Source organism: Mesorhizobium sp. B2-7-2, from assembly GCF_006440775.1.
Lineage (GTDB): Bacteria > Pseudomonadota > Alphaproteobacteria > Rhizobiales > Rhizobiaceae > Mesorhizobium.
The window spans coordinates 57672-114086 of record NZ_VFTZ01000010.1 but is presented as its reverse complement, the minus strand read 5'-3'; the positions used below and the strand labels follow the sequence as shown (position 1 = coordinate 114086).

Here is a 56415-nt window from a genome sequence, read left to right as displayed (position 1 = left end):
CTTGACAGGCCGACCCTCCCAACCTTATATCCGCGCGACCTCGGCGAACACCTTGAAACAACCCATCCGTCCAGGACGGTTTTTCGGGCCATTTGCCACCCTGGCGGGGTAGCTCAGTTGGTTAGAGCACGGGAATCATAATCCTGGGGTCGGGGGTTCAAGTCCCTCTCCCGCTACCAGCCTTTTCACTAAGCCATTGATTTCACTAGTAAAAATTGGTCGTCAAGGCCAAACTGGCCGCAACGCAGAGATTAGCTAAGTCTTTGATTTTGCGTTGTTCAGCGAAAGCCGACCCGTCAAGGGATGCGCTTTTGATCCACATCGTCTTCCCAAAACCGCTGCGCACTTTTGGGTGGCATGCATCAGCTTGGGCAGAAAGCCGAATGCAGCGCCTCGATAACAGTCAGCACTTCCGGCCTGGTGATGCGGTAATAGACGGTCGTCCCTTCGCGACGGGCTTCGACCAGCCCATCGGCCCTGAGCCGCATAAGCTGTTGCGACATCGGCACCTGGTCGATGTCGAGAAGTTCTCGCAATTCGGCCACCGAGCGCTCCTCGTTGCCGAGTGCGCATAGCACGAGCAAACGCTGTGGATGGGACAGGCTCCGAAGCAGCTCGGCCGCCCTGCCTGAGGCCGGGATCAAATCTCTTACATTCATGTTCTTGAATTTATAATCTTTGAATGTTACATGCAAGCTTGCCATTCGGGCTCTTCGACGCCGTCACCTTACAATTGCGTCGCCCCGTTTGGAAATTGAGCCCGATCAACGCGGAACGCGACTTTCCCGCGCAGGATGCCACGAAGATCGAACCAACGGGAGGGTATCATGTCCCACATCGTCGTCCTCGGAGCAGGTCTCGGCGGCACGATCATGGCATACGAAATGCGCGAAAAGCTGCGCCGAGATGACCGGCTGACCGTCGTCACGCTCGGCACGTCTTATTCCTTTGTGCCCTCCAATCCCTGGGTGGCCGTCGGCTGGCGGATGCGCGATGACGTCACCGTCGATCTGTTGGATATCTTCAAGCGTCGCGGCATCGCGCTGCGCCACGAGGGCGCGAAGAAGGTGCTTCCGAAGGAAAACCGCGTCGAACTCAATGACGGCTCCCTCGTCGACTACGACTATTTGATCATCGCGACCGGCCCCGACCTTGCCTTCGACGAAGTGCCGGGTCTCGGACCTGCCGGCCATACCCAATCCATTTGCCACATCGATCATGCCGTCGCCACGCGGGCGAGGTTCGACGAATTGGTCCGCAAGCCCGGCCCGATGGTCGTGGGCGCGGTCCAGGGCGCGTCCTGCTACGGTCCGGCTTACGAATTCGCCTTCATCCTCGACACCGCGCTGCGCAAGGCCAAGGTGCGCGACCGCGTGCCGATGACCTTCGTCACGCCGGAGCCCTATATTGGCCATCTCGGCCTTGACGGCGTCGGCGATACCAAGGGCCTGCTCGAGAGCGCCATGCGCGATCGCCACATCAGGTGGGTCACCAACGCCAAGGTGACCTCGGTCGACGCCGGTGTCATGCATGTCGAGGAAGTCGACGACGACGGTGCGACCAAGGCCAAGCATGACCTGCCCTTCGCCTTGTCGATGATGCTGCCGGCGTTCCGGGGTGTCGACGCCGTCAAGGGCATTGAAGGCCTCGTCAATCCGCGCGGCTTCGTCACCATCGACAAACATCAGCGCAACCAGGCTTTTCCGAATGTCTTCGCGATCGGCGTCTGTGTGGCCATTCCGCCGGTCGGCAAGACGCCGCTTCCCGTGGGCGTGCCGAAGACGGGCTTCATGATCGAATCCATGGTCACGGCCACCGCCGAGAACATCGGCGCGCTTCTGCGCGGCGAGGAACCGAGGGCCGTCGCGACATGGAATGCGGTCTGCCTCGCCGATTTCGGCGATGAAGGCATAGCCTTTGTCGCGCAGCCGCAGATCCCTCCCCGCAACGTCAACTGGTCTTCACAGGGCAAGTGGGTGCACGCGGCGAAGGTCGGGTTTGAGAAATACTTCCTCCACAAGGTGCGACAAGGAAAGAGCGAGACCTTCTATGAGGGGCTGGCGCTCGACGTTCTCGGCATCAAGAAACTCAAGGCCATCCACATCGAGCCGGCCGAATAGGCACGGCGGTATCCAGGAGAAAAACGATCATGACGATAGACAGGGCAGTTCTCATGTTCGCGGGCTTCATGGTGCTGATATCGCTCGCACTCGGCATCTATTATTCGCCCTACTGGTTCCTGCTGACCGCATTCGCCGGGCTCAACATGATGCAGGCCTCGGTCACGGGTTTCTGCCCGGCAGCGATGGTCTTCAAGAAGCTCGGCTGCAAGCCGGGCGTGGCGTTCAAATAACGGCACGTCATCGAGCAATTGGCCGCTAGCCGGGAGACGGCTCAGTCGCCTCCCGGCCCGTTTCAATCGACGAGAGAAGCGTAATGAGAACCATACGATCGGCCCTCGCGAACATTGTTCTGATCGGCGCCGCCGGCCTTGTCGCGGTCGATGCACGTGCCGCCGATTTCATAGTCAAGGCCGCGGCCATCACCGAGATGAAGGCTGTGTATGGACAAGTGGAGAGCCGCACCATCCTGCCGGCCAGGGCGAGGATCTCGGGAACCGTCGCCTCCATCCGCGTCTCGGAGGGCGTCCAGGTAAGCAAGGGCGACGTGATCGCCACGGTTGTCGACGACAAGCTCGCCTTGCAACTCAGAGCCGCCGACGCCAAGATCGCGGCGCTGAATTCGCAACTCGATAGTGCCCGTACCGATCTGCAACGCGCGCAGGACCTGCTCGCCAAGGGTGCCGCCGCCCAAAGCCGGGTCGACGCCGCGAAGACGCAATTCGATGTCGTCACGAACCAGCTGGCGGCTGCGATTGCGGAGAAGGCGGTCATCGAGCAAAGCTCCAGGGAGGGCGATATCCTGGCTCCGGCCGATGGCCGGGTACTGACCGTGCCGGTCGCCACCGGCTCGGTGATCATGACGGGCGAACCTGCGGCACGGGTGGCGTCGGGCCAGTACTATCTGCGACTGTCCTTGCCGGAGCGGCATGCCGTCGAAATAACGGAAGGCGCCCGCGTCGACATCGGCGAACGCGGCACGGGTACCAATGCCGGCTTCGTCAAGGCTAGCGAGGGGCGGATCGCCAAGATCTACCCCGAGATCGAGAATGGCCGCGTGATTGCCGACGTCGAAGTCGTCGATATCGGGACCTATTTCGTCAATGAGCGCACGCTCGTTTCCATACCGGTTGCCAAACGGACCATACTGGGCGTTCCGCCCGAGGCACTCAGGACCGTCCACGGCATAGACTACGTCACGGTCGAGACGGCGGACGGCCCGCTCGAGGCCGCGGTCGTGCTGGGCGGGGAATTCCAGGACGCCGGCCAGCCGCGCGTCGAAATCCTGAGTGGTGTTGCCGATGGCGACAAGGTCGTCCTGCCATGAAACTCGGCATCGCCGGCTGGCTTACCCGTTCCTTCATCGCATCGCCGCTGACGCCTCTGTTCCTGCTGGCCGCGCTGGCGCTTGGGCTTGTGGCCTTGGTCACGTTGCCGCGCGAGGAGGAGCCGCAGATCTCCGTGCCCATGGTCGACATCCACGTGTCCGCCAACGGCCTGAAGGCCGAGGATGCCGTCAAGCTCGTGACCGAGCCGCTGGAGACGATCATCAAGGGCATAGACGGCGTGGAGCACGTCTATTCCCAAACCATGGACGACGGCGCGCTGGTGACCGCGCGCTTCAAGGTCGGCACCAGCTCTGACGCCGCGATCTTGCGTGTCCACGACAAGGTCCGCGCCAACATGGATCGTATCCCCGTCGGGATTCCGGAGCCGCTGATCGTCGGGCGCGGCATAGATGACGTCGCCATAGTGGTGGTGACGCTGACGCCGGCGCCGCAAGCGGCGTCACGCTACACTTCGGCGGACCTGACGCGTCTTGCGCATGAGCTGCAGGTTGAGGCCGCAAAGCTTCCCGACATCGGCCTCACCTACATAGTCGGGGAGCAGCCGGAGGAGATCCAGGTCGAGCCGGATCCGGAAAAGCTTTCGCTGTATGGCATCACGCTGCAGCAGGTGACGGGCAAGATCGCGGGCGCCAACCGGTCCTTCCAAATCGGCACAGTGCGCGACCAGGGCAATCAGCGTGTGCTGGTGGCCGGCCAGACGCTGCAGGCTTTGTCCGACATCGGCAACCTGCTGCTGACGGCTCGCGACGGGCGGCCGGTCTATATCCGCGACGTGGCCAGCGTCGTGCTCGCGACGTCGCCGGCGGAAAACCGCGTCACCAACATCGTCAAGTCCGACACCGGTCTCGAACGGACGCCGGCCGTGTCGGTTGCGATCGCGAAGCGACCAGGCACCAATGCGGTCGTCATCGCCGATACGATCGTCAAGCGCCTCGAGCAGGTGCGCGGCCAGGTCTTCCCGAAGGACGTGGAGATGCGCGTGACGCGCAACTACGGCGAGACGGCCAATGAGAAGGCCAACGAGTTGCTCTTCCATCTGGGGCTGGCGACCGTCTCCATCGTTCTCTTGGTCGCCGTCGCCATCGGCTGGCGGGAAGCTCTGGTGGTGGCCGTCGTGATACCCACGACGATCCTGCTGACCATGTTTGCATCGCGCATCATGGGCTACACGCTGAACCGCGTCAGCCTGTTTGCGCTGATCTTCTCCATCGGCATTCTCGTCGATGACGCGATCGTGATCATCGAGAACATCGCGCGCCACTGGGCGATGAACGATGGACGTTCGCGCACCCAGGCGGCGATCGACGCGGTCGCCGAGGTCGGCAATCCCACCATCGTGGCGACGCTGACCGTGGTGGCCGCGCTGCTTCCGATGCTGTTCGTCTCCGGCCTCATGGGTCCCTATATGAGCCCGATTCCGGCCAATGCCTCGGCGGCGATGCTTTTCTCCTTCTTCGTCGCGGTGATGCTGACGCCGTGGCTGATGCTGAAGTTCGGCGGAAAAACCGGCGCGCATGGCCATGCCGGCAGCGCGCATGGCGGCGTGCTGGGGCGGGTCTACATCGCGGTGGCGCGGCCGATCTTGAAGTCGCGCCTCCGGGCATGGACCTTCCTTCTGGTCGTGGGTATCGCCACGATTGGGTCCATGGCGCTGATCTACACCAAGCACGTAACGGTCAAGCTTCTGCCCTTCGACAACAAGACCGAACTCCAGATCGTGGCGGACCTGCCCCGGGGCTCGTCGGTCGAGGACACCAACCGGCTGCTGCAGGCAGCCGTGAACCGGCTGGCCTCAGTGCCGGAAGTGGTTTCGTTCCAGACCTACGCAGGCGCCTCCGCGCCTTTCAATTTCAACGGCCTGGTGCGCCACTACTACCTGCGATCGAGCCCCGAACAGGGCGACATCGCCGTCAACCTGCTTCCCAAGGGCGACCGCAACCGGGCCAGTCATGCCATTGCGCTCGACTTGCGCGATCGCTTGAAGGGAATGGCGATTCCGGCGGGCACGGTGCTGAAGGTGGTGGAGCCGCCGCCGGGGCCGCCGGTGCTCGGCACGTTGCTGGGCGAGATCTACGGCCCGGATGCCGAGACCCGCCGCGCGGTCGCGGCCAAGGTTCGCGAGACCTTCGCAAGCATCCCGTTCATCGTCGACATCGACGACAGCTTCCACAACCCGCCGGAACGGCTCCGGCTATCAATCGACCAGGACAACCTGGAATATTACAAGGTCGAGCAGGCGGACGTGTACGACACGCTGAGCTATCTCTACGGCGGGACCACGGTCGGCTACTCGCACCGAGGCGGCGGACGACTGCCGATCCCGATCCGCATCGCCTTGTCCAAGACAAACGGCGTGGTCGATCAGCGCGCCCTGGCAACACCGGTGGCCGCAAACGCGCTGCCCGGCGCGCGCGATGTTGTCGAGCTTGGCGACGTCGTGCGGGTGAGCCGGGAGCCGGCCTCCTACCCGATCTTCCGCCACAACGGACGCCCGGCCGAGATGGTGATCGGCGAACTGGCCGGCGCGTTCGAGGCGCCGGTCTATGGCATGCTCGCCGTGGACGATGCGATTGCCAAGGCGGACTGGGGCAGCGTCCCAAAGCCGGCCATCGCGCTGCACGGCCAGCCGGACGACGAATCCAAACCCACTCTGTTGTGGGACGGCGAATGGGAGGTGACCTGGATGACGTTCCGCGACATGGGCGCCGCCTTCATGGTGGCTATCCTCGGCATTTATATCCTGGTCGTCGCGCAGTTCGGATCGTTCAAGCTGCCGCTGGTCATCCTGACCCCGATCCCGCTGACACTGATCGGCATCATGCTCGGCCACTGGGCCTTCGCCGCGCCCTTCACGGCCACCTCGATGATCGGCTTCATAGCGCTAGCCGGCATCATCGTGCGCAACTCGATCCTGCTGGTGGATTTCATCCGTCACGCCAGGGGGACTGACGGACCGCTCGTCGGTGTGCTGCTCAAGGCCGGCGCGATCCGCTTCAAGCCGATCCTGCTCACCGCGCTCGCGGCAATGATCGGCGCCGCGGTGATCCTGACCGATCCGATTTTCCAAGGCCTCGCCATATCCCTACTGTTCGGCCTTGCCTCCTCGACGCTGCTGACCGTGCTTGTCATTCCGGCGATCTATGTGGCGCTGCGCGGTGGCCCGCCCGCCGATGCTGGATACAGCGAAGCTGTCGCAGCACCGCTGACCGAATATCCCGAGCCAGCAAACCGTTAGCAGAGCGTTTCACCGTTTAACTGAAACGGCGAACCGCTCTATTTCTTTGTCCTGGTGCGATTCCGGACGCAAAACGGTTTCACACTTTTCTTGGAATTGCTCTTAGCTGTGGCGGAAATCGCCGGAGACGCCGAACACTATCAAGATCGCCGCCAAGACAATCAAAACCGATGGGCCTCCCGTCAAATTGACAATGGCTGCCCAAACACCCACGGCTCCGCCAGCAACGATGGAGCGCACAATGATGTCAAGCCATCTCGGCACCGGCCGTTCTCCCATCCTGGGATTGGTTGGGGGCAAGCATCAAGCTATCGTGGAGCAGACGGTCCACGGCCGCAAACCGGTCGGACGAAAAATGAGACAGTTCGATTTCTCGGGCGAGATCGGCTGCAAATTCGCGGAACGCCATGAGATTGATGACGGGAACACCGATCAGCACCGGCACGGAAAGTTCCAGCGCCTTGGCGATCAGGCCCCTGAAGCCACCGCCTTCGACCTCGGTCTTGCCGAATTTGCAGAGAACCAGAAGATCGGTCTTGCAGGACAACCCTGCCCCGGCGGCTTCGCAGGCGCGGAGCAGGCTGTCGGTATTCAGAACGCAGCCTCGGGCATGGGGACCCCGATCGTCGGATATGCCGTGGAGCTTACCCGAAGCGAGATCCCGCAGATGCATGTCGCATTTCACCCGATCAGGCCTCTTTTCGCTTAGCTGAACAAGGCCGGCCAATCGCATCTCCCGCTCGGCCATGACGGCAGTTGTTTCCTGCAGGAATGCCTCGAACTCCGTGCCGTCTGAATAGACGATCGCGGTGATGGGGCAGTCAGGACGAACGCCCTGCATCGGAATCTCCTTTGGTTTGATTTTGCCAGACGGCAGCGGCCCTGGATCGCCCCAATGCGCCGGAATTGAAGGCATCCGACGGCGTCGGCCATCGGAACCATTTCCGGCTCATTCTGTGGCCGCCAATGCGATGGCTGTGCGTCGCGCCGCACGGCATTGCGCCTGCGCCGAAGCTGCTGTGGGGCAGTATTGCCGGCACGGTCATGCCTCGACGTCCGGCAGCGTCTTTTCGAGAATCGCGCGCATGGCCGCAAGGCCCGGATCCTGTGCGCGGTTCATGATACCGATGAGTTGCGTCCAAAGATCGTCGGATGCGGTGTCCACGAAATTGCGTACGGCCGAGCCGACGATATCGGCCGGCGAGCGACCGGACGCATCCGCGGCGGCGGTCAGCAGCGCAGCCAAGGCCGGCTCTTCCAACGCGGCGACCATAGCCATGGCCGCTTTCGGATCCTCCAGCGAGGCGATGATATCTCCGAGCATCGCATCCGCCTCACTGCACCAGCGGCGAGGATGCGCCGTCGATGGCAATGCCGACGATGTCCGCCCGGCCGACAAGCAGCGCGACGTATTGCGCCGTCGCCTGCCGGCTGACGTGCTCGGCCAGGTAGGACGCAATGCGTTCGCGCACGTGCTCGAACGGAAGCTGGCGGCCATCGATGCGCCGCGTCAGCCGAATGAGGTGGACGCCGTAACGCGTCTCCACCGGCGAAGAAATCTCACCCGGCGCAAGATCGCCGAGAGCGGCCTCGAATTCCGGCGTCGTGTCGCCCGGCCCGATCTGGCCGAGGCTGCCGCCAACGGTTGCCGATGGACAATCCGAGCAGTCTTGCGCCAGCGCCGCGAAACGCGCGGGCGCCGCGGCCAGGCCGGATCTGAGTGACAGCGCCTTTTCACGCGCGGCGGCAAAGGCCTCCTTGTCATCGCGACGAGCCGCTATGAGAATATGATCGGCTTCAAGGAGCGGCGGCGTCACGAAGCGGCGAAGATTGTTCTCGTAGAAGCGCTGCAGCATCACCTCGTCAGCCTCGGGAACTTGGACCTCGCGCTCGATCAGGCCGCGCACCAGCGCGTCTTCGACGGTCTCCCGGCGTCCATCCTGATCGGCCTGCTGCTCGGGGGCGATACCGAGACGCCGGGCCTCCTGCAGGAGCAGCTCGCGGATGACGAGCGCGCGGGTCGCGGCACGCCAGCCCTCGCCGGGATTGCGGGCGGGAAAATTCTGCACCTCGGCGGCGATCGCCTTGCGCGATATCGCCACACCATTGACGGTCACCGGCGGCATCGCCACGCGTTCGCGGGACGGCGCCGTGTCGGGAGTCGCGGGCCGGTGTTCGTGCGGATGTTCGGACGATTTGCGCCCGGCCGAATGGTCGATGACGAGGGCGGCCATGGTCTACTCCGCAGGCTGGTGGGAAGGAATGGCGGCGGGTCGCCTCGCCGGCGCGGCGGATCGCACCACCGGCACCGGCGCGGGCGACCGGCGGGTCGACAAGCGTGTGCGCACAACCTGGTAGCCGGGACGGCCGAGATACCAGACCGGCGCGCTCCAGACATGAACCAGCCTCGTGAACGGGAAGACCAGGAAGATCGTCATGCCGAGCAGCAGATGCGCCTTGAAGATCGGATTGACGTCGGCGACATAGGCTGCGGCCGCCGGCTGCAACGTGAGAATGCCCTGCGCCCAGTTCATGAATTTCACCATCTCGTGGCCGTCCATGTGGCCGAGCGAGACGAAGATGGTCGAAAGGCCAAGCGCGAGCTGAACCCAGAGCAGCAGCAAAATCGCGATGTCGCCGGGCGCGGACGTTTTGCGGATGCGGGCATCGAACAGCCGGCGATGGGCAAGAAGCGCGATGCCGATGAAGCAGGCCACACCGGCGATGCCGCCGGCGGTGATGGCAAGACCCTGTTTGAAGCTGTGCGAAACACCGAGCGCATCGAACACCCAGATCGGTGTCAGCAGGCCGACGAAATGGCCGCCGAAGATCGCAAGGATGCCCACATGGAACAGGTTGGAGCCCCAGCGGAGCTGGCGCCGCCGCAGCAGCTGGGAGGAACCCGTCTTCCAGGTATACTGCTCGCGATCGAAGCGGATCAGACTGCCGAGCAGGAAGATCGTCAGGCAGAAATAGGGATACCAGCCAAAGAGCGCGTGGTTGATCGTGTCGGACATGGCTTGCCTCCGTCAGGCCGCATTGTTGCGCGCATCGCGATTGGCGGCGCGCATCTGGATTCTCAGCCGGTCGACGGAACAGCCGTCCGTCGCGTTTCCGGGGCCGAATGCGACGGCGGTCTCCTCCCAGGCTGCGTCGATAGCCGCCAGGTCGTCGGGCTCGTCGATTTCGGCAGCGTCCGCGACCATGGCGGGCTTGCCGGCAAGCGAGCATATGGCCGTGAACACGGCGGCATAGCCGCCGTTGCGCTTGGCGAGCCGCTCCTCCAGCAGCGAGAAGATGTGGGCGGCTTCATTGAGCAGGCCGCGCGCCTCTTCCAACGGACGAGCGGAGAGGAACTCCAGGAAGAGCGGGATGAAGTCGGGCAGTTCGTTTGCCGCGACGACAAGCCCGCCACGCCGGTAATGTTCGGCAAGGTCGACCATGGCCTGGCCGCGATCTCGGCTCTCGCCGTGGATGTGTTCGAAGAGATGCAGCGAGTGACGGCGCGTCTTGTCGAACAACTCGACGTAGCGCTCCTGCAGGTCGTAGAGATCCAGTGTGGCCAGATCGGCAAGCAAGGGCTGCAGCTGCCTGCCCGCTTCGTCCGACACCAATCCCTCGGCCGCGACCGCCGCGGCGATTTCAGGGATCGCCGCGCAAAGCTCCTCGCTCGGGTAGGAAAGCAGCGCCGAGAGCGCCTTGAAGGTTCTGTTCGAATGCGGGGCCATCACGCGATCTCCATCGGGTTTGTCGGCCGCTTTGCCTGCTTGGTGCCGAAGAGGTTCGTCTCCGAGGACCCGCCCGAGCAGCCGTTGCCGAAGGAAAAGCCGCAGGAGCCACGCAGGTCCTGCGCGTCCTCGCTCCATTCGCGGTGCGATGTCGGGATGACGAAACGATCCTCGTAATTGGCGATCGCCATCACCTTGTACATTTCGTCGATGGCCGCGCCCGTCAGGCCGACCCGCGCCGCGATCGACTCGTCGAGGCGGCCGTCGATCGTCTTTGCCCGCATATAGCTGCGCATCGCCAGCATGCGTTCGAGCGCGAGGGCCACGGGCTCCTCATTGCCCGCCGTCAGCAGGTTGGCGAGATACTGGAGCGGGATGCGCAGGCTGCGCACGTCGGGCATGTCGCCGTCGACACCCATCTTGCCTGCGGCCGCCGCCGACTGAATGGGCGAGAGCGGCGGAACGTACCAGACCATCGGCAGGGTGCGGTATTCCGGATGCAGCGGAAAGGCGATCTTCCACTCCATCGCCATCTTCCAGACCGGCGACAATTTGGCCGCCTCCAGCCAGTTGTCGGGGATCCCGTCGGCCCGGGCCTGGGCGATGACCGCCGGATCGTTCGGATCGAGGAAGACATCGAGCTGCGCCTGATAGAGGTCCTTCTCGTCGGGAGTGCTGGCCGCGGCTTCGATACGGTCGGCGTTGTAAAGGATCACGCCGAGGTAGCGGATGCGCCCGACGCAGGTTTCCGAGCAGACCGTCGGCTGCCCCGCCTCGATGCGCGGAAAGCAGAAGATGCACTTCTCCGATTTTCCCGACGACCAGTTGTAGTAGATCTTCTTGTAGGGACAGCCGGAGACGCACATGCGCCAGCCGCGGCACTTGTCCTGGTCGATCAGGACGATGCCGTCCTCCTCGCGCTTGTAGATGGCTCCTGACGGGCACACCGCAGCGCAGGCGGGGTTCAGGCAATGCTCGCACAGCCGCGGCAGATACATCATGAAGGTGTTTTCGAACTGGCCGTATATGTCCTTCTGGACGCCCTCGAAGTTCACGTCCTTCGACCGCTTCTCGAACTCGCCGCCGAGGATCTCCTCCCAGTTCGGTCCCCATTCGATCTTCTCCATCCGCTCGCCGGTGATGGCCGAGCGCGGACGGGCCGTGGGGAAAGCCTTGGATTCCTTCGCCGTGTGCAGATGCTGGTAGTCGAAGGTGAACGGCTCGTAATAGTCGTCGATCTCCGGCAAATCGGGGTTCGCGAAGATGTTGGCGAGGATGCGCCATTTGGCGCCGATCTTCGGCTCGATCTTCCCGTTCTTCTTGCGTCGCCAGCCGCCGTTCCATTTCTGCTGGTTCTCCCATTCCTTGGGATAGCCGACACCCGGCTTGGTCTCGACATTGTTGAACCATGCGTATTCGACGCCTTCCCGATTGGTCCAGACGTTCTTGCAGGTGACGGAGCAGGTGTGACACCCGATGCACTTATCGAGGTTCAGCACCATCGCGATCTGAGCGCGGATTTTCATTCTGCGGCCTCCTTCGGCGCCTGGGATGCGAGCGGTTCTTCCAGCCAATCGACATTCGCCATCTTGCGGACGACGATGAATTCATCGCGGTTGGAACCGACGGTTCCGTAGTAGTTGAAGCCGTAGGACTGCTGGGCATAGCCGCCGATCATGTGGGTGGGCTTCAGCACCGTTCGGGTGACCGAGTTGTGAATGCCGCCACGATTGCCCGTCATTTCCGATCCGGGCGTGTTCACGATCTTTTCCTGGGCATGATACATCAGCATCATGCCGGGCTTGACACGCTGGGAGACGACGGCGCGGGCCGTGAGTGCTCCGTTGGTATTGAAGACCTCGACCCAGTCGTTGTCGACGATGTCAGCGGCCTTGGCGTCGGCCTCGGAAATCCACACCACCGGACCGCCGCGATTGAGCGTCAGCATCAAGAGATTGTCTGAGTAGGTGGAGTGGATGCCCCATTTCTGGTGGGGCGTGATGAAGTTGAGGACGATCTCCTTGTTGCCGTTGGACCTGAGCCCCTTGACGGCGGAAATCGTCTTGAGGTCGACCGGCGGCTTCCACGTGACGAAACCCTCGCCGAATGCCCGCATCCAGAGGTGATCCTGGTAGAGCTGCTGGCGGCCGGTCAATGTCCGCCAGGGGATCAGTTCGTGGACATTGGTATAACCGGCGTTGTAGCAGACCTTCTCGCTTTCGATGCCGGACCATGTCGGCGAAGAGATGATCTTGCGCGGCTGCGCCTGGATATCGCGAAATCGGATCTTCTCGTCTTCCTTCGGCAAGGCAAGGTGGCCATGCTCCCGGCCGGTGATTTCCGACAGGGCTTCCCAGGCCTTGATCGCCACCTCGCCATTGGTCTCCGGCGCCAGCATCAGAATGACCTCGCCGGCGTCGATATCGGTCTCGATCTTGGGCTGGCCCTTGGCCGCGCCGCCGAGATGAATGCCGTTCAACGCGCCAAGCGCCTCGACTTCGTGCTTGGTGTTCCAGGCGATGCCTTTGCCTCCATTGCCGACTTTCGTCATCAACGGGCCAAGCGCCGTGAACTGGGCGTAGAGATTGGGATAGTCGCGAGTGACGAGCGTCACCGATGGCATCGTCCTGCCCGGAATCGGCTCGACTTCGTCCAGTTTCCAGTCCTTGACATCGAGGGCCTGGGCAATCTCGGCCGGGCTGTCATGCTGGATAGGCGAAAGAACCACATCCTGCTCGATGCCCAGAACCTCGGGCGCGACTTCGGAGAAGCTCTTGGCGAGACCCTTGTAAATCTCCCAATCGGAGCGCGCCTCCCAGGCCGGATCCACCGCCGCCGAGAGCGGATGGATGAAGGGATGCATGTCGGACGTGTTGAGGTCGTTCTTCTCGTACCAGGTGGCCGTCGGCAGCACGATGTCCGAGTAGACGCAGGTGGTCGACATACGGAAGTCGAGCGTCACCAGCAGGTCGAGCTTTCCTTGCGGCGCGGTCTCGTGCCAGACGACTTCCGTGTTGCGGACCGCTCCTTCCGGCCCGAGATCCTTGCCCATCACGCCATGCGTCGTACCCAGCAGATGCTTGAGGAAATATTCATGTCCCTTGCCCGACGAGCCGAGCAGGTTCGAACGCCAGACGAACATGTTGCGCGGCCAGTTGGCGGGATCGTCCGGGTCGTGGCAGGACAGTTCCAGCTCGCCGGATTTCAGCGCTTTGGCGACGTAATCCTTTGGCTCGAGGCCGGCGGCCTTGGCCTGGGTGGCGATCGTCAGAGGATTCTGCCTGAGCTGCGGCGCCGAGGGCAGCCAGCCCATGCGTTCGGCGCGGACATTGTAGTCGATGAAGCTCTTGTTCCAGTCCCCCTCCGGCGCCGTCGGCGACAGTATTTCCGCGGCCGTGAGCGTCTCGTAGCGCCACTGGTCGGTCTGAGCGTAGAAGAAGGAGGTCGAGTTCATGTGCCGGGGCGGCCGGTTCCAGTCGAGCGCGAACGCAAGCGGCGTCCACCCGGTCTGCGGCCGCAGCTTCTCCTGTCCGACATAGTGTGACCAGCCGCCGCCCGACTGGCCGATGGCGCCACAGAACACCAGGAGATTGATGATCCCCCGGTAAGTCATGTCCATATGGTACCAATGGTTGACGCCGGCGCCGAGGATCACCATCGAGCGGCCGTTGGTCTTTTCCGCATTGGTGGCGAACTCGCGTGCGACGGTGACGATCGCATCGCGTTTCACACCGGTGACGCGCTCCGCCCAGGCCGGCGTGAACGGCACATCGTCGTCGTAGCTGCTGGCCGTGTGATCGCCGCCAAAGCCGCGGTCGAGGCCATAATTGGCCATCATCAGATCGTGCACGGTGGCCACCGCCACCGTCGAGCCGTCGCCTAGCTTGATCCGCCGGATCGGCAGATTGCGGGTGAGGATTTCACCGTGATCGGTCGAGACGAAATGTTCGGTGGCGCGACCGCCGAAATAGGGAAAATCGACAGCCGCGATCTCGGCCTTCTTGCCGGCAAGCGTCAGCTTGAGGCGGACGTCCTGGCCCTTGCCGTCCTTCTCCTCGAGGTTCCATTTTGCATTCTCGCCCCAGCGATAGCCGATCGAGCCGCGCGGAGCCACGAGAGCGTTGGTATTGTCGTCGATCGCAACCGTCTTCCAATCCGGATTGTTGGTTTCGCCCAGGCCGCCGGCTATTTCGGAGGCGCGAAGCAGCCGTTCGGGGACGAGGCGGCCGTCGTGTTCGGTCAGGCGAACCAGAAATGGCAGGTCGGTGTATTTGCGGGCGTAGTCGTCGAAATAGGGCACCGTGCGATCGAGGTAGTATTCGCGAAGGATGACATGCCCCATCGCCAGCGCTAAGGCGGCGTCCGTTCCTTGCTTGGGGTTGAGCCAGATATCGGCAAACTTGGTCGCCTCGGCGTAATCCGGGCTGACGACAGCGCTCTTGGTGCCTTTGTAACGGACCTCGGTATAAAAGTGCGCATCGGGCGTGCGCGTCTGCGGCACGTTGGAACCCCAGACGATGATGAAGCCGGCATTGTACCAGTCGGCGCTCTCGGGAACGTCGGTCTGCTCGCCCCATGTCTGCGGGCTCGCCGGCGGCAGGTCGCAGTACCAGTCGTAGAACGACATGCACACGCCGCCCATCAGCGACAGATAGCGCGAGCCCGCCGCATAGGAGACCATCGACATGGCAGGGATCGGCGAGAAGCCGATGACGCGGTCGGGACCATGGGTCTTCACCGTATAGGCATTGGCCGCCGCGATGAGCTCGTTCACCTCGTCCCAGGTTGCGCGCACGAAGCCGCCATGGCCGCGGATCGAGATGTAGGACTGGCGCTTTTCCGCATCTGCGACGATAGAGGCCCAGGCTGCGACGGGCGGCATCTTGGCGCGGGCGGCCCGCCACAGCTTCAACAGCCGGCCGCGGATCATCGGGTATTTCACCCGGGCGCCGGAATAGAGATACCAGCTGTAGGAGGCACCGCGCGCGCAGCCGCGAGGCTCGTGGTTGGGCAGGTCGGGCCGCGTGCGCGGATAGTCGGTCTGTTGCGTCTCCCACGTGACGATGCCGCCCTTGACGTAGATCTTCCACGAGCAGGAGCCGGTGCAATTCACGCCATGAGTGGAGCGCACGATCTTGTCGTGCTGCCAGCGCTTGCGGTAGCCGTCTTCCCAGGAGCGGTCCTCATTGGTCACGATCCCGTGGCCGTCGGAGAAGGTGTCGACGGTCTTGCGGAAGAAGGTTAGCCGGTCGAGAAAATGCGACATTGCTTTGTCCCTGGTTATTCGGCTGCGGCCGTATGGGCGGCCGCGCCGCGCTTGGCGCGCTCGATGGCGTGGAGAAGGCCGCCTTTGCGGGTATAGACAGCCCAGGTGATGGCAAGGCAGCTCACATAGAACAGCAGGAACGCCCACAACGCGGCGTTCGGCGAGCCCGTGAGCGCGATCGAACTGCCGTAGCTCTTCGGGATGAAGAAGGCGCCGAAGGCGGCGATCGCCGAGGTGAAGCCGGTGATGGCGGCCGACTCCTTCTCCGCCTGCTGGCGACGCGCTTCCGCGTTGGCCTTGGGAAACAAGCGGCCCATCTCCTTGGCCATGATCACCGGGATCATTTGGAAGGTGGAGGCGTTGCCGACGCCGGTGGCGAAGAACAGAAGCAGGAAGGAAGCGAAGAAGCCCGTGAACGCGCCCGGCTGATCCTTGATGCCGATGAACCACAAGACACCCGCAACGCCCGCGATCATCACGACAAAGGCCCAGAAGGTGACGCGCGCGCCGCCATATCTGTCCGCAAGCCAGCCCGTGCCTGAACGCGATAGAGCGCCGACGAGCGGGCCGAGGAAGGCGAATTGGAGCGCGTTGACGTCCGGAAACAGCATCTTCGAAAGCAGCGGGAAGCCGGCCGAATAGCCGATGAAGGATCCGAAAGTACCGGTGTAAAGCCAGGCCATGATCCAGTTGTGACGGCGCTGGAAGATCACGGCCTGCTCGCTGAACGACGCCTTGGCCGAAGCGATGTCGTTCATCCCGAACCAGGCGTCAAAGGCCGAAAGCACGATAAATGGCACGAAAACGAAGCCGGCATTCTGCAGCCAGAGCGGCGTATCGCCGGCCGGTCCCTTGACCATGGCCGGATCGCCGCCGAGCCAGCCGAATATTCCGGTGGCGATCGCCAGCGGCACCACGAACTGGACGACGCTGACACCGAGATTGCCGAGCCCGGCGTTGAGCGCCAGCGCGTTTCCCTTCTCCGCCTTCGGGAAGAAGAAGGAGATGTTGGCCATGGAGGAAGCGAAGTTGCCGCCGCCGAAGCCGCACAGCAGCGCCAGGATCAGCAGCACGACATAGGGCGTGTCCGGGTTCTGCACCGCATAGCCGATGCCGACCGCCGGTATGACGAGCGACCAGGTCGTCAGCGTCGTCCAGAGCCTGCCGCCGAAGATCGGCACCATGAAGGAATAGAAGATGCGCAGGGTGGCCCCTGAAATCCCCGGCAGGGCGGCGAGCCAGAACAGCTGGTCGGTGGTGAAGGTGAAGCCGACCAGCGGAAGCTTGGCGACCACGACCGACCACACCTGCCAGATTGCGAAGGAAAGCAGCAGCGCCGGGATCGACAGCCACAGATTGCGCTTGGCGATGCGGCGGCCGGTTTCAGCCCAGAAGGCCTTGTCCTCCGGACGCCAGTCGGCAAGAGCGCCGCCCGTTCGGGTCTTTGCCACCGGCTCCGGCATTTGCTGCATTTCGGGGAACGGCGGCAGCTTGGCGAGGGCCTCGCCGACGGTTCCGCGCTCCATCTGGCGGATGGCCATATGCATCCACAGCAGCGCGCCCGTCACCAGCAGGAAGAGCGCCATGAAGCAGCTCGTCCAGAGGCCGGTCAGGTCGAGCAGCAAGCCGAACAGGATCGGCAGCACGAAGCCGCCGAGGCCGCCGATCATGCCGACCAGTCCGCCGACCGAACCGACATGATCGGGATAATAGACCGGGATGTGCTTGTAGACGGCGGCCTTGCCGAGCGCCATGAAGAAGCCGAGCACGAAGATCGTAACGATGAAGCCGAAAAGGCCCATCTCGATATGGAAGGATGTCGTCGTGCCGTTGACGCCGTGCACGATATAGTCGGTCGGCGGATAGGACAGCACGAAGGTCGCCGCGACCGAGACGAAGAAGGTCCAATAGAGCACGCGGCGCGCGCCGAAGCTGTCCGAGAGGTGTCCGCCATAGGCGCGGAACACGCTCGCCGGCACCGAGAAGAAGGCGGCGATCATGCCGGCCCTCTTGATGTCGAGGCCGTAGACATTGATGAGATATTGCGGCAGCCAGAGCGCGAGCGCGACGAAGGCGCCGAAGACGAAGAAATAGTAGAGCGCGAAACGCCAAATCTGGACGTTCTTCAGAGGCTCTAGCTCGAGCCAGGCGCTTTGCGGCTTGATGCCCGAGCGCCGGCGTTCGACGATGACCGGGTCATCTGCCGTGGTGAACCAAAAGATGGCGGCCATGACGACGAGAGCAGCCGCCCAGACCTGCGCCACGGCCTGCCATCCGAAGGCGACAAGCACGAAGGGGGCGAGGAATTTGGTGACCGCGGCACCAACATTGCCGGCGCCGAAGACACCGAGCGCCGTGCCTTGCCTTTGCGGCGGGAACCAGCGCGAGACATAGGCGACGCCGACCGAAAAGGAGCCGCCGGCGATGCCGACGCCGAGAGCCGCGACCAGCATCTGCGAATAGGTGTGAGCATAGGACAGCAGGAAGGTCGCGACCGCGGCCGCGAGCATGTTCGCCGTGAAGACGAACCGTCCGCCGTAGCGGTCGGTCCAGATGCCAAGCGCGACCCTAAGCAGGGAACCGGTCAGGATGGGCGTGCCGACAAGCAGACCGAACTGCGTCTCGCTGAGGCCGAGTTCCTGGCGGATGCGAATGCCGATGATGGAGAAGATGGTCCAGACCGCGAAGCAGACCGTAAATGCGGCCGTGCTTGCCCCTAATATTTGACCGGACTTCGGATTCAAAGCCGTCTGCATTGGCGGGTGTCTCCTTGGAGGCGGAGCAATGAAATTCATGCCGGATTGAATTGCTTCATTGGCTGGTTGCGGCATTGATCAGGATCAATCCTGGCGACGATTTCCCAGTCACGAGGCGGTCGGGTTGCTTGAAGTCCTCGACGAGCCTGTAGTGGAGCAGATGTCAGGTTCGTAATCGGACGGCGGTCGGAATTCACGCGGCGAAGCCTAGGCCGAGAAAGACGCCTCCTCTTTGCGCTGGCACAAAGACATCTCGCCTTGCGATGGCACCCGCCGTGGCGGGGTGGCTCCTGCTTTTCTGGATCTGGTAGGCTATTTCGCTCCGGCGCCGAAAAGAGGCCCGCGATAGGCCGCCAGAAACAGGCCAAACGCGACAATCCACAAAGCGCCCGAAAGGCTTGCCAGCAGGCCGAAATAGCCAGGCAGCGCTTCGATCAGCAGGCGTGACAGACAGCAGGCAGTCATCGCCGCGAGTGCTCCGGTCGCAGGCGTCGAGGGCGTGAAGGCGAGCCGGCTATGCTTGCGGATCATGCTCGCCATGATGGCCAGCGCCATCGTTCCGGTGGCGCCGATGGTCCACGCGTGAAGAGCGGTCGCCTGCTTCACCGTTGCAGGCGCGAAGATATGGATGGCCAGCAATCCAAAACCGACGACGATCCAGCCGTAGCCAATGTGAAGGCCAAGCACCGTCGACGACGACAGGCTGCGCCAGCCTTTCCATTGCGCGGCACGGATCGCTTGGCTGAGAGCGGCGAGAACGCAGGCAATGCCGGTGAGTTGCGCCTCCGGCGCGACAACCCACGAACAAAGCGCAGAAATTGTCATCAGCGCTGCCGCGTGCTCGCTGAAAACAGAGCAGCTGAGAATGATCTGAGCGCCGGCACTCTCGACATAGGCAACGGTCAACGCCGGCACGACCCGCCCTGCGATGATGATGACGAGGCTGACGATCGAAACGAGCGCCAGTCTCAGCGCAAGTTCGACGTGGTAGGAGGCCGCAACGAGTCCGTTGCTGCCGCAAAAAACGGCCAGGAGAAGCAGTATCTTGATATTGCGACGATCCCGGCTACCGATCACTGCTCTGGCCGCGATCGACAACAGTGCAAGCATCCAGACGGCCGGAAACGCAAGCCCGAGCGACGGCAACCGCAGCAGGAAGGCGACACGGCTGCAGGCCCACAAGAGAACGAGCAGATGTGTCGTGCGCGGCGACGTCACGCTATGTCCCGTCCAGCGCGGCAGCGCGGTCAGCAGGAAGCCGGTCAGCACTGCCGGTACCATCCCGAACAGAAGCATGTCGCGATGCCAGTCACCGGCAGAGATTCCTGCCGAGCCGTAGGCTTGCAGCCCGAACGCCGACGGCAACCAGCCACTGCCACCGAGGACGGCATCGACAACAGCCACGAGAAAGAACGGACGGAACGGCAAGTGCACCGGTCTTGTCTTGAACGCCCTGAAATTGCCGTCGGCGCCCATGCGACCCGTCCTGCGGAATCTTCTCCGGCGTCGCCCGCCATTGGACGGACCGGCAGAAGGACACGTATGGCACAATAGGTGCGAGGATCGGTTTGGTGTTTGCTCCAGCGCAAACATCTCTCAGAAGCATCGACTATCTTGAGGATTGTCCTTGAAGCAGCTCAGCGATCTGGTTCCGGCATGGGACGTGTCTCGATCTTCTCGGCCAGGCTGCTCAGGGCGCAGGTCAACTGCACAGCGACTCCAGGCAGGCCTGTCTGCGGCGGGAGAAGAAGATGACGAAGTACGGCCTTCCCGAAAACAGCGCCGCGGAAATGGCGATCACCGCTGCCCGGCTGGCAGGGCTGATCGACGAGGCGGGGTTGGACTGCCGGTGCCGCTCCAAGCTTGACGAGACGTTGTCCCGCTTCGCCCGTTTGGAGATAGGGCCGGCGGCCCGCGGGCACCTCACCAACGCGCGCCGTCAACGCGCGCATATCGAGACCATTTTATTGTTCTTGCAGGATCTCGACGAGATAGGCGAGGCCGAACGGGACATCAGTGTCTACCAGGACTTCGCCCTTCTCTTTGACGATATCGCGGCGATCGCGATGGATGGCGCGCTTTCGATGCGACAGCTCGGTCAATTTGCCGCTCTCATTGCAATTGTGCGATAATTGAGACCTAGAACCGGCCGGTCATTGAGCCGGTTTTCTCTTGCCGATTTCGATCAGCCATTCCGGTGGCCCAATCTCGAGACAAACCCAGTCGAGGTCGCCGGCGAAAGACGACTCGAGCTGACGCTTCAATCGGCGGGGATCGAAGTCCAGGATCACCGAGAATGCCTGGCCAGGCTCGAGGCTGTCGAACATCGACATGACGGCCCCCTGTTTCCTTGCCGTATGAAGTCGCCTTACATCATATGGCTCGCCTTGCTGCTCCTCATTGCAATTCGCAGGGGTCTTCCCTCCCATTGGCGGCTCCATCAAAACAACTGGCGGGTTGCGACATTCTTTTCGCCCCACCTGGTCAGCTTGTCGCCGGGGTCAACGCCGGCCCAGTTGACCAGTCGTGCCGCCATCTCGACAAGCATCGCCTCGATCGAAGCCGGCTTGACGTAGAACGGCGGCACCGGCGGCGCGATGATCGCTCCCATCCGCGTCAATCTCAGCATCGCCTCCAGATGCCCTTCATGCAGAGGCGCCTCACGCGGCACGACCACCAGCCGGCGCCGCTCCTTCAGGACGACGTCGGCGGCCCTGGTCAGAAGATTGTCGCCCAGGCCGTGCGCCATCGCCGCAAGGGTTCGCATCGAGCAAGGCACGACGATCATGCCGTCCGTCCTGAAGGAGCCGCTGGCAATGGGTGCTGCCATGTCCTGATGGGAGTGGGTGTGATTGGCGAGTGAGGCAAGCTGCGCCAATCCGTCGGCGCCGAGTTCGTAAGCAATGGTCATGCGCGCGCTCTTCGAGGTGACAAGATGCGTTTCCACCCCACCTCTGACCAGTTGGCGTATGGTCTCGAGGGCCAGCACCGAGCCTGATGCGCCGGTAACCCCCACTATGATCCGTTTCGTCATTTCTGCACCGAAGCGGCTGCCAGCGGGAAAAGCTCATCCCAGCGCTCGGAGACCCTTCCAACGATGTGAGACGACATCTTCAGCTCCTTCCCCCACTCACGGGACGTTTCGGACCCGATCTTGCGCGTCGCGTCGAATCCGATTTTTCCGCCGAGCCCTTCCAGCGGCGACGCGAAGTCCAGAGTGTCTATAGGGGTTCGATCCAGCGTCATCAGGTCGCGCGAGAAATCCGTGCGCGTGGCGACCGCCCACATCACGTCCGACCATGACCGGATGTCGATGTCGTCGTCTACCACGACGACCATCTTGGTCATCGAGAACTGCGGCAGCAGCGACCAGAACCCCATCATCACCCGCCGCGCCTGTCCGGCATATTTCTTGGCGATCGATATGACCGCAATCCGGTAGGAGCAGGCCTCCGGCGGCAGCCAGACGTCGAGTATTTCCGGCATTTGCTGGCACAGCAGCGGCTTGAAGACGTCGAGCAGCGCCTCGGCGAGGACGGACGGCTCGTCTGGCGCGCGCCCGGTGAACGTCGTGAGATAATTTGCGCCGTCCCTCACGCGAATCCGCTTGAGCTTGAAGACGGGAAAATGCTCCGCGCCGTTATAGTATCCGGTGTGGTCGCCGAAGGGACCTTCCTGCGCTGTTTCGTTGGGCGAGACGGTTCCCTCGATCACGATCTCGGCGCTGGCGGGGACATGGAGCTCGATGCTCTTGCATGGCGATAGTGCAACCCGTCGGTCGTTGATCAATCCGGACAGCGACAGTTCCGATACGCCTTCGGGCGCCGGCATCACCGCCGCTATCAAGGTCGCGGGGTCCGCGCCGATGACCACGGCAACGGGCATCTCAAGCCCCCTCGCCTGCCACATGCGGTGGTGGGCCGCGCCGCCTCGCATGGGCAGCCACCTTACGATCGCCCGATCCCGGGCAATGACTGCATCCGGTATACGCCCAGATTGTATCTGCCGGGGTCACCGTCGCCCGGTGGCCGGGTGACGACCACGGGCCAGGTGATGAGGGGACCGGCGTCGTCCGGCCAGCAGGTCTGGACGGGAAGGATCGCGAAATCCGGTTCGGCATCCTTCCATAGTCTTGATGGCGATACGATCTTCGGGCGCGCCGCCAACGCGCCGCGCGCTACGGAGAAAATCTGGCGGGCCTGGCGCAAGTTCTGCGGAACCTGGGGGGACCTCATCCACGCCAGCAGAGCGCCGAGCGTTTCCAACCCGCGAACGTCCGTGCCCAGCCCCCAGGCGACACGCTCCCGCGTCCCAAAGATATTTGCCACGACCGGAAAGGACGAACCCACTCCCTGGCCGTCCGTAGGCATGGTGATGCGCAACGCCGGTCCTCGCGCCGCGATCACCCTTCTATGTATCTCCGTCAGCTCGAATCGCATCGATACCGGGGCGCTGATTTGTCGAAGCTGGCCCTTCCCGTCCAGATAGGAAACAAAGGAGCCGAGATCGCAGAACTGGGGAAGAAGGCGATAATGCATGGCGAAATCCGGCACGACCGGTCCGTCGGCGACGCCGTTCTCTCACGGCGGCCGCTCGAAAACATTGCGCTAGGTCAAAGAACGGGCCGTTTGCGCGCTGTACTTTGAGTCCAACGGTTTCGCTCGCCTGAAGGGCTGACCGATATATCGAGGCAGTGTCGGGAAGACGTTCAGATGGCCAGCAACCTAGTCAACGACGCGCTTGAAGCATGCCGGTCGGCGATCGCCGGTCTGAGGGACCGCAGGCGGAACAGGGTAGCCAGAAGGGATTTTTGGGCGCTCGGAACAGACGAGTGCATGGGCCTGCTTGAGGACATTGGGATGTCGCCCAGCGAGTTCGAGGACGCCATGCATCTGCCCTATGCCGCGAAGGATTTCCTTACACTGGCGATGCGTTCAGTTGGGATCGATCCCGACAATTTTCATACTCTGGAATTCGCGCATGATCAGTTCATGTCCCGAACCTGTATCACATGTCCCCATCGCCGAAGATGCCACAGCCATCTTGAGGCCTTCGATTTCGAAAGCCACTATCGCGAGTTCTGCCCCAACAAGGATAATTTTTCGAAGCTGCTCAGGCAGCGAATGCGGTCTCTGGATGGCCGTAAACCTTCATGATCGAATGTGAAACGGGCAGCTCTTAAATATGACGCAGCACAATGCCGGGCCAATCCTGCCGCGATTTGTCCGCCGCCTGTTTCCTACAGTCGCAGGGCTGCCGCTCGGGCCATTGCTGACATTGTCGTTGCGCTCGCTCGCCAGGCGACGTCCCGGCCTTTTCGAGCGCCTGGGCGAATCCCGGTCGGCCTGCTTCGGTATCGATCCCGTCGACCTCGCATTCGCGTTCTGCGTGGTCCCGGACGGACAACGATCCAGCGTCCGTGTCGTAAGCAAGGATGAGGCTGCTCGATCGGACGTGCAGATCAAAGGGCCGCTTCTGACCTTGTTGGGCCTGCTTGACGGCACATTGGACGGCGATGCGATGTTCTTCAGCCGCGTGATCTCGATAAGCGGGCGCACGGAAGCCGTGCTTGCCTTGAGGAACACGATAGAGGATGCCGAGCTTCGCCCGGCGGACCTGCTCGGGCTGCACGGCACCTTGGCCCGCTGCGTCGACAAGGGTGTCCTCGGCGCCTTGGGCGTCGCACGGCGATTGGCCCACAACAGCCCTAGCGAGGCGCAGCAAGCATGAAGGCACGCATGGAACTGGTCTGTCCGGCGGGAACGCCTGCTACGTTGAGGGCAGCCGTCCAGGCGGGTGCGGACGCGGTTTATTGTGGATTTCGCGATGAAACCAACGCCCGCAATTTTCCCGGGCTCAATTTCTCCCCGAACGAGCTCGCCGAAGGTGTGCGCTTCGCCCACGACCACGGCAGCAAGGTTCTGGTCGCGATCAATACCTTTGCGCGCGTCGACGATGTCGACATCTGGAAGAAGGCTGCGGACGCAGCGGTCAAAAGCGGCGCGGATGCCATCATAGCCGCGGACTTCGCCGTGCTCGACCATGTGGCACGGAATCACAAGCAGATCCGCCTTCACCTGTCGGTGCAGGCTGCCGCGGCAACGCCCGAAGCGATCGGCTTCTATGCGGCTCATTTCGGCATCCGCCGCGTGGTGCTTCCAAGAATCCTTTCGCTCCAGGAGATAGCGGCGCTGAACCGTGCGATCGGCGTGGAAACCGAAGCCTTCGTTTTCGGCGGCCTTTGCGTGATGATCGAAGGGCGCTGCTATCTCTCGTCATACGCGACGGGAAAATCGCCCAACCTCAACGGCGTCTGCTCGCCGCCCGAGATGGTGAGCTATGACGAAGAGCCGAGCGGCACGACGGCGCGGCTGTCCGGCTTCACCATCGACCGGTACGCGCGCGGCCAGCCGGTGGGTTATCCCACTCTGTGCAAAGGCAAATTCAAAGCCGGGGGCAAGACGTCCCATCTGTTTGAGGATCCCGTCAGCCTGAATGCCGGCGGCATGATCGCGGGCTTGAAGGCGGCCGGCGTGACTGCGTTGAAGATCGAGGGACGCCAGCGCGGCAAGGGCTATGTCAGCGAGGTCGTGCGCGCCTTCAGGAAAGCCGTCGACGCGGTCGAACAGGGCGGCGACGCTGTCGATATCGACCGGCTTCTCGCCGGCCAGTCGGAAGGGGCTCGGCAGACGGCCGGCGCTTACGAGAAGAAATGGAGATAGCCGGTGTCCCAAATCGCCCCGACGGAAATCGCCCTGCCGGAAATCGCCCCGCCTGAAATCGCTTTGACGCTTGGACCCGTCTTCTTCCATTGGTCCGCCGACCGTCTCCTGGATTTTTACCGCAGGATCGCGGACGAGGCCCCGATCGAGCGGGTTCACGTCGGCGAAGTCGTCTGCGGAAAACGCATGCCGTTTTCCGATCCTGTGTGGCCGGCGGTCATCGAACGGCTGGAGCGCGGAGGCAAACAGGTGGTGCTATCCACACTGGCCGCGCCGGCAACCGTCCGGGAGCGCAAAGGCCTCGAAGACATTTGCGGAGACGAGCGGCTGGTCGAGATCAACGATGTTTCGGGCCTGCCGTCACGCTCCGGCAAAATCTTCGTCACAGGTCCGTTCCTGAACGTCTATAACGAGGCTTCCGCGAGATTCCTAATCCAGCTCGGCGCGCGGACAATCTGCCCGCCCGTGGAATTGTCGTTTGCGGCGATCGGCGCCATGTCCCTGAAATGTCCCGAGGCCGAGTTCGAGATTTTCGCCTTCGGCCGGCTGCCGCTCGCTCTTTCCGGACGCTGCTATCATGCGCGGATCCATGGCCTTCACAAGGATTCGTGCCAGTTCACATGCGAAAGGGATCCCGACGGTCTCGCGGTCGACACGCTCGACGACCAGCAGTTCCTCGCCGTCAACGGCGTGCAAACCCTTTCCAATCAGGTTCAGGCTTTCTGCCCCGCGCCCGACGCGCTTGCCTCGAAGGCAATCAGGCGTCTTCGCTTGTCCCCGCAGGCATGCGACATGGTGGAGGCGGCGAGGATTTATAGAAGACTTGCCGACGGCAGGGACGAGCCCGAAGATGCCCGCTTCTCCCTTTCATGCCTCGATCTGCCGGGAACCCTGGTCGACGGATACGCCTATGCCAAGCCCGGCTGGCAGGTAACCGTGACGGCCTGACGGCGATGACCCGGATCGCGATCGTGACGATATCCGACCGTGCAAGCCGCGGCGAGTACGAGGATCTTGGCGGACCGGCAATCGAGCGCTGGCTTCGCCGTGTCCTGGCGGAGCCCTGCGAATTCGTCCGCCGCATCGTCCCCGACGGCCTGGAGAGTGTCCGTGACGCGCTGATCGAGCTTTGCGACCAGGCAGGCGCCGACCTGATCCTGACAACCGGCGGAACCGGCCCCTCGCCAAGGGACCTCACTCCGGAAGCCATGCGGCAGGTCATCGCCAAGGAGTTGCCCGGTTTCGGCGAGCTCATGCGGCAGGCCAGCCTGCAGCATGTGCGCACGGCCATCCTTTCGCGTCAAACCGCAGGCGTGCGCGGTCGTTCGCTGATCATAAACCTGCCCGGAAAACCTGCCTCCATCGACGTGTGCCTCAGCGCCGTCTTCCCTGCCGTGCCCTACTGCCTCGAGCTGATCGGCGCGGGCTCGATCGCGGTGCATTCCCCCATCCTTGAGCAGCGTGACTGAGCTGTTGGAGCAATTCCGGACGGAAAGCCGCTGCACACTGGAACTGCTCTGGACAGCGGCGCGATCGTCAGCCGCCGCAGCAACAGTCGCAGCCGGATGAATGCAATCTCTTGATCTCAACGCGCCAAATGTCCGGCCCCTGCTGCAGGTATTCCCAACCGAACAGGCCAGGATATCTGGCTTCCATCTGATAGCGCAAAGGGCGCGGGTCGTGATCGTTCACGATGACGAAGGATTGGCCCCCGGCCAGTGCCTGGGCGATCGCGAAAATCCGGGCGTGGCGCTCCACGGGCGGGACGGCGCGTACATCCAGCTGGGGTTGTGATGAGACTCCTGATTCAGACATATTCCTAAATCCCGACTTGCTGTGGAAGCGCCGAGCACCGACACTCTTGGCTCGGCGCCAAAAAAATATCTCCGGTCGAATCCGTTTATTTGCCGAAGCGCAAACAATTCGCGGAAAGTGCGGTAGCCCGCCGGATCAGCACGGCGCATGGATGGTTTGCGGCTCAATTATTGGTCGATCTGCTTGAAGAGTTCTTCGAAGGCCTTCTTGGCCTTGCCGGGCTGGTTGATCGACTCGGCTGCCTTGAGATTGCTGCTCGGATCGCCGACCACGACGAGCGCAACCATGCCCATGCCATAGTGAGGATTGCATTTGATGCCGTAGACCCCGGATTTCGTGAATGTGACCGAGGTATCCTTGTTCATCTCGCCTTTGAACGGCTGGGCGCCGTCGGGCAGCATGCCGGAAATGGATTCGACGTCGTGGCCCTTGTCCTTGGCTACGAAATGGACGGTGTCGCCCGGCGCTATCTTGAGGAAGGACGGCTCAAGTTGAAACATCCCGTGCTTGCCCATGTTCATCATATCGACCTCAACCTCGGCCGCACGCGCGGCACCAGCGGCTATCAGTGTGGCTGCCACGACTGACAGCGCGAGTCTAATCGAACGCATTTTCTTCCATGTCCTTATTTGTCTCTGGATGAGATCGCTAACGTCGATCCCCGATGAGGGTTTAGACGAAGCTCGTCGGCGAACATTTGCGCTAGCTCAAATTTGCAGCCACTCGCGGGTGGAAATGCGAGGACTTGCCACCACGCTGTCGCTGCGCCGATGGAATTCGGTTTCGACGTGCATTGGATACGCAGCTTGGAGGTGGCGGGTAGCTCTGCTGGATCAATCCGATCCCTGCTCAAGATTGATCCCGGTCAACGTATGCGTGCGCGACATGCCTTAGCCTGAGCCGATGGCTGGAGGCGGATCAAATGAGATTCGGGACGACGATGGGCTTCTCTGCGCTGACGCTGAGCGCCGCGGCGGCACAGCAGATGAGCAATGGAGAGCAGGAATATCTGAACTCCTGCGCCGTCCGCGCCACGGACAGCCCCGGCTCGCTGCCTCATCATCAGCGAGAAATCGCACGGATCTCGAGAGCGGTGAGCACCAGTCGGATCGTCGGCTGGGTTCGCGGTCAGGCGCCGACGGGCGCCAGCTGAGCTTCCCGCCAGACCAGGATCCGTTTGACCTTGATCAAGGCCGCCTCCAGCCGCCGCGATAGGAATGCGGTCAAAGGAGCTTGCTATGATCACTTTGCACGACCTCACCCCGAAGTTCAGGAACATCCGCCTGCTTCTGGCGCGCGAGAAAGGTCATCCGGAAGGAGACCGCGAAGAGGGTTACGACGTGCTTGCGCCGCTCACAGGCGAAGGACGCCTGGATGCACGGGAATGGAAATCGCACCAAGGGGTCTGCCGCGTTCGCCGTTTCCGCACCGGCGAGGACGACCTGGTCGGCCGCTTGCGCCGCAAGCCGGGCGGACAATGGTTTTTCGACTATGCCGAAGGCGACCGTGACGACGAGGTTGGCTTTCACCTCGGCGAGGAGCGCTTCGTCACTGGCGAGTATGTCTCCATAAAGCGCAACGGGGCCATGCACACTTATCAAGTCGCCCGGGTCGAGCAGCCATAACATTTTTGTTGAAGCCGTCGGAGGGACTCATGTCACGCCGCATACTTGTCCTCATCGGCCATCCGGACCCGTCCCCCGACCGGCTCTGCCGCGCCTTGGCCTCGGCATATGCTGAAGCCGCGGAGGCCGCGGGCCATGCCGTCCGCAAGATCGATCTGGCCTCGCTGGACTTTCCGTTCCTTCGGACGATGCAGGAGTTCGAGCACGGGTCGATCCCCGACAGCCTCAGGGAGGCGGCCGACGCAGTCGTGTGGGCGGAGCATCTCGTCTTCGTCTTCCCGCTTTGGCTGGGCACCGTGCCGGCAATGCTGAAAGCGTTTCTCGAGCAGGTCATGCGGCCGGGCACGGCATTCGCCTATCCGGAACAGGGCGAGGGTTTCGCGAAATCCTTGCTGCGCGGCCGCTCCGCCCGCCTGATCGTGACAATGGGAATGCCCGCGGCCGTCTACCGGATCTGGTTTCTCAGCCATGGAATTGCCGGCATGCGGCGCGGCATCCTCAACTTTGTCGGGATCAGGCCGGTGCGCGAAACATTGCTCGGCATGGTCGCGAACGCCAGCGACGTGAAACGGGCGAGCTGGCTAAAGCAGATGCAGCGGCTCGGCGCGCGCGCCGTCTAGAGCATGATGCCGAAAAGTGTGGAGGGGTTTTTCGGACGACATCATCTCTTTGACCTAGAGCCGGCCGGACCCGTCATGGCCGCAGGACGGCGGCTCCGCTCAGCCTGCCCATTCGCAAATCATCCAGCGTCTGGTTTGCCTGCTCAAGCGGATAGACCTTTGTATGCGTGCGCACCTGAGCGCGCTGCGCTATCGGAAAGAACTCCTCTGCGTCGCGCCGAGTGAGATTGGCGAAACGGGAATGGAAACGCGCCGGTCCGGCATCCGTTCCTAGCGCGAGTGCCTGACCTTGACCGGGTGCGGCCGTGCATAACGGCCAAGACCGTAGTCCACCGAAGCGTCGTTGCGCTTCCCAGCGGAAACCATTTCGAGATAAAGGCCTGCTGCGGCAAGATAGGCCAGGCCCAGTATCCCGGCCCAGATTTCGATCATGTCGGAAGTCATGTTCAGGCACCCCAGGTTGATTGGTTCGACCGGATGATCGCCGAGCCAATTCATCCGGGCCTTGATCGTGGTCAATTGCACAGCACGAAAGCCTCGCCGGTGTCCGATCTGGTGATTTCGGGACAGCCCTACGTAGTTTCCCGTAGGGAGATAACCGAATTTCGACGTGGCTGGATTTGCGCGATTGCTGTTGTCGCAGATTCACCGAGACCACAGCCATGCACGCTCAAGCTTCCGCGAAGATCGAACTGCAGTCCTATCTCTCCCATCAGAGCCCAGCGTCCATCTTTGAAGGGCCGACAACGCCCGTGAGCTTCTTCCCGTCGGGGGCCGAAATCTACGCCCAGGGAGAAAAGGCGGGCGCTCTCTACCAGGTCGAATTCGGCGCCGTACGCATCTATCGCCTGCTCGCCGACGGCCGCAGACAGATCAGCGCGTTCCATCTGGCGGGAGAGACATTCGGCTTCGAGGCCGACGCCACGCATCACTTCTTCGCCGAAGCGATCAACGCGACCGGCGTCCGGGTCCATCGCACTCCCTCGGGCATGGACATGTCGCGCCAGCTCCTGCCTCTCGCGCTCAAAGGCCTGACGCGGGCGCAGGAACATCTGCTGGTGCTTGGCCGCCAGAACGCCATCGAGCGCGTCGCGGCATTCCTCGTCGAGATGGCGGAGCGCCAGGGCGGGTTGCGGCAGGTGGAACTGCCGATGTCGCGCAACGATATCGGCGACTATCTCGGCCTCACCATCGAAACCGTCTCGCGGGTTTTCACCCGCCTGAAGGAGAAAGGCGTGATCCGCCTGCTCAGCCTGCGCAGCATCGAAATTCTCAAGCGCGAGACACTGCTGGCGATGGGGGAATGAGGCCATTCGGGCCAATCGCCCGCTCCTCAATCCGAAAGGGACAACAATGAAAACCACGCTTGCAACCCATAGCGGATTTCGCTTCGAAGTGCGCCGTACGCGCCCTGACGATGAGCCGCTCGTCGCGGAGTTCTTCACCCATGTGACGCCGGAGGATATGCGCTTCCGCTTCCTCGGCGCGGTGCGGCAAGTGTCGCATGAGCGCCTGGTGGCGATGACCCGTTCCGACGATCCGCATATCAATAATTTTCTCGCCTTCTCGACAGACGGAATGCTCATCGCGGTGGCGACCCTCGCCGCCGATCCGGCCGACAGGCGTGGCGAGGTCGCCATCTGCATTCGCGAGGACCGTAAGCATCTCGGCGTCGGCTGGGAATTTCTCGGCTATATCGCGCACTATGCCGACGACCATGGCATCGAGACGATCGAGTCGATCGAAAGCCGCGAGAACCGCGCGGCGATCGAGCTTGAGCGCGAGATGGGCTTCACTGTCGCGACGGTTCCCGACGATCCGACGCTTGTCCTGGTCCAGCGGAAGCTCGGCGCCGCGTTGGCGAATTAAGATCCTGCCATTTCCAGCCGTGTGGGAGCCCGCTACCAGGGTCGTGGAGATCGGCAGCGGGCGCAAATGGCTGCCTCCGATGGATCCGGCCATCCACCTCAATCGACAGCTCCGGCATGTGAGGGGCGTTCCGCCAATGAGCGGGAGACTGTTCCGCTCAAGTCGTTTCGACGCCGAGCAGTTCTGCCGCCACCGCGCGTTCTTCGTCGGCTGGGATGACAAGCACATCGACACGCGAATTCGCGGCACTCACAAGGTCTTCGCCGCTGCTATTCAAACCGTCATCCATAGCGACGCCCAGCCATGCCGCAGCCTCGCATATCCGTCGCCGGATCGCCGGCGCATGCTCGCCGATGCCCGCGGTGAACACCAGCGTGTCGAGCCCGCCCAGCGCAGCCGCCAGTGATCCGATCTCTCGCCCGGCCCGATAGACGAACAGATCGACAGCGCGCATTGCCGCCGCGTCCTTCGACGCCAGCAGCGTCTGCATGTTTCCCGAGATGCCAGATACGCCGAGAAGCCCGGACTTCTCGTAAAGCAAGGTGGACAGTTCGTCGGAGGGCAGCTTCCTGTCTTGCAGAAGGTGCAGGAGGACGCCCGGATCGATCGCGCCGCAACGCGTGCTCATGACCAGGCCTTCGAGCGTCGAGAAACCCATGGTGGTGGCCTGGCTTACTCCTGCCTTCATCGCGCAAAGGCTCGCGCCGCTGCCAAGATGGGCGACGACAGCGCGGCCACCCGCGCCGGCGCCGTAACGCGCGCGGAGCTCGTTGGCGATATGGCTGTAGGAGAGCCCGTGAAACCCATAGGACACCATGCCCTGCTCCGACATCTCGTGCGGCAGGCCATACAGTCTTGCGATCTGAGGCTGCGTGGCGTGAAAGGCGGTATCGAAGCAGCCGACCTGCATGGCGCCGGGCAGAAGACCGTGGGCCAGATCGACGAGCTCCAGGTTGATCGCCTGATGAATCGGAGCGAGCGGCTCGAGCTTGCGCAAGGCATCGAGCGTGGCCTGGTCAAGCAGCGTTGCGCGGGCAAACTCCCGACCGCCATGGACGATGCGATGCCCGACCCTGCTCACTCGGCGCAACAGGCCGCGGTCCGTCAGATAGGACGCAACGGCTTCGAATGCCTCGCCGACGGAGATCGCTCGTTCGCCGAGGCTCCTGTCGAACGGCGGCGTCGTTGCCGTGGGCGCGACATGAAGTCTGGGCCGCTCGCCTATTGACGAGACGCTGCCACGCATCAGCAGATGAAGCTCGCGGCGTCCTTGAAAAGCGGCGAACTTCAGGCTCGATGAGCCGCCATTGAGGACAAGAATGACATCAGTCATGTTCGACCGGTTCCAGCCGGTTTTGCGGGTCGGATCCTGTCGGCCTGGCGCTTCGGCATCGGCTACTGCTCCCATTTCCAGCCGAGGATCTCCGGCATGTCCCGCCCGTGCTCGCGGATATAGGCCCGGTGCTCGATCAGCTTGCCTTCCATGGCCTGTTTCAGCTGGATATGCGCGCCGGCCGGCTCGGGAATGCGGTCGAGCACGCCGAGCACCAGATGGTAGCGGTCGAGCCCATTGAGCACGGTCATGTCGAAGGGTGTTGTCGTCGTCCCTTCCTCATTGTAGCCGCGCACGTGGATGTTGTCGTGATTGGTCCGCCGGTAGGTCAGGCGATGGATGGTCCAGGGATAGCCGTGATAAGCGAAGATGACGGGCTTGTCGCTGGTGAACAACGCATCGAACTCGCGATCCGACAGGCCGTGCGGATGGTGTTCCCTTGGCTGCAGGGTCATCAGGTCGACGATGTTGACCACACGGACCTTGAGGTCGGGAATGTGGCGCCTCAGGATTTGAACGGCGGCCAGCGTCTCGAGCGTCGGCACGTCTCCGGCGCAGGCCATCACCACATCCGGCTCGGCCCCGCCGTCGGTCGACGCCCAACCCCATATGCCGATGCCGGCGTTGCAATGCACTTTCGCCTCGTCGATGGACAGCCACTGCCAGGAATTGGCTTTGCCGGCGACGATGATGTTGATGCGGTTCCATGTCCGCAGCACATGATCCGTCACGCAGAGCAGGCTGTTGGCATCAGCCGGCAGGTAGACGCGCACGACATCCGCCTTCTTGTTTAACGCCACGTCGATGAAACCTGGATCCTGATGGCTGAAGCCGTTGTGCTCCTGCTGCCAGACATGGCTGGACAACAGATAGTTCAGCGAAGCGATCGGCCGCCGCCAGGCAAGCTTGCGGCAGGCATCCAGCCATTTCGCATGCTGGTTGAACATGGAATCGACGATGTGCGTGAAGGCTTCGTAGCAGGAGAAGAGGCCGTGGCGCCCGGTAAGAAGGTAGCCTTCCAGCCAACCCTGACACGTATGCTCGGATAGAATTTCCAGAACCCTGCCTTCTCGACCGAGATGCACGTCCTCGGGCAGGATCTCTTCCATCCAGGCGCGCTCCGTCACCTCGAAGACGTCCTGCAGCCGGTTCGATGCCGTTTCGTCGGGCCCGACGATGCGGAAGTTCCTGGCGTCTTGATTCAATGCCATGACGTCACGCAGGAAACGGCCCATCACACGGGTCGACTCTGCCTTGACGCCGCCGGGCCGCTTGACCGGGACGGCGTGCTCTTGCAAGGCAGGCAGTTCGAGAGACCGGCGCAGCAGGCCGCCATTGGCATGCGGATTGGCGCTCATGCGCCTTTCACCTTTTGGCGCAGTGGCGCGGACCGCGGCCACAGGCGCGCCGGCGGCGTCGAAGAGCTCTTCGGGCCGGTAGCTTCTCATCCATTCCTCGAGCATCCTCAGATGCGCGGGGTTTTCGGCGAGGCCGGAAAGCGGGACCTGGTGGGCGCGCCAGAATCCTTCGGTCTTCAGCCCGTCGACCTCCTTGGGACCGGTCCAGCCCTTCGGGCTTCGCAGCACGATCATCGGCCAGTTCGGCCGCGGCTGCGCGGTCTTTGCTCCGCTGCGAGCCGTGTTCTGAATCGCCTTGAAGCGGTCGAGCGCATCGTCGAGCACGAGCGCCATTCGCTCATGCATCCACGCCGGATCGTCGCCCTCGACGAACAACGGCTCGTAACCATAGCCGACGAACAAGGCACGCAGCTCTTCTTCGGGGATGCGAGCGAGAATGGTGGGATTGGCGATCTTGTAGCCGTTGAGATGGAGGATCGGCAGCACTGCGCCGTCAAGCGCCGGGTTGAGGAACTTGTTGGAGTGCCAGGAGGTGGCAAGCGGTCCGGTTTCCGCCTCGCCGTCGCCAACCACGCAGGCGACGACAAGGTCCGGGTTGTCGAAAGCCGCGCCATAGGCATGCGAAAGCGCGTAGCCAAGCTCGCCGCCTTCATGGATCGAGCCGGGCACGTCGGGAGCGGCATGGCTTGGGATGCCGCCCGGAAAGGAGAACTGCCGGAAGAGCTTCTTCATTCCAGCCTCGCCCGGCGCGACGTCCGGATTGATCTCGCTGTAGGTGCCTTCGAGGTAGCTGTTGGCAACCATCGCGGGTCCGCCATGACCCGGACCGCAGACATAGATGACATTGGCGTCGCGTTGCCGGATCACTCGGTTCAAATGCGCATAGATGAAACTGAGGCCCGGCGACGTGCCCCAATGGCCGAGCAACCGCGGCTTGACGTGCTCCAGCCGAAGCGGCTCGCGAAGCAGCGGATTGTCGAGCAGATAAATCTGCCCGATGGTCAGATAGTTGGCGGCACGCCAGTAGGCATCGATGTCGTGCAGTTCCTGTGCGGACAAGCGATTGATGCTGGGACGCTCGGTCATTTTCCGACTCCTTCGCTGGTGCCAGACCCACCCGGCTGAAGCTGAACGCTTGAAGGCCGCCACCGGTTCATCACTGGTCGGTGTCAACAACGGTGACTTTCGATTTATCCGGGCAAGACCGATCGAGCTTTGATCCATCGCAAATGCCGCTCGTGTGCGACCAAATTCCAAAGCCCGGTTGCGTCGCAAGACAGCGCCGTCTTTGTTTCAGAGCAACGAACGCGTCGTGTGGCTCAGGCAGACTGTTGCATCCAAATGCGGACAATCTGCATGAAGCGCAAACTGAACGACGATGCGACGATGGACGGGATCATGCGTGCGACCCCGGCAACGATCCGCGTCGTTCTCCAGTACGGAATGCTTTGCGTCGGCTGCCCGATCGCTGCCTTTCACACCGTTTCCGAAGCGGCGCGCGAGCATGATTTGGACGAGGACCAACTTCGCCGCGACCTTGAGGCAGCAATCAAAAGCGGTGACGTGGATTAGCTTTTCGATCCACGCGCTTCGGCGACCACGACGAGCCGATGAGGCTCGACCACGACGACCCTCTGGCGCCCGCTTTTCACCAGCCCCTGGTCTTCCCAGGCCGAAAGCAACCGGCTTACCGTGTGAAGCGTCGTGCCCGTCATCTCCGCGATATCCTGGCGCGAAATCGGAAAATCGATCAGGATTCCTTCCTCGATCTTCTTTCCCGATTGTTTGACCAGCTTGAGCAATGCATTGGCGACACGCTGCTCGACCTGCTCGGTGGACATCTCGATGACGCGCGTGTGGGCATCCTGCAGCCTGCTTCCCACCATCCTGTAAGTGTTGGCGCTGAGGCTCGGAAAACTCGTCGCGAATGTCGGCCAGAGATGGCTTGGCCAGGCAAGCACCACACAATCGGCGGCGGCGAGGGCATTTGCCGGATAGGTCGTCCGGCCAAGCGCGCCGGCGATCCCCATCAGCTCGCCGGGGCCTATGTATCGCACGGTCACCTCGTGCCCGGCAGGGGTCGATTTCACCACGCGCACATGGCCGTCAAGCAGCAGGAAGAACGAACGAGCCTCCTGCTCCTGCTCGAACACCGATTGACCCCTGGCGATCCGGATCGACCTTGCCTGTCCGACGATGCGATCGAGATCGGCGACGGCGATCCCCTCGAAGACGGACAGTCCGGCAATCAGCGATCGGTCAAGGCTTGCCAACTGGCTTTTCTCCCGCTTTCAACAACGCAACGCGCTCAAGGCCCCGCGACCGGACTTTGTCACGGACCGCAGCCCGTCGACAAGTGAAGCTCCCGTCGCTGCCGCCGGCCATTCACGCGCCTGTTTGATCCAACGCAAGTTCCATCCTTCGGGACCGGGATAGAGATGGGATCGAACAGGCAGCAAGCCTGGTCACCGATGAGGCATGCCATGGCAATTCCGCGGACGCGGCCAAGCGTCTATCCGGCAATTTTCTCCTACGGGTTCCGGCCCTTCTTTCTGCTCGGCTCGCTGCAGGCAGGCACAGCTATACTTTTTTGGCTGCCTCTCTATTACGGCAAGCTCGAGACCTTCAGCACCTTCCTGCCCCTGGACTGGCATGTTCACGAATTGCTCTTTGGCTATCTGCCGGCAGTGGTGACGGGCTTCCTGCTGACCGCAATTCCGAATTGGACCGGTCGGCTTCCGGTTCAGGATCTCCGTCTGCTGGCCCTCGTGCTGCTCTGGATTGCGGGCCGGGCGGCCGTGTTCTTTTCGGCGGAGACGGGCTGGCTCCTGAGCGCCGTCATAGACTGCTCCTTTCTTCTGGCGGTGGTGGCTGCCGCCGCGACGGAGATCGTTGCCGGGCGAAACTGGCGGAACCTCAAGGTGCTGCTGCCGGTCGCGACCCTTTTTGCGGCAAATGTCATGTTTCATGCCGAAGCGCATTACCAGGGCATCTCCGACATGAGCCGGCGCCTCGGTCTTGCAGCGGTCGTCGTCCTCGTCATGATTGTCGGCGGGCGGATCGTTCCGAGCTTCACCCGCAACTGGCTGGTTCGCGAGAAGCCGGGCCGGCTCCCGGCATCGTTCGGCAGGTTCGATATCGGAACCATCGCGCTGTCGGTTGTCGCGCTCGCCGCGTGGACGTTTTTTCCCGACGCCATCGCGACCGCCGTGTTGCTGATCGCCGCCGCGATCTTCAACGCCGTCCGGCTTGCCCGCTGGGCGGGCTATCGGACGCTGCCAGACCCTTTGGTTCTGATCCTGCATGTTGCCTTCGCCTTCGTGCCGGTTGGACTTCTGCTTGCCGGCTTGAGCGTCCTCGCCCCGGAAAGGATTCCTGCGATGGCCGGCATTCATGCCTTTGCGGTGGGAGCGATCGCCTCCATGACGCTTGCCGTCATGGCCCGCGCCACGCTTGGCCATACGGGCCGCGAATTGAGGGCAAGCGCCGGCACCTGCGCGGTTTTCGCCGCCATCATCGTCGCTGCCATCCTGCGCGTGGCCGCCGGCATGGCGCCTGCCATGGCAATTCTCCTCCATCTATCGGCTGCGTTCTGGGTTGCAGCCTTCATCGGCTATGCGGTCCTGTTCGGCGGCATGCTGATGCGGCCGCGACTCAATGCGCGCAGCAGGACTCTCTCTTGAGGAAGCGCATGTTGTGGAGGGTTTCCACCGGGCCTACATGTCGAACGTCATCCGCGACGGCAGCGGCGCGATTGTCTGGTCGGCGGGCCGCCTGACATTTAGGCCTCCCATGTCCGTGACCGCCGCCGCTGCGGGCCGCCACTCATCGTTGGGATTGACCTGAGTTCTCGAGAAACAAGGAACCCGTATGACTTCGAAGTCCGTCTTGCTTGATAGGGTTCGCCCTGCCGCCGAACAGCCTCTGCTTCGCCCCGGCGTCGATCGGGCGTCGATAGGAAAACTGGTTCGCGAATTCTATTCCAGGGTGAGAAAGGATGGGCGGCTCGGGCCTATCTTCGCCGGCGAAATCGTCGGCGATTGGGAGCCTCATCTGGAGAAGATGACGGACTTCTGGTGCTCCGTCATCTTGAAGAGCGGCGACTATAACGGCCGGCCGGTCCCCGCTCACCTGAAGCTCAAGGACGTCACCGAAGCCGATTTCGATATCTGGCTGGCTCTCTTTCGCGAAACGGCGGCAGAGCTGTTCGCGCCCGAAATCGCGGCGGTGTTTGTCGAGCGGGCGGAGCGGATAGCGGCGAGCCTGAAGCTCGCCATGTTCTTTCGCCCAGGCTCCGCCGTCGCCCCGTCAAATGCTGCGGGCTCGGCTTGATTTTACGCAAGGACTGCAGCGGTCGGGGTGCGTAGTTTCCCTGGATGGTCCTCAATCTCTGCGTCGGCACGATCGTCATCAGCCTGACGGTGCTGATCCACACGTTCGGTCTTATCGCGATCACGCGCATGATGGCGCGTCTTGTGGCGCACTTGCGCATGCACGGTCGGCGTAGCCGGATCATCGCCATGATCAGCGTGGTGATGGGACTTTTCGCGGTCATGACGGCGGAAGTCTGGCTTTGGGCCGGTCTGTACCGACTGCTCGGAATCCTGAGCGATTTCGAGACGGCGCTCTACTTTTCGACCATCACCTTTTCGACCGTTGGCTACGGAGATGTGGTGCCTGCCCATGCCTGGCGCATCCTGGCGGCCCTGGAAGGCATCAACGGCTTTCTGCTGATCGGCTGGTCGACTGCCTATCTGATAGCGGCCGGCACGCGTGTCGGTCCCTTCAAGGTCGGCGAGCACTTCTGATGCGCAGTTCCGGCCTCAAACCGCTAACGAGTGCCTGCCGGTTCCATTGTTGAGATATTTGTCAAACTTGGCGGCCACCGTCCGCACGAACGGACGGCTTTCCTCCGGCACGACGAAGTTTTCGCCGTCGAGCCGAAGCAGCTGGCCGGCGCCGCCGACAGCCAACCGGCTCGCTTCGCAGAGCAATGTTTGGCCGACCGCTCCAAAACGTTTGACAAGCTCTGCCGCCGAGAAGGTGAAGTTGCACATCAGACGCTCGATGATCCACCCTCGCGCCAGATCGTCCAGACTGAATTCGACGCCTCGGGCTATTGCCAGGCGTCCGGAATTCACGACCTTTTCGTACTCGCCCGTCGCAACGATGTTTTGTGCGTGGCCCTGGCGATACCGGCTGATCGAGGAGGGACCGAGGCCGATCAGGGTTTCGCACTGGTCTTCGGTATAGCCCTGGAAATTGCGGCGGATCCTGCCCGCGCGCGCGGCAACCGCCAGCATGTCCTGCGGCCTGGCGAAATGGTCCAATCCCAATGCCTCATAGCCGGCATCGACAATCAGCCGCGCGGCAAGCTGCGACTGCGCCAGGCGCGCGGTGGAGTCGGGCAGCCAGGCTTCATCGATCATCGTCTGGTGCTTCTTGAACCACGGCACATGCGCGTAGCCGAACAGGGCAAGCCTGTCCGGCGCCAGGGTCAGCGCCTCGGCGACCGTCGCCGCAACGCTCTCGCAGGTCTGGTGCGGCAGCCCGTAGAGCAGATCCAGGTTGACGGAAAGAACGCCCCGCGCACGCACCGCATCGACAATGCCTTTGGTCAGCGCGAAACTCTGCTCGCGATTGATCGCCTTCTGCACCCTGGGATCGAAGTCCTGGACACCAAGGCTGGCTCGCGTCATGCCGATGGCCGCGAAGGCGTCGAGCCGCCCCTCGTCCATATCGTTTGGGTCTATCTCGACGCTGAGGCTGGCATCGTCGAGGAAGTCGAACCGATCCCGCAATGCCTTTCCAAGCATGAGGATGTCTTCGGGCTTGAGCATTGTCGGGGAACCGCCACCAAAGTGAACAGCTCGGACCCTGCCCCTGCCGCTCACAAGGCGGCCGACCGTTCCGATCTCCTTGTGAAGCGAACGCAGGAAGGTGGCGACGGGCGCATAGCGACGCGTCTGCTTGGTATGGCAGGCGCAGAACCAGCACAACCGGTCGCAATAGGGGATGTGCACATAGAGCGATATCTCGTCATCGCCCTCCAGTGCATTCATCCACCCGCGAACCGTCACTGCGTCAACACCGGGATGAAAGTGGGGTGCCGTGGGATAGCTCGTGTAACGCGGAACGTTGTCGCCAAGGCCCGCTGTTTGAGTTGGGCTCGGGGAATGGACGGGAGCGGCGGGAGCGGTCATGACGGCCAAACTGCCCGAACGACGCCGGCAAAACCTTGATTTCGATCAAGGCGGCCACTGCCGCGGCTATGCTCCAGCGGTCGCTGCAACCCTCCCCAAACAAAGGCTCTTCACGTTTGACTTGAATCAAGGCCGGGCGACGGAAAATCCCGAAATGGTGCCGCGAGCGGGAATTCCGCCGAACCTTTCGAGACGAGATCGGGGACTTGCGATGAAATATGGCACGGAGATGGTCCTTCTAAGCCTGTTTGCGTTTGGCGCCGTTGTAGCCGCCGGCTTCGGCGTGGATGAACCTTTCCGCCAGCATATGTGGGTTTTGTTCTTCGCCGTCGCTGGCTTCACCGCGATCCTGTTACGCAACTCGGACTTCAAGCCAGCCTTGCCGGTCGACCCGGAAGCTTACATGGATGGACCGGTCCGCTACGGCGCCATCGCGACGATGTTCTGGGGTGTGGTCGGCATGACGGTCGGCGTCATTATCGCTCTTCAGCTCGCTTTCCCCGATCTTAACATCCCACCCTGGTTCAATTTCGGTCGCCTGCGTCCGCTGCACACCTCCGGCGTCGTCTTTGCCTTTGGCGGCAACGCGCTGATTTGCACGTCGCTTTACGTCGTCCAACGCACCTGTCGGGCGCGGCTGTTCGGCGGCAATCTGGCCTGGTTCGTCTTCTGGGGATATCAGCTTTTCATCGTCATGGCTGCGACCGGATACCTGCTCGGCATCACCGAGAGCCGCGAGTACGCCGAGCCGGAATGGTATGTCGACATCTGGCTGACGATTGTCTGGGTCGCGTATCTGATCCTTTTCCTTGGCACCATTTTGAAGCGCAAGGAACCGCACATCTACGTCGCCAACTGGTTCTACCTGTCCTTCATCGTCACCATCGCGATGCTGCACGTCGTCAACAATCTGTCGATGCCGGCTTCATTCCTGGGATCGAAGAGCTATTCGGCCTTCTCAGGTGTCCAGGATGCGCTCACCCAATGGTGGTACGGGCACAACGCGGTCGGCTTCTTCCTCACCGCGGGCTTCCTTGGCATGATGTATTACTTCGTGCCCAAGCAGGTGAACCGGCCGGTCTATTCCTACCGCCTGTCGATCATCCACTTCTGGGCGCTGATCTTCCTCTACATCTGGGCGGGTCCGCACCACCTCCACTACACCGCCCTGCCCGATTGGGCTCAGACGCTGGGCATGGTGTTCTCGATCATGCTGTGGATGCCCTCCTGGGGCGGCATGATCAACGGCCTCATGACCCTCTCCGGGGCCTGGGACAAGATCCGCACGGATCCGATCGTCCGCATGATGGTTGCGGCCATCGCCTTCTACGGCATGTCGACCTTCGAAGGGCCGATGATGTCGATCAAGACCGTCAACTCGCTGTCCCACTATACGGACTGGACAATCGGCCACGTCCATTCGGGCGCGCTCGGCTGGGTCGGCCTGATCTCGTTCGGCGCCATCTACTACATGGTGCCGAAGCTATGGAACCGACCGCGGCTCTACTCGACGCGGCTTGTCACCTGGCACTTTTGGCTGGCGACGCTTGGCATCGTCGTTTACGCGGCCGTCATGTGGGTGTCCGGCATCATGCAGGGCCTGATGTGGCGCGAGTACGACGAACAAGGGTTCCTCGTCTATTCCTTCGCCGAGACCGTCGCTGCCATGCACCCCTACTACGTCATGCGCGCCACCGGCGGCGCCATGTATCTCGCCGGCGCTCTGATCATGGCCTGGAACATCACCATGACCATCCGCGGCTACCAGCGCGAGGAACAACCTCTGCCGGGCGCCGCGCCCGCCCTCCAGCCTGCCGAATGAGGAGCCAGACATGGGCCTGATGGACAGACACGCTCTGATCGAGAAGAACGCAACCCTGCTTCTCGTCGGATCCCTGCTGGTCGTGACAGTCGGCGGCATCGTCGAGATCGCGCCGCTCTTCTATCTCGACAACACGATCGAGAAGGTCGACGGTATGCGGCCCTACTCGCCGCTGGAGCTGGCCGGTCGCAACATCTATGTGCGCGAGGGCTGCTATCTCTGCCATAGCCAGATGATCAGGCCGTTCCGGGACGAGGTGGAACGCTACGGCCACTACAGCCTGGCGGCGGAGTCGATGTATGACCACCCGTTCCAGTGGGGATCCAAGCGGACCGGACCCGATCTCGCTCGCGTCGGCGACCGCTACTCCAACAGCTGGCACGTCCAGCACCTTAGCGATCCGCGTTCCGTCGTGCCCGAGTCGGTCATGCCGAGCTACGCGTTCCTGAAGGACACCCCGATCGAGGTGAAGAACTTCTCGACGCATCTCGTCGCCAACCGGCGCGTCGGTGTCCCCTACTCCGACGACATGATCGCCAATGCCAATGCGGATCTGACGGCGCAGGCCGATCCCAATGCAGACACGTCAGGCCTGGAGAAGAGATACCCGAAGGCCAAGGTCGGCGATTTCGACGGCAACCCCCAGCAGGTCACCGAGATGGACGCCCTGGTGGCCTATCTCCAGATGCTCGGCACCTTGGTCGATTTCAAGAACTACGACGAAGCCGCCGGCTACCGCTGAGGAGAACCAACCGATGGACTACAATTTGATGCGGGAGTTCGCCGACAGCTGGGGCCTGCTCGCAATGGCCCTGTTCTTTGTCGGCTGCATTGCTTTTGCGTTTCGCCCGGGCGGCAAGTCGCATGCCGATCACGCCGCACAGATTCCTCTCCAGGACGACTGATCATGAGCAGCGAGCATGTCGACGAAATCTCCGGCGTCACGACCACCGGCCATGAGTGGGACGGGATCAAGGAGCTCAACAATCCCCTGCCGCGCTGGTGGGTGATAACCTTCTACATCACCATCGCCTGGGCGGTCGCCTACACGATTGCCTATCCCGCTTGGCCGATGCTGAGTTCCGCCACCAAAGGCGTCCTGGGCTTTTCCAGCCGCAACGATGTCAAGAACGAGATGGCGGCCGCGGAAGCCACCAAGGTCAAATATGTGGCGGCAATACAATCCAAGACTGTTTCGGAGATCGCCGCAGATGACGCATTGCGCGAATTTGCCGTCGCGGCGGGCGGTGCCGCATTCAAGGTCAACTGCGTGCAGTGCCACGGCTCCGGCGCGCAAGGATCAACAGATTTTCCGAACCTCAACGACGACGATTGGCTCTGGGGTGGCAAGGTGGAGCAGATCCAGCAGACGATCACCCACGGAATCCGGTTCGCGCCTGATGCCGATACCCGCCAGTCGGAGATGCCTGCCTTTGCTGATGTGCTCAAGCCGGAGCAGATCGCCGAGGTCAGCGCCTTTGTCGCCAGCCTTTCAGGACCGCTGCGGAACCAAACCCTGATCGAGCCCGGCGCCAAGGTCTTCGCGGACAATTGCGCGGCCTGCCACGGCGACAACGCGAAGGGCAACAGGGACCTCGGAGCACCCGACCTGACGGATGCGATCTGGCTCCACGGTTCCGGCGAAGCCGCGATTGCTTCTCAGGTGCGCATGCCGAGGAACGGCGTGATGCCCGCCTGGGTCGGCCGGCTCGGCGAGACGACGGTCAAGGAACTGGCTGTCTATGTCCATTCGCTTGGCGGCGGAGAATAGGAGCGGGGCCTATTCTCGGCCCTCAGCCGCTCAAGCGACGAGGCCCGGCCATGCCGGGCCTCGACTTGCTTCTGATGACTCAAATTTGACCTGCATCAACGCGCCGCGCGCGAGCGATTGCAACACTGCTGGAGACAGGCGGCGTCATTCGCCGCGATTGGAGATCGTCGTGCTGGATCAGGCGCAGGTGGAACGGCTCGATGCCGAAGCGGTCAACTCGGCAAAGACGCGACCGCCGCTTTACGCCGCGCGCAAGAAGATCTTTCCGAAGCGGGCCTCCGGCCTTTTCCGGCAGTTCAAATGGCTGGTGATGGCGATCACGCTCGGCATCTATTACCTGACGCCATGGCTGCGCTGGGATCGCGGCCCGTTTGCGCCCGATCAGGCCGTCCTCATCGACCTGGCCAATCGCCGGTTTTATTTCTTCTTCATCGAGATCTGGCCGCAGGAATTCTATTACGTCGCCGGCCTTCTCATGATGGCGGGCGTTGGGCTTTTCCTGATCACATCGACCGTCGGGCGAGCCTGGTGCGGCTATGCCTGCCCACAGACCGTCTGGGTGGACCTGTTCCTTGTCGTGGAACGCGCGGTTGAAGGCGATCGCAACGCCCGCATCAAGCTGGAAGCCGCACCCTGGAGCGCTCGCAAACTTGTCCTGCGCGCATCCAAGCACGCGATCTGGCTCATCATCGCGGTTGCCACCGGCGGCGCCTGGATCTTCTACTTCGCCGACGCGCCGAAGCTGCTCGGCGAAGTTGTCACCGGGACGGCGGCGCCCGTGGCCTATGTCACCATCGCCGTCCTGACCGGCACCACCTATGTCTTCGGCGGACTGATGCGCGAGCAGGTCTGCACCTACATGTGCCCATGGCCGCGAATTCAGGCCGCCATGCTTGACGAAAATTCGCTGACCGTCACCTACAATGACTGGCGCGGCGAACCGCGTTCGCGCCATGCAAAAAGGGCTCTCGCCGCCGGTTTGCCGGCCGGCGATTGCGTCGACTGCAACGCCTGCGTTGCCGTCTGCCCGATGGGAATCGACATCCGCGACGGGCAGCAGCTCGAATGCATCACCTGCGCGCTCTGCATCGATGCCTGCGACGGCGTCATGGACAAGCTCGGTCGCGAGCGCGGACTGATCTCCTATGCAACACTGGCGGACTACAATGCCAACATGACGGTGGCGACCGCGGGTGGCACAAGTCAAGTCAATCCATCGCTGGTAAGAACAACGAGCGGCGCTTTCGTCGACGGCCTGGCGCATTTCCATCTGGGCAAGATCTTCCGGTTGCGCACCTACATCTATCTCGTTGCATGGTCGGCGATCGGCCTGGTGCTCGTCTATTCGCTGCTGACGCGCGAACGGCTGGAGCTCAATGTCCTGCATGACCGCAATCCTCAGTTCGTGACGCTCTCGGACGGCTCGATCCGCAACGGCTACACGGTCAAGCTGCTCAACATGATACCCGCGCCGAGGACGATCGAGGTCATGCTGCAGGGTCTCGACGGCGGCGAGATGAGCATTGTCGGTGTCGACCAGGCCCCGAGCCGCTCATTTTCCGTGGCCGTCGAACCCGACCGGCTAAAGGTGCTCAAGGTCTTTGTTCGCCAACCGGCGGACCGGATCAGGGAGCCGGCGCAGAGCTTCGAATTTCGCATCGAGGACAAGGCGAGCTCGGAATCGGCCGAATACATCGCCAGTTTCAACGCACGGGAGAACGACAAATGAGCACCGGTATGCAGAAGTCGCGCGAGTTCACCGGCCGGCACATGTTGATCGTGATCGTGAGCTTCTTCGCGGTGGTGATCGGGGTCAACGTCACGATGGCCACGCTCGCCCGAAAAAGTTGGACCGGCCTCGTTGTCGAAAACACCTTTGTGGCGAGCCAAAAGTTCAACGAGGAGGCTCGGAAAGGACGAGCGCAGGCAGCACTAGGCTGGACAGGCAAGCTGACCATCGCCTCTGGAGAAATCCGCTACAGCCTTGTCGATGAACACGGCAAAGCGCTGCAGCTGCACGGCGTCAGAATATTGTTCCGGCACCCGGCTTACGAAGCGGAAGACGAAGCCCTGACGCTTGCCGCACCGGCGGGTGCCAGTCAGGGGAATGCACAAGAGTTTGCCGTGCATCACACGCCAAAGGACGGCGTCTGGATCGTCGAGATCGAGGCCGACGCGGGCCTTGCCACTCCATTTCGCGATGTCCGCCGCGTCATGATCGCGAACGGAGCCCTGCAATGAGCTGCTGCGCGCCGGGGGCCGAGATGGCTCTGGAGGTCGTGGACGCGGCATCCGCTGTGCCCTCCAGCGACGAAATAAAACTGGCCAGCCGCGCACTGGACGGCGGCTATCGCCAGACGGATCTGTCAGTTCCGTCCGTTCATTGCGCGGGCTGCATCCAGGCGATCGAGGCGGCCCTGGCGAAGCTCGAAAACATAGAGTCCGCTCGCGTCAATCTCTCAACCAGGAGGGTATCCGTTCGCTGGCGCGGGGAACTGGTTCCGCCGTTTTTCGCAGCGCTTTCAAGGCTTGGCTATCAGGCGCATCTGTTCGACCCGGAAATCCAGGAAAAGGACCGAACCCTATCGGAGCTCATCCGCGCCGTCGCCGTCGCCGGCTTCGCGGCAGGCAACATCATGCTGCTGTCGGTATCGGTCTGGTCCGGCGCCGAGGGCGCGACGCGGGATCTGTTTCATTGGCTGTCCGCGTTGATCGCCATCCCGGCCCTGGCCTTCGCCGGCGGCATCTACTTCCGCTCTGCCGCGAACGCGCTGCGCCATGGCCGCATGAACATGGACGTGCCGATCGCGGTGGGTGTGTCGCTCGCTTACGCGATGAGCCTCTACGAGACCGTCAATCACGGCGAGCACGCCTACTTCGACGCCTCGGTTTCGCTGCTCTTCTTCCTGCTGATCGGTCGCACGCTGGATCATGTGATGCGCGAGCGCGCGCGGACCGCCGTCGATGGTCTCGCAAGGCTCGCGTCGCGGGGTTCGCTTGTCCTGACGGATGACGGCATGCGCGAGTACGTGCACGTCGCCGAACTGATACCGGGAATGCGCCTGCTCATCGCGGCCGGAGAACGCATACCGGTCGACGGCAACATACTCAGCGGAAGCTCCGACCTGGATTGCTCGATCGTCTCCGGGGAGAGCGCGCCAAAGACCGTCGGCGCCGGCGCCCATGTGCAGGCCGGCACGCTCAACCTGACGGGTCCGCTGACGATGCGGGCGACCGCCGCCGCGAAGGATTCCTTCCTGGCGGAAATGGTTCGACTGATGGAGGCCGCCGAAGGTGGCCGCTCACGCTATCGACGCATCGCCGATCGCGTGTCGGCGCTCTACGCGCCCGTGGTCCACCTGGCGGCCTTCGCGACATTCCTTGGCTGGATGGCCGCGTCCGGCGACTGGCACCGCGCCATGACCATTGGCATCGCCGTGCTCATCATCACCTGCCCCTGCGCGCTCGGCCTTGCGGTGCCGATCGTCCAGGTCGTTGCGGCCCGACGTCTGTTCGAGGCCGGCGTCATGGTCAAGGACGGTTCGGCCATGGAGCGTCTCGCGACGATCGACACGGCTGTCTTCGACAAGACCGGGACGCTGACGCTCGGGCGGCCAAAGCTGGTAAATGCGTCATCGATCGATCCGATCATGCTTGCGATCGCGGCGGACATGGCGGTTCATTCCCGCCATCCGTTCTCGAGGGCAATCGCCAGTTATGCAGGGTATTCCGGCCGGCCCGTCGTCGAATCCGTCAGCGAGCATCCGGGCTTCGGCATTGAAGCCAAAACGGAGGGGAACACGTGGCGGCTCGGAAGGCGTGGATGGGCGGGCTGGAAGGCTCGCACCGGCGGCGAAGGCAAGCTCGGCGGCTATGGCGGCACGGTGCTCTCAAAGAATGGCAACATCGTTGCGTGTTTTGCTTTCGAGGACGCGCTGCGACGAGACGCCAGCGCAGCGATCCGGCAGTTGAAGGACGCCGGGGTGTCGGTCGATATGCTGTCCGGAGATACTGCGAAGGCCTGTGGCGAGGTTGCCAAATCGCTGGGAATCGACAGTTTCGCGCCGGCGCTGCTGCCCTCGGGAAAGGTCGAATGGATCGAGGCGCTGACCCGCGCCGGACACAAGGTGCTGATGGTGGGCGACGGCCTCAACGACACACCGGCGTTGCGGGCGGCGCATGTTTCGATGGCTCCGGCAACCGCGGCCGACATTGGCCGGCAGGCAGCGGATTTCGTCTTCCTGCGCGAAAGCCTGCTTGCGGTCCCTCTGGCGATGGATGTCTCGCGCAAGGCCGGCCGGCTCATTCGCCAGAACATCGCCATCGCGATCGTGTACAACGCTTTTGCCGTTCCGATAGCCGTTCTGGGCCACGTGACGCCGCTCATCGCGGCGATCGCAATGAGCGCCTCTTCACTGATCGTGATTGCAAATGCGATGCGGCTTCAGGCAACGGCGAAAGCGGCACCTGAAGCTGCGCCGGCCAGGCGCCGCACCGATGTCGTCGACGCGGCCCGTCCATGACCACGCTCGTCTATCTCATTCCCGTGGCCCTGTTCCTGGGCGCGCTCGGTTTGTCCGGCTTCCTGTGGGCTTTGCGCAGCGGCCAGTATGAGGACCTCGATGGAGCAGCAGAGCGGATACTGATCGAACCTGATCGCCGAGACGGCGAAGGCCGGCAATCAAACTGACGTGGATCAAGGCGGCGTCGCTCTCGATGTCCGAAAAGCGGCTGACGAAGCGGGAGATTTCGATGCAGGCTCGGGATATCATGACGACGCCGGTGGTCACAATCACTGCCTCTGCCTCGGTCGCCGAAGCGGCCGATCTGATGCTGACCAGGAACATCCGCTGCCTGCCGGTCGTGGGAGAAGATGGATCGCTGGTTGGCATCATCAGCGAAGGCGATTTCCTGCGCCGGGGCGAGCTTGGCACCAGACGTGCGCGGCCTCGCTGGCTGGAGGTTCTTCTCGGTCCAGGCAAGCTCGCCGACGAGTATGTCCGTTCGAGCGGCCGGCGGGTGGACGAGGTTATGACCGCCGGCCTCGTTTCGGCAGCGCCCGGCGCCTCGCTCGCCGAGATCGTCGAGCTCATGGCGACCCACGACATCAAGAACGTCCCTATCCTTGATGCGGGCGAGATCGTCGGCATCGTCAGCCGCTCCGATCTGATGCGTACTCTCCTTCGCACTCTGCCCAAATCAGGCGCTGCGACCGTCGACGACGAGGTCATCCGCAGGAACATTCTCGCCGAGTTGCGGGGGCAATCCTGGAGCGTCAGTGGCGACCTTATCGGCGTCACCGTCAAGAAAGGAGAGGTCGAGCTGAATGGCGCTATTTTCGACGAGCGCCAGCGAAAGGCGGCTGTCGTTGCCGCGGAGAACGTGGCCGGGGTCAAGACAGTCACCGACAAGCTCTTCTGCGCCGGACCGTTGTCGGTCTTGCTCCTCTCCTGACGAGGGTCGGCGTTTACGCCCGATGGGCGTCCCGACCGTGGGCTGCATCGCGAACGGCGCGCTCAGGGCTCCCAGCGTCAAGGTTCAATCAACGGACGGACTGCAATCGAGCGATCAAGTCGCTATTGCGGCAATAGGCCGGCGGATGATCGGCATGCGCGGTTTCGTCGAGCCAGGCGGCGCATTCGTCCTGGTGGCCGCAAGACCGGCACCGATCGACGGCACGACTGGTGACGGCTGCGTGATCCGCCACAACTTTCAGCTGCCTCTCGACGCCCATCTTCTGCATCATGCGTTCCATCAAGGCGGTTCTAGCGTCGGCCCCGAGCAGATATTCGAGAAAGCTCATGTGGTCACACTCCTCGGACCGCAAATCATTGCCATGTCAGCGGCGTGCGACATTGATCTCGATCAACGAGCGACCAGTAGGGGCGCTCAACATGACCAGGAGAGCGGCTGGCCGATCGCGACCGGCTCGCCATGGCTGCTGGCTGGTCTGTGCCATCTGCCGCTCCGGTCGCCATGATGGCAAAGTCAATTCGAAAACAGGCGGCTGATATCGCTCTCGCCAATCAGCGAGCGCGTGATACCGCCAAAGGCCCATTCCCTGAGCCGGCTATGACCATAGGCGCCGCAGACGATCAGATCGGCGTTGACAGAGCGAGCAAACGCCATCAGCCCCTCGCCATTCGCGGTACCGGCGATCACTTCGGTTCGCGCCATGACGCCATGCTGCTCCAGAAACACCGCGACGTCGGCGAGGCTGTCTCGAACATCCGTTCCCGGGGCGGCTTCCATTGTGGCGACTACAACCTTTTTGGCCTTGGCAAGGAGCGGCAAGGCATCGGACAAGGCTCGTCGTGCTTCCCGACTGTCCTTCCAGGCGACCAGCACGGTTTTCCCAAGCAGGTGTTCGGCATTGCCCGCCGCAACCAGCACCGGGCGACCGGCCCCGAGCACCAGGCCTCCTACATCGAGGGCTCGGAACACATCATCGCTGCCATTGGCGGTCACGATGAGATCGGCTGAGCGGGCTGCCAGCCCCAAAGCGCGAGTCGGACCGCAAATATGCTGTTTCCATTCGCTGCTGATGGAGTGCGGTACGAGCTTCTCAAAGCTATCGCGCAGCTCGGCAAGACGCTTCTCGATCTCCTGCCGTTTGACCTGCATGACCTCGCCTTCGTAGACCAGGCCTTCACCCGTGGCCACCAAGGGCGGAACGTCCGCGGCGGCGAAACCGACGAGGTGAGCGTCAAAGCGATGCGCCATTTCTGCCGCAAGCTTCACGATTGGCGCTGGATCCGCATCGACGGCCAAGTTGACGACAATCGTTTTGTAGGACATGCGGCACCTTCAGGAGATGATCATCGATTGATGAGTGCCATTCCGCGAGGTGCATGACCTTGATGCTAGTCAAACTCCGGTAGCTCCATGTTTGCGAATGCCTGTGCGAGTGCTAAACCATCGATCGCCAGTGTTCCTTCAGATGCAGAATGGATGTGACCCAGAAGAACCCAGCTTCCGCGGAAACCATCGCCGAAGCGGCCGCTTCGCCTGGCGGCGTGTCGCGAGGTGGTGATTTGCCGGAACGTGCGCTGCTTGCATCGATGTTCGAGCAGGCGCCGGGTTTTATGACGTTGCTCAGGGAGCCCGGGCACGTGTTCGAGCTGGCGAATGCCGCCTACGAGCGAATGGTCGGCCAGCGAAACATCCTTGGCAGATCGATGCGTGAAGCCTTTCCCGATCTCGAAGGCCAAGGCTTCTTCGAATTGCTGGACCGCGTCTATGAGACCGGCGAACCCTACGTGGGCCGAAGCGTCAAGGTCGTCTATCGGAACGTCGAAACGGGCGTTGCGGAAGAACGCATCCTCGACTTCGTCTATCAGCCAATCAGGGCGAAGGACGGCCGGATCACGGCGATATTCGTTCAAGGCACGGACGTCAGCGAGCTGTCCTTCGCCAATGCCGCGCTGCAGATGCGAGAGGATCACCTGCGTTCGATCCTGGCGACGGTGCCCGATGCCATGGTCGTCATCGACGAGAGCGCCAATATCCAATCCTTCAGCACCGCCGCGGAGACGTTGTTCGGTTACAAGGCCAGCGAGGTCATCGGTCAAAACGTCAAATTGCTGATGCCCTCACCGTACCGGGAAGAGCATGATGCATACATGCAGCGTTACCTGACGACCGGTGAGCGGCGCATCATCGGGATAGGGCGCACGGTAACCGGGATGCGCAAGGACGGATCGACCTTTCCGATGGAGCTCGCTGTCGGCGAAATGCATCCGGGAACAGGCCGCTTCTTCACCGGCTTCTGTCGCGACCTGACGGAACGCCACAAAACCGAAGCCAGGATGCAGGAGCAGCAGCAGGAATTGCTGCATATGGCACGTTTCACCGCGCTCGGCGAAATGGCCTCGACATTGGCGCATGAGATAAACCAGCCGCTGACGGCCATCACGAACTACCTGAAGGGCAGCCGGCGCCTGCTCGAGAAAAGCAGTGACGAGAACGCGGCTATGTTGCGGGAGGCTGTCGGAAAGGCCGCGGAACAGGCCTTGCGTGCCGGCGACGTCATTCGTCGTCTCAGGGACTTCGTTGCCAGGGGTGAAAGCGAGCGCCAGGTCGAACACTTGCCATCGCTTATCGAGGATGCCTCATCGCTCGCTCTGGTCGGCGCGAGGGAGGCCGACGTACGCGTCACATACGATCTCGACCCGGCGGCCGAGCTGGTTCTGAGCGATCGAATTCAGATCGAGCAGGTGCTGCTCAATCTCATGAGAAACGCCGTGGAGGCTATGCAGGGCATGCCGCGCCGGGAGTTGCGCGTCTCTACGACCTCTCGACATGACAGGATGGCAGAGGTCGGCGTGATCGACACCGGGCCTGGGCTGGCGCCGGAGGTCTCGGCCCAACTCTTCCAGCCCTTCATTACCACGAAGAAGCACGGAATGGGCGTGGGACTGTCTATTTGTCGCACTATCGTCGAGTCGCATGGTGGTCATATTTGGGCGGAGTCGATGCCCGATGGCGGAACGGCCTTCCGCTTCACTTTGCGCGCGGTAGAAAAGGAAGAGGTCGCTGGTGGCCAGTGATATCGTTCATGTCGTCGACGATGATGTCGACGTTCGCAAGTCGCTGGGTTTCCTGCTCGCGACAGCCGACTTTGCCGTGCGCCTCTACGAATCGGCAACTGCATTTCTGGCGACAGAGCCGAAGGAGCTCGAGGGTTGCATCGTTACCGACGTGCGCATGCCTGGCATCGACGGCATCGAGTTTCTGCGGCAACTGAAGACCCGTGGCCTTGGCGTGCCGGTGATCGTGATGACCGGGCACGCCGACGTCGCGCTGGCCGTCCAGGCGATGAAGGAGGGCGCCGCCGACTTCATCGAAAAGCCCTTCGACGACCAGGTGCTCATTGATGCGATTCGGTCCGCCTTGGACAATCGCAGCGAGCCCATTGCGACACATCCGCAATCAACCGATATCCGGAAGAACCTTGCCACTCTTTCGGAGCGCGAGCGCCAGGTGCTCGACGGGCTCGTCTCCGGCTTGCCGAACAAGACGATTGCCTATGATCTCGGGATCAGCCCGCGCACGGTTGAGATCCATCGTGCCAATGTCATGAGCAAGATGGGAGCGGGCAGCCTCTCGCATCTGGTACGAATGGCCTTGATCGCTGAGCCCAAACATTAAGAAAAGTGCGCCGCGGTTCCGTCCGGAACTGCCACCTAGAGCATGATGCCGAAAAGTGTGGAGCGGTTTTCGGACGACATCATGCCCTATCTCTTTGATTTAGACATGGTTCCAACCGAAGCGGTACTGTCTTTTGGCAGATCCCAGTCGCGCCAGTGGGTCGGCCGGATATCGACGCGAATGCCGGTAACGGCATTCCGCCAGCCCTCCCGGTCCTTTTCGCAGGGAAATATTACGGCGTGCAAGCCTTCCTCGTCCAGAACGGCTAGTTCGAGACTGCGGCCAAACGGAGCGCTTGCTATTGGATTCCACATCCAGCCAGCGTGGGTTGAAATGGGGTCCGGCGCTTTGATTTGAATCAGTTTTAGACGGCTTATGTCGAGGAACCTGCCTACCATGAGGCATCCGCGCGCCTCCCAATTTGACATAGCTCAAAGCGGCGCCTTCCCCTGTTTCGTAGGTTGACGTCCCAGCGGATCGAGCCCGTCGGGTCCGCGGCGTCACTTGCCGTATAGGAGCTCCATATGAACTATCAGCGGTTCTTCGAGGATGCGATCGACCAGCTCCACGCCGAGCGCCGCTACCGCGTTTTCGCCGACCTGGAGCGCATGGTGGGCAAGTTTCCGCGCGCCATCTGGCGTTCCAACGGCCGCGCCCAGGAAATCACCGTGTGGTGCTCCAACGACTATCTCGGCATGGGCCAGAACGAGGACGTGATTGCCGCCTTCCAGAACGCTGCCGGCAAGATGGGCTCGGGCGCCGGCGGCACCCGCAATATTTCCGGCACCTCCAACCCGCTGGTCGAGATCGAGCAGGAACTCGCCGACCTGCATGACAAGGAAGCAGCGCTGGTCTTCACCTCCGGCTTCGTCTCCAACGAGGCCTCGATCTCGACCATTGCCAGGCTTCTGCCCAACTGCCTGATCATCTCGGACGAGCTCAACCATGCCTCGATGATCGAGGGCGTGCGCCGCTCGGGCGCTGAAAAGAAGATTTTTCGCCACAATGACGTGGCGCATCTTGAGAGCCTCTTGCAGGCCGCGGGGCGCGAGCGCGCCAAGCTGATCGTCTTCGAAAGCGTCTATTCGATGGACGGCGACATCGCGCCGATCAGAGAGATCGTCGAGCTCGCCGAACGCTACAACGCCATGACCTATATCGACGAGGTCCATGCGGTCGGCATGTACGGGCCGCGCGGCGGCGGCATCACCGAACGCGAAGGCCTGGCCGACCGCATCGACATCATCGAGGGCACGCTGGCCAAGGCGTTCGGCACGCTTGGCGGCTACATCGCCGGCACCAGCGCTGTCGTCGACGCGGTGCGCTCCTATGCGCCGGGCTTCATCTTCACCACGGCGCTGCCGCCGGCCATCGCCGCGGCCGCCACCACCTCGATCCGTCACCTCAAGCGCTCGCAGGCAGAACGCGACGCGCAGCAGCGCCAGGCGGCCAGGACCAAGCAGGTGCTTGCCGCGGCCGGGCTGCCGGTGATGGAATCGGCCACCCACATCGTGCCGGTGCTGGTCGGAGACCCCGAGCTTTGCAAGATGGCGAGCGACCGGCTGCTTGGCGTGCACGGCATCTACATCCAGCCGATCAACTATCCGACGGTACCGCGCGGCACCGAGCGGCTGCGCATCACGCCCACACCCTTCCATTCGGACGCGCTGATCGCCCAATTGCAGGATGCGCTGGTCGAGACCTGGGATGCGCTGGGCATTCCCTATGCCAGCTCCGGCCGTCCCGCCGTCGCCAAAAGCGACCGGATCATTCCGCTGCTGGTGAGCAACGCAGGCGGCTAGACTAGGGCGCGATTTGCGATCGGCTTCAGCGCCAATCCGGATTTGACCGGCGTCGAGGCTGCCAGGCCTCATTCGGCGTCGACCAAGCTGCGGCTGGGTTCTCTAACAGCGCTCGTGATCGGCTCCATGGTGGGCTCAGGCGTCTTCAGCTTATCTCAGAACATGGCAGCCGGCGCCGGCCCGCTTGCGATCCTATGCGCGTTGTTCCCCATGCTTTGAGCGAGGTCAAAGATCGTCGCACCGATCGGGATTACAAGGGCGCGGATTTCCTTTCCTGGCGGCCCATGGGTATCGTCGACGACAACATCAGCGCGGTACCCGGGCACGGCAAGCCATGGAGTTTGCTCGGCCGCGTGAGGGAACATCCGCTTGCGCGCGTCGGACCCGGTTTGATCACCGGAGTGGCCGACGACGATCCGAGCGGGATTGCGACCTATTCGCAGGCAGGCGCCCAGTTCGGTCTCAACATGCTTTGGACGATGCCGCTCTGCTTCCCGCTGATGGCGGCAGTCCAGTCGATGTGCGGCCGAATCGGCCGCGTTACGGGAAAGGGACTTGCCGCCAACATAAAGGCGCACTTCCCACCGTTCGTGGTCGTCTTCGTCGTTGCGCTGCTCGTTGTGGCGAACACGCTCAACATTGCTGCCGACATAGCTGCCATGGGCGAGGTCGCAGAGCTCGTAACCGGCATCAGCCGACACATCGCCACTCTGATCTTCACATTCGCGACGCTGGTCCTGCAGGTGTTCGTCCCATACCATCGCTATGTCGGTTTCCTCAAATGGCTGACGCTGTCGCTTCTTGCCTATGCCGCGGTGCTCTTCATGGTCCATGTGCCCTGGGGCGAGGTGGCGCTTCGCACCGTGTGGCCCAGATTGCCGATGAACGCCGAGACCGCCACCGTGGCGGTGGCGATCTTCGGCACGACGATCAGCCCCTATCTCTTCTTCTGGCAGGCTTCCGAGGAGGTCGAAGAGATGAAGGGCGGTCCTCCTCTAATCGAAGACGCGACCGGATCGGGGACTGAACTGCGCCGGTTGCGCTGGGACACCTGGAGCGGCATGTTCTATTCGGATGCGACGTCCTATTTCATCATCCTGGCAACCGCGGCAACGCTGAATGTTGCCGGTATCACGCACATCGAAACAGCCGCCCAGGCTGCCAGCGCCCTGCAGCCGCTGGCGGGCGATTTCGCCTTCGTGCTTTTTGCCGCCGGCATACTGGGAGTAGGATTGATCGGCGTGCCCGTCCTGGCGGGCTCGGCGGCTTACGCGCTGGCGGAGGCCATGGGATGGCAGGAGGGGCTGGAGCGCAAGGCGGGCGATGCGCGTGGCTTCTATGGCGTCATCGCGGTAAGCATCCTGGCGGCGCTGGCCATCCAATATCTGCCCATCAGCCCGATGAAGGCGCTGTTCTGGAGCGCCGTCATAAACGGCGTCGTCGCGGTGCCGCTCATGGTAGTGGTCATATTGCTGGCCTCAAGCCGATCGGTCATGGGCTCTTTCACGTCCGGTTGGCCGATCGTCATGCTGGGCTGGATCGCGACGGCACTGATGGCCGGGGCATCGATCATGATGCTTTTGCCCGGCTAGGGCGTGATGTGTGAGGCGGTTTTCGGACGACATCATGCTCTATTGATACGGCTGTGAGCGGCTCCTTTTTCGGTGCATTGATCGAGATCAAATTCTTCCTGCCATAATTGGTCATATGTCTTGCGATCAGGCGCTTAGGGTGAATTCCGCTCGATGAAAAATGCCGTCGCGAGACTTGTCGACACGTGCAATGCCGAAAGAAGCAAGGGATCGGACTTTCCCACGATCTGGAGGAATGTGCTGAAGGCGCACCCTTGCGTGCGCGGGCAACCCGTTCAG

Annotated in this window: 53 protein-coding genes, 1 tRNA gene and 2 pseudogenes; 33 read left to right on the top strand and 23 right to left on the bottom strand. The window is 62.5% G+C overall.

From position 1 onward, the window contains the following. The first annotated feature begins 102 nt into the window (after positions 1-102). Positions 103-179, top strand: a tRNA-Met gene (locus tag FJ425_RS15900). 183 nt (positions 180-362) lie between these two features. Here the strand turns inward: FJ425_RS15900 and FJ425_RS15895 are convergent. Beyond that, positions 363-659 (bottom strand): metalloregulator ArsR/SmtB family transcription factor, encoded by a 297-nt coding sequence (locus FJ425_RS15895; RefSeq protein WP_140541845.1) that lies wholly within the window; start codon positions 657-659, stop codon positions 363-365. Between the two features lie 168 nt (positions 660-827). Between FJ425_RS15895 and FJ425_RS15890 the strand changes: the two genes are divergently transcribed. From FJ425_RS15890 to FJ425_RS15875, 4 genes are all read left to right on the top strand, one after another. Further along, positions 828-2120: an FAD/NAD(P)-binding oxidoreductase gene (locus tag FJ425_RS15890; protein WP_140724764.1), complete on the top strand. Its 1293-nt coding sequence runs from the start codon at positions 828-830 to the stop codon at positions 2118-2120. 29 nt (positions 2121-2149) lie between these two features. Continuing rightward, positions 2150-2353 (top strand): DUF2892 domain-containing protein, encoded by a 204-nt coding sequence (locus FJ425_RS15885; protein WP_140632086.1) that lies wholly within the window; start codon positions 2150-2152, stop codon positions 2351-2353. Positions 2354-2436: 83 nt separating this feature from the next. Further along, the gene (locus FJ425_RS15880) at positions 2437-3447 is read left to right on the top strand and encodes an efflux RND transporter periplasmic adaptor subunit (protein WP_140632089.1); all 1011 of its coding nucleotides are present in this window, start codon (positions 2437-2439) and stop codon (positions 3445-3447) included. Beyond that, positions 3444-6704: an efflux RND transporter permease subunit gene (locus FJ425_RS15875; RefSeq protein WP_140632091.1), complete on the top strand. Its 3261-nt coding sequence runs from the start codon at positions 3444-3446 to the stop codon at positions 6702-6704. Before FJ425_RS15880 ends, FJ425_RS15875 begins: the two co-directional genes overlap by 4 nt. A gap of 247 nt (positions 6705-6951) precedes the next feature. On the opposite strand, the gene FJ425_RS15870 is transcribed toward FJ425_RS15875, so the two are convergent. From FJ425_RS15870 to FJ425_RS15830, 9 genes are all read right to left on the bottom strand, one after another. Continuing rightward, positions 6952-7545: a DUF2478 domain-containing protein gene (locus FJ425_RS15870; protein WP_181164923.1), complete on the bottom strand. Its 594-nt coding sequence runs from the start codon at positions 7543-7545 to the stop codon at positions 6952-6954. Between the two features lie 201 nt (positions 7546-7746). After that, positions 7747-8028 (bottom strand): hypothetical protein, encoded by a 282-nt coding sequence (locus FJ425_RS15865; RefSeq protein WP_140632096.1) that lies wholly within the window; start codon positions 8026-8028, stop codon positions 7747-7749. Between the two features lie 10 nt (positions 8029-8038). Beyond that, positions 8039-8938, bottom strand: a complete 900-nt coding sequence (locus FJ425_RS15860; protein WP_140632099.1) for a peptidylprolyl isomerase — start codon at positions 8936-8938, stop codon at positions 8039-8041. Positions 8939-8941: 3 nt separating this feature from the next. Beyond that, positions 8942-9721, bottom strand: coding sequence for a respiratory nitrate reductase subunit gamma (narI, locus tag FJ425_RS15855; protein ID WP_140632103.1), 780 nt, complete (start codon positions 9719-9721; stop codon positions 8942-8944). Between the two features lie 12 nt (positions 9722-9733). Continuing rightward, positions 9734-10432, bottom strand: a complete 699-nt coding sequence (narJ, locus tag FJ425_RS15850; RefSeq protein WP_140632106.1) for a nitrate reductase molybdenum cofactor assembly chaperone — start codon at positions 10430-10432, stop codon at positions 9734-9736. Continuing rightward, positions 10432-11958 (bottom strand): nitrate reductase subunit beta, encoded by a 1527-nt coding sequence (narH, locus tag FJ425_RS15845; protein ID WP_140632108.1) that lies wholly within the window; start codon positions 11956-11958, stop codon positions 10432-10434. Before narH ends, narJ begins: the two co-directional genes overlap by 1 nt. Continuing rightward, positions 11955-15698 carry a nitrate reductase subunit alpha gene (locus FJ425_RS15840; protein WP_140724761.1) on the bottom strand — a complete coding sequence of 1248 codons (3744 nt, stop codon included), beginning with the start codon at positions 15696-15698 and terminating at the stop codon, positions 11955-11957. Before FJ425_RS15840 ends, narH begins: the two co-directional genes overlap by 4 nt. A gap of 14 nt (positions 15699-15712) precedes the next feature. Beyond that, positions 15713-18454 carry an MFS transporter gene (locus tag FJ425_RS15835; protein WP_140724758.1) on the bottom strand — a complete coding sequence of 914 codons (2742 nt, stop codon included), beginning with the start codon at positions 18452-18454 and terminating at the stop codon, positions 15713-15715. 312 nt (positions 18455-18766) lie between these two features. After that, entirely contained in the window at positions 18767-19930 is a 1164-nt protein-coding gene (locus tag FJ425_RS15830; protein WP_140724755.1) for an NnrS family protein, read from the bottom strand. Positions 19931-20205: 275 nt separating this feature from the next. Between FJ425_RS15830 and FJ425_RS15825 the strand changes: the two genes are divergently transcribed. Further along, entirely contained in the window at positions 20206-20586 is a 381-nt protein-coding gene (locus FJ425_RS15825; RefSeq protein WP_140724752.1) for a hypothetical protein, read from the top strand. Positions 20587-20607: 21 nt separating this feature from the next. Here FJ425_RS15825 and FJ425_RS15820 read toward each other — a convergent pair whose 3' ends face one another. The 3 genes and pseudogenes from FJ425_RS15820 to FJ425_RS15810 form a co-directional block, all read right to left on the bottom strand. Continuing rightward, entirely contained in the window at positions 20608-20883 is a 276-nt protein-coding gene (locus FJ425_RS15820; protein WP_181175932.1) for a DUF2249 domain-containing protein, read from the bottom strand. A gap of 11 nt (positions 20884-20894) precedes the next feature. Beyond that, positions 20895-21488 (bottom strand): UbiX family flavin prenyltransferase, encoded by a 594-nt coding sequence (locus FJ425_RS15815; protein ID WP_140541818.1) that lies wholly within the window; start codon positions 21486-21488, stop codon positions 20895-20897. Beyond that, positions 21485-22893: pseudogene (locus FJ425_RS15810) on the bottom strand (UbiD family decarboxylase). Before FJ425_RS15810 ends, FJ425_RS15815 begins: the two are co-directional and overlap by 4 nt. Positions 22894-23166: 273 nt before the next feature. On the opposite strand from FJ425_RS15810, the gene FJ425_RS15805 reads away from it, so the two are divergent. The 5 genes from FJ425_RS15805 (at position 23167) to mog (ending at position 26645) form a co-directional block, all read left to right on the top strand. Further along, positions 23167-23610 (top strand): hypothetical protein, encoded by a 444-nt coding sequence (locus tag FJ425_RS15805; protein ID WP_140724746.1) that lies wholly within the window; start codon positions 23167-23169, stop codon positions 23608-23610. A 127-nt stretch (positions 23611-23737) separates the two neighbouring features. Then, positions 23738-24184, top strand: a complete 447-nt coding sequence (locus FJ425_RS15800; RefSeq protein ID WP_246677950.1) for an SCP2 sterol-binding domain-containing protein — start codon at positions 23738-23740, stop codon at positions 24182-24184. An 8-nt stretch (positions 24185-24192) separates the two neighbouring features. Next, positions 24193-25176: a peptidase U32 family protein gene (locus FJ425_RS15795; protein ID WP_140724867.1), complete on the top strand. Its 984-nt coding sequence runs from the start codon at positions 24193-24195 to the stop codon at positions 25174-25176. Between the two features lie 3 nt (positions 25177-25179). Beyond that, a complete protein-coding gene (locus FJ425_RS15790) occupies positions 25180-26124 on the top strand; it encodes a U32 family peptidase (RefSeq protein WP_246677949.1) in 945 nt (314 codons plus the stop codon). 5 nt (positions 26125-26129) lie between these two features. Further along, positions 26130-26645, top strand: coding sequence for a molybdopterin adenylyltransferase (mog, locus tag FJ425_RS15785; protein WP_140724740.1), 516 nt, complete (start codon positions 26130-26132; stop codon positions 26643-26645). A gap of 67 nt (positions 26646-26712) precedes the next feature. On the opposite strand, the gene FJ425_RS15780 is transcribed toward mog, so the two are convergent. Next, a complete protein-coding gene (locus FJ425_RS15780) occupies positions 26713-26991 on the bottom strand; it encodes a DUF2249 domain-containing protein (protein ID WP_140724737.1) in 279 nt (92 codons plus the stop codon). A 167-nt stretch (positions 26992-27158) separates the two neighbouring features. Beyond that, the gene (locus FJ425_RS15775; protein WP_140724734.1) at positions 27159-27602 is read right to left on the bottom strand and encodes a pseudoazurin; all 444 of its coding nucleotides are present in this window, start codon (positions 27600-27602) and stop codon (positions 27159-27161) included. Between the two features lie 311 nt (positions 27603-27913). On the opposite strand from FJ425_RS15775, the gene FJ425_RS31560 reads away from it, so the two are divergent. The 3 genes from FJ425_RS31560 (at position 27914) to FJ425_RS15760 (ending at position 29236) form a co-directional block, all read left to right on the top strand. After that, positions 27914-28144, top strand: coding sequence for a hypothetical protein (locus FJ425_RS31560; protein ID WP_181175930.1), 231 nt, complete (start codon positions 27914-27916; stop codon positions 28142-28144). 85 nt (positions 28145-28229) lie between these two features. Next, positions 28230-28616, top strand: coding sequence for a hypothetical protein (locus tag FJ425_RS15765; RefSeq protein WP_140632137.1), 387 nt, complete (start codon positions 28230-28232; stop codon positions 28614-28616). Between the two features lie 29 nt (positions 28617-28645). Continuing rightward, a complete protein-coding gene (locus FJ425_RS15760; protein WP_140724731.1) occupies positions 28646-29236 on the top strand; it encodes an NAD(P)H-dependent oxidoreductase in 591 nt (196 codons plus the stop codon). A gap of 73 nt (positions 29237-29309) precedes the next feature. Here the strand turns inward: FJ425_RS15760 and FJ425_RS15755 are convergent. Together FJ425_RS15755 and FJ425_RS31555 are read right to left on the bottom strand one after the other, a co-directional pair. Beyond that, positions 29310-29468, bottom strand: a pseudogene (locus FJ425_RS15755) (alcohol dehydrogenase); the annotation flags it as partial. Positions 29469-29506: 38 nt separating this feature from the next. Further along, positions 29507-29755 (bottom strand): hypothetical protein, encoded by a 249-nt coding sequence (locus tag FJ425_RS31555; RefSeq protein ID WP_181175944.1) that lies wholly within the window; start codon positions 29753-29755, stop codon positions 29507-29509. A gap of 143 nt (positions 29756-29898) precedes the next feature. Between FJ425_RS31555 and FJ425_RS15750 the strand changes: the two genes are divergently transcribed. Then, entirely contained in the window at positions 29899-30543 is a 645-nt protein-coding gene (locus FJ425_RS15750; protein ID WP_140724728.1) for a helix-turn-helix domain-containing protein, read from the top strand. Between the two features lie 46 nt (positions 30544-30589). Further along, entirely contained in the window at positions 30590-31105 is a 516-nt protein-coding gene (locus FJ425_RS15745) for a GNAT family N-acetyltransferase (protein WP_140724725.1), read from the top strand. 157 nt (positions 31106-31262) lie between these two features. Here the strand turns inward: FJ425_RS15745 and FJ425_RS15740 are convergent, their stop codons facing one another. Further along, entirely contained in the window at positions 31263-32438 is a 1176-nt protein-coding gene (locus FJ425_RS15740; RefSeq protein WP_140724722.1) for an acetate/propionate family kinase, read from the bottom strand. Between the two features lie 62 nt (positions 32439-32500). Continuing rightward, positions 32501-34882 (bottom strand): phosphoketolase family protein, encoded by a 2382-nt coding sequence (locus FJ425_RS15735; RefSeq protein WP_140724719.1) that lies wholly within the window; start codon positions 34880-34882, stop codon positions 32501-32503. A 270-nt stretch (positions 34883-35152) separates the two neighbouring features. On the opposite strand from FJ425_RS15735, the gene FJ425_RS15730 reads away from it, so the two are divergent. Then, positions 35153-35368, top strand: a complete 216-nt coding sequence (locus FJ425_RS15730; RefSeq protein ID WP_140724716.1) for a DUF1858 domain-containing protein — start codon at positions 35153-35155, stop codon at positions 35366-35368. On the opposite strand, the gene FJ425_RS15725 is transcribed toward FJ425_RS15730, so the two are convergent. Then, a complete protein-coding gene (locus FJ425_RS15725; protein WP_140541806.1) occupies positions 35365-36069 on the bottom strand; it encodes a Crp/Fnr family transcriptional regulator in 705 nt (234 codons plus the stop codon). The genes FJ425_RS15730 and FJ425_RS15725 overlap by 4 nt on opposite strands. Positions 36070-36279: 210 nt before the next feature. On the opposite strand from FJ425_RS15725, the gene FJ425_RS15720 reads away from it, so the two are divergent. The 3 genes from FJ425_RS15720 to FJ425_RS15710 all read left to right on the top strand — a co-directional run bounded on the left by FJ425_RS15720 (position 36280) and on the right by FJ425_RS15710 (position 38604). Then, the gene (locus FJ425_RS15720; protein ID WP_140724713.1) at positions 36280-37479 is read left to right on the top strand and encodes an NnrS family protein; all 1200 of its coding nucleotides are present in this window, start codon (positions 36280-36282) and stop codon (positions 37477-37479) included. 187 nt (positions 37480-37666) lie between these two features. Continuing rightward, positions 37667-38128, top strand: coding sequence for a group III truncated hemoglobin (locus FJ425_RS15715; RefSeq protein ID WP_140724711.1), 462 nt, complete (start codon positions 37667-37669; stop codon positions 38126-38128). A gap of 44 nt (positions 38129-38172) precedes the next feature. Continuing rightward, positions 38173-38604: a potassium channel family protein gene (locus tag FJ425_RS15710; protein WP_140724709.1), complete on the top strand. Its 432-nt coding sequence runs from the start codon at positions 38173-38175 to the stop codon at positions 38602-38604. Between the two features lie 15 nt (positions 38605-38619). Here FJ425_RS15710 and hemN read toward each other — a convergent pair whose 3' ends face one another. Further along, the gene (gene hemN, locus FJ425_RS15705) at positions 38620-39999 is read right to left on the bottom strand and encodes an oxygen-independent coproporphyrinogen III oxidase (RefSeq protein ID WP_140724706.1); all 1380 of its coding nucleotides are present in this window, start codon (positions 39997-39999) and stop codon (positions 38620-38622) included. 211 nt (positions 40000-40210) lie between these two features. On the opposite strand from hemN, the gene ccoN reads away from it, so the two are divergent. The 9 genes from ccoN to FJ425_RS15660 all read left to right on the top strand — a co-directional run bounded on the left by ccoN (position 40211) and on the right by FJ425_RS15660 (position 49046). Next, the gene (gene ccoN / locus FJ425_RS15700) at positions 40211-41821 is read left to right on the top strand and encodes a cytochrome-c oxidase, cbb3-type subunit I (protein WP_140724703.1); all 1611 of its coding nucleotides are present in this window, start codon (positions 40211-40213) and stop codon (positions 41819-41821) included. A 10-nt stretch (positions 41822-41831) separates the two neighbouring features. Next, positions 41832-42563, top strand: a complete 732-nt coding sequence (ccoO, locus tag FJ425_RS15695; protein ID WP_140541800.1) for a cytochrome-c oxidase, cbb3-type subunit II — start codon at positions 41832-41834, stop codon at positions 42561-42563. Positions 42564-42576: 13 nt separating this feature from the next. After that, complete coding sequence (locus tag FJ425_RS15690) at positions 42577-42726, top strand: cbb3-type cytochrome c oxidase subunit 3 (protein ID WP_140541799.1); 150 nt, start codon at positions 42577-42579, stop codon at positions 42724-42726. A 2-nt stretch (positions 42727-42728) separates the two neighbouring features. Next, entirely contained in the window at positions 42729-43592 is an 864-nt protein-coding gene (gene ccoP / locus FJ425_RS15685) for a cytochrome-c oxidase, cbb3-type subunit III (protein ID WP_140724700.1), read from the top strand. 169 nt (positions 43593-43761) lie between these two features. Beyond that, positions 43762-45321, top strand: a complete 1560-nt coding sequence (ccoG, locus tag FJ425_RS15680) for a cytochrome c oxidase accessory protein CcoG (RefSeq protein WP_181175928.1) — start codon at positions 43762-43764, stop codon at positions 45319-45321. Next, on the top strand, positions 45318-45833 hold the full coding sequence (locus tag FJ425_RS15675) for a FixH family protein (protein WP_140632167.1): 516 nt from the start codon (positions 45318-45320) through the stop codon (positions 45831-45833). Before ccoG ends, FJ425_RS15675 begins: the two co-directional genes overlap by 4 nt. Beyond that, positions 45830-48115, top strand: a complete 2286-nt coding sequence (locus FJ425_RS15670) for a cation-translocating P-type ATPase (RefSeq protein ID WP_140724697.1) — start codon at positions 45830-45832, stop codon at positions 48113-48115. Before FJ425_RS15675 ends, FJ425_RS15670 begins: the two co-directional genes overlap by 4 nt. After that, complete coding sequence (gene ccoS, locus FJ425_RS15665) at positions 48112-48282, top strand: cbb3-type cytochrome oxidase assembly protein CcoS (RefSeq protein ID WP_140541795.1); 171 nt, start codon at positions 48112-48114, stop codon at positions 48280-48282. Before FJ425_RS15670 ends, ccoS begins: the two co-directional genes overlap by 4 nt. 62 nt (positions 48283-48344) lie before the next feature. Further along, on the top strand, positions 48345-49046 hold the full coding sequence (locus FJ425_RS15660; RefSeq protein ID WP_140632172.1) for a CBS domain-containing protein: 702 nt from the start codon (positions 48345-48347) through the stop codon (positions 49044-49046). Positions 49047-49134: 88 nt separating this feature from the next. On the opposite strand, the gene FJ425_RS32025 is transcribed toward FJ425_RS15660, so the two are convergent. After that, positions 49135-49326, bottom strand: coding sequence for a DUF6455 family protein (locus FJ425_RS32025; protein ID WP_246673396.1), 192 nt, complete (start codon positions 49324-49326; stop codon positions 49135-49137). 254 nt (positions 49327-49580) lie between these two features. Then, positions 49581-50390: a universal stress protein gene (locus tag FJ425_RS15650; protein WP_140632177.1), complete on the bottom strand. Its 810-nt coding sequence runs from the start codon at positions 50388-50390 to the stop codon at positions 49581-49583. A 263-nt stretch (positions 50391-50653) separates the two neighbouring features. On the opposite strand from FJ425_RS15650, the gene FJ425_RS15645 reads away from it, so the two are divergent. The 4 genes from FJ425_RS15645 (at position 50654) to FJ425_RS15620 (ending at position 56136) form a co-directional block, all read left to right on the top strand. Next, positions 50654-52141, top strand: coding sequence for a PAS domain-containing sensor histidine kinase (locus FJ425_RS15645; protein ID WP_281405776.1), 1488 nt, complete (start codon positions 50654-50656; stop codon positions 52139-52141). After that, positions 52128-52742: a response regulator FixJ gene (gene fixJ / locus FJ425_RS15640; RefSeq protein WP_140632180.1), complete on the top strand. Its 615-nt coding sequence runs from the start codon at positions 52128-52130 to the stop codon at positions 52740-52742. Before FJ425_RS15645 ends, fixJ begins: the two co-directional genes overlap by 14 nt. Positions 52743-53266: 524 nt before the next feature. Further along, positions 53267-54544 carry a 5-aminolevulinate synthase gene (gene hemA, locus FJ425_RS15630; RefSeq protein WP_140632183.1) on the top strand — a complete coding sequence of 426 codons (1278 nt, stop codon included), beginning with the start codon at positions 53267-53269 and terminating at the stop codon, positions 54542-54544. Positions 54545-54828: 284 nt separating this feature from the next. Continuing rightward, positions 54829-56136, top strand: coding sequence for a divalent metal cation transporter (locus FJ425_RS15620; protein WP_140724694.1), 1308 nt, complete (start codon positions 54829-54831; stop codon positions 56134-56136). The last annotated feature ends 279 nt before the right edge of the window (positions 56137-56415 follow it).

Excerpts from the sequence above, each read along its gene's own strand:
- FJ425_RS15895 (WP_140541845.1), bottom strand. The coding sequence starts at position 659 with ATGAATGTAAGAGATTTGATCCCGGCCTCAGGCAGGGCGGCCGAGCTG.
- FJ425_RS15890 (WP_140724764.1), top strand. The coding sequence starts at position 828 with ATGTCCCACATCGTCGTCCTCGGAGCAGGTCTCGGCGGCACGATCATG.
- FJ425_RS15885 (WP_140632086.1), top strand. The coding sequence starts at position 2,150 with ATGACGATAGACAGGGCAGTTCTCATGTTCGCGGGCTTCATGGTGCTG.
- FJ425_RS15880 (WP_140632089.1), top strand. The coding sequence starts at position 2,437 with ATGAGAACCATACGATCGGCCCTCGCGAACATTGTTCTGATCGGCGCC.
- FJ425_RS15875 (WP_140632091.1), top strand. The coding sequence starts at position 3,444 with ATGAAACTCGGCATCGCCGGCTGGCTTACCCGTTCCTTCATCGCATCG.
- FJ425_RS15870 (WP_181164923.1), bottom strand. The coding sequence starts at position 7,545 with ATGCAGGGCGTTCGTCCTGACTGCCCCATCACCGCGATCGTCTATTCA.
- FJ425_RS15865 (WP_140632096.1), bottom strand. The coding sequence starts at position 8,028 with ATGCTCGGAGATATCATCGCCTCGCTGGAGGATCCGAAAGCGGCCATG.
- FJ425_RS15860 (WP_140632099.1), bottom strand. The coding sequence starts at position 8,938 with ATGGCCGCCCTCGTCATCGACCATTCGGCCGGGCGCAAATCGTCCGAA.
- narI (WP_140632103.1), bottom strand. The coding sequence starts at position 9,721 with ATGTCCGACACGATCAACCACGCGCTCTTTGGCTGGTATCCCTATTTC.
- narJ (WP_140632106.1), bottom strand. The coding sequence starts at position 10,432 with ATGGCCCCGCATTCGAACAGAACCTTCAAGGCGCTCTCGGCGCTGCTT.
- narH (WP_140632108.1), bottom strand. The coding sequence starts at position 11,958 with ATGAAAATCCGCGCTCAGATCGCGATGGTGCTGAACCTCGATAAGTGC.
- FJ425_RS15840 (WP_140724761.1), bottom strand. The coding sequence starts at position 15,698 with ATGTCGCATTTTCTCGACCGGCTAACCTTCTTCCGCAAGACCGTCGAC.
- FJ425_RS15835 (WP_140724758.1), bottom strand. The coding sequence starts at position 18,454 with ATGCAGACGGCTTTGAATCCGAAGTCCGGTCAAATATTAGGGGCAAGC.
- FJ425_RS15830 (WP_140724755.1), bottom strand. The coding sequence starts at position 19,930 with ATGGGCGCCGACGGCAATTTCAGGGCGTTCAAGACAAGACCGGTGCAC.
- FJ425_RS15825 (WP_140724752.1), top strand. The coding sequence starts at position 20,206 with ATGACGAAGTACGGCCTTCCCGAAAACAGCGCCGCGGAAATGGCGATC.
- FJ425_RS15820 (WP_181175932.1), bottom strand. The coding sequence starts at position 20,883 with ATGGGAGGGAAGACCCCTGCGAATTGCAATGAGGAGCAGCAAGGCGAG.
- FJ425_RS15815 (WP_140541818.1), bottom strand. The coding sequence starts at position 21,488 with ATGACGAAACGGATCATAGTGGGGGTTACCGGCGCATCAGGCTCGGTG.
- FJ425_RS15805 (WP_140724746.1), top strand. The coding sequence starts at position 23,167 with ATGGCCAGCAACCTAGTCAACGACGCGCTTGAAGCATGCCGGTCGGCG.
- FJ425_RS15795 (WP_140724867.1), top strand. The coding sequence starts at position 24,193 with ATGGAACTGGTCTGTCCGGCGGGAACGCCTGCTACGTTGAGGGCAGCC.
- mog (WP_140724740.1), top strand. The coding sequence starts at position 26,130 with ATGACCCGGATCGCGATCGTGACGATATCCGACCGTGCAAGCCGCGGC.
- FJ425_RS15780 (WP_140724737.1), bottom strand. The coding sequence starts at position 26,991 with ATGTCTGAATCAGGAGTCTCATCACAACCCCAGCTGGATGTACGCGCC.
- FJ425_RS15775 (WP_140724734.1), bottom strand. The coding sequence starts at position 27,602 with ATGCGTTCGATTAGACTCGCGCTGTCAGTCGTGGCAGCCACACTGATA.
- FJ425_RS31560 (WP_181175930.1), top strand. The coding sequence starts at position 27,914 with ATGAGATTCGGGACGACGATGGGCTTCTCTGCGCTGACGCTGAGCGCC.
- FJ425_RS15765 (WP_140632137.1), top strand. The coding sequence starts at position 28,230 with ATGATCACTTTGCACGACCTCACCCCGAAGTTCAGGAACATCCGCCTG.
- FJ425_RS15760 (WP_140724731.1), top strand. The coding sequence starts at position 28,646 with ATGTCACGCCGCATACTTGTCCTCATCGGCCATCCGGACCCGTCCCCC.
- FJ425_RS15750 (WP_140724728.1), top strand. The coding sequence starts at position 29,899 with ATGCACGCTCAAGCTTCCGCGAAGATCGAACTGCAGTCCTATCTCTCC.
- FJ425_RS15745 (WP_140724725.1), top strand. The coding sequence starts at position 30,590 with ATGAAAACCACGCTTGCAACCCATAGCGGATTTCGCTTCGAAGTGCGC.
- FJ425_RS15740 (WP_140724722.1), bottom strand. The coding sequence starts at position 32,438 with ATGACTGATGTCATTCTTGTCCTCAATGGCGGCTCATCGAGCCTGAAG.
- FJ425_RS15735 (WP_140724719.1), bottom strand. The coding sequence starts at position 34,882 with ATGACCGAGCGTCCCAGCATCAATCGCTTGTCCGCACAGGAACTGCAC.
- FJ425_RS15730 (WP_140724716.1), top strand. The coding sequence starts at position 35,153 with ATGAAGCGCAAACTGAACGACGATGCGACGATGGACGGGATCATGCGT.
- FJ425_RS15720 (WP_140724713.1), top strand. The coding sequence starts at position 36,280 with ATGGCAATTCCGCGGACGCGGCCAAGCGTCTATCCGGCAATTTTCTCC.
- FJ425_RS15715 (WP_140724711.1), top strand. The coding sequence starts at position 37,667 with ATGACTTCGAAGTCCGTCTTGCTTGATAGGGTTCGCCCTGCCGCCGAA.
- FJ425_RS15710 (WP_140724709.1), top strand. The coding sequence starts at position 38,173 with ATGGTCCTCAATCTCTGCGTCGGCACGATCGTCATCAGCCTGACGGTG.
- hemN (WP_140724706.1), bottom strand. The coding sequence starts at position 39,999 with ATGACCGCTCCCGCCGCTCCCGTCCATTCCCCGAGCCCAACTCAAACA.
- ccoN (WP_140724703.1), top strand. The coding sequence starts at position 40,211 with ATGAAATATGGCACGGAGATGGTCCTTCTAAGCCTGTTTGCGTTTGGC.
- ccoO (WP_140541800.1), top strand. The coding sequence starts at position 41,832 with ATGGGCCTGATGGACAGACACGCTCTGATCGAGAAGAACGCAACCCTG.
- FJ425_RS15690 (WP_140541799.1), top strand. The coding sequence starts at position 42,577 with ATGGACTACAATTTGATGCGGGAGTTCGCCGACAGCTGGGGCCTGCTC.
- ccoP (WP_140724700.1), top strand. The coding sequence starts at position 42,729 with ATGAGCAGCGAGCATGTCGACGAAATCTCCGGCGTCACGACCACCGGC.
- FJ425_RS15675 (WP_140632167.1), top strand. The coding sequence starts at position 45,318 with ATGAGCACCGGTATGCAGAAGTCGCGCGAGTTCACCGGCCGGCACATG.
- FJ425_RS15670 (WP_140724697.1), top strand. The coding sequence starts at position 45,830 with ATGAGCTGCTGCGCGCCGGGGGCCGAGATGGCTCTGGAGGTCGTGGAC.
- ccoS (WP_140541795.1), top strand. The coding sequence starts at position 48,112 with ATGACCACGCTCGTCTATCTCATTCCCGTGGCCCTGTTCCTGGGCGCG.
- FJ425_RS15660 (WP_140632172.1), top strand. The coding sequence starts at position 48,345 with ATGCAGGCTCGGGATATCATGACGACGCCGGTGGTCACAATCACTGCC.
- FJ425_RS32025 (WP_246673396.1), bottom strand. The coding sequence starts at position 49,326 with ATGGGCGTCGAGAGGCAGCTGAAAGTTGTGGCGGATCACGCAGCCGTC.
- FJ425_RS15650 (WP_140632177.1), bottom strand. The coding sequence starts at position 50,390 with ATGTCCTACAAAACGATTGTCGTCAACTTGGCCGTCGATGCGGATCCA.
- FJ425_RS15645 (WP_281405776.1), top strand. The coding sequence starts at position 50,654 with ATGTTCGAGCAGGCGCCGGGTTTTATGACGTTGCTCAGGGAGCCCGGG.
- hemA (WP_140632183.1), top strand. The coding sequence starts at position 53,267 with ATGAACTATCAGCGGTTCTTCGAGGATGCGATCGACCAGCTCCACGCC.
- FJ425_RS15620 (WP_140724694.1), top strand. The coding sequence starts at position 54,829 with ATGGGTATCGTCGACGACAACATCAGCGCGGTACCCGGGCACGGCAAG.